Here is a 57,671-nt window from a genome sequence, read left to right on the forward strand (position 1 = left end):
ATGACCTGCTTATTCGCACCTTCCCTAACTCATATGGCGGAATGGTAACCCATTATGGCGGCGCGGCGGGTCCGGTTATTTTCGGTGTGGGCTATAACGACATTAAATCGTGGTGGCTGGTTGGCGGCATGCTGACATTCTTAACTTTTATTGTGCATATCACCCTGGGCGTATGGTGGTGGAGCATGTTGATTGACTGGAATATGTTGTAAATAACACGTCAATCTTCAGCCTATTAAATTTATTGATTAACAATGCCTTTGTGCACGGTATTTGTGCGGGCGTTGTACCATGGAGTATGTGATGATTAAATTATATGAGAAAGGCGTCTTTCTCTCCGAAAACAATGAACTGTTAACCGAGGAACATTGTTCCGGGCATATCGAAAAAGATCACGCGAAAAAAGGGACTATCGCCTGGTCGATTCTGTCGGCACACAATACGTCGGGAGATATGAACAAGCTTAAAATTAAGTTTGACTCATTAGCGTCACACGATATTACCTTTGTCGGCATTATTCAGACAGCGAAAGCTTCAGGTATGGAGCGTTTCCCGTTGCCTTACGTGTTGACCAACTGCCATAACGCATTATGTGCGGTAGGCGGGACCATTAACGGTGACGATCATCTGTTCGGGCTGTCCGCGGCGCAACGCTATGGGGGCATTTTTGTGCCTCCACATATTGCGGTGATCCATCAATATATGCGTGAGATGATGGCCGGCGGCGGAAAAATGATCCTCGGCTCAGACAGCCATACGCGCTATGGCGCACTGGGCACAATGGCAGTCGGTGAAGGTGGCGGCGAGCTGGTCAAGCAACTGTTAAACGATACCTGGGATGTTGATTATCCTGACGTTGTTGCGGTCTATCTGACCGGAAAACCGGCACCTGGCGTGGGGCCGCAGGATGTCGCGCTAGCTATTATCGGCGCGGTGTTTAAAAACGGCTATGTCAAAAATAAAGTGATGGAGTTTGTCGGTCCGGGTATTAAGTCTCTCTCCACAGATTTTCGCAACAGCGTTGATGTGATGACGACAGAAACCACCTGTCTGAGCTCCGTCTGGCAAACGGATGACGAAACCCGCAGTTGGCTGGCGCTACATGGCCGTGAGCAAGACTATCGCCTGCTGAACCCGCAGCCGATGGCGTATTACGATGGCTGTATTTATGTTGATCTGAGCGCCATCAAGCCAATGATCGCGCTGCCTTTCCACCCCAGCAACGTCTATGAAATTGACACCCTCAATGAGAATCTCACCGATATTCTTCGCGGGATCGAAATTGAATCTGCGCGTATCGCGCAAGGGAAAGCCAGCCTCTCACTGCTCGACAAAGTTGAGAATGGGCGTTTAAAAGTACAGCAGGGGATCATTGCCGGGTGCTCGGGCGGCAACTACGAAAACGTGATTGCCGCAGCCAGTGCGCTACGCGGTCAATCCTGCGGTAGCGACACCTTCTCGCTGGCGGTCTACCCCTCATCACAGCCGGTGTTTATGGACTTAGCGAAGAAAGGCGTGGTGGCGGATTTGATGGGCGCGGGCGCCATTATCCGAACTGCGTTCTGTGGCCCTTGCTTCGGCGCGGGTGACACACCAGTCAATAACGGGCTGAGCATTCGCCATACCACACGTAATTTCCCTAACCGCGAAGGCTCGAAGCCGGGCAACGGGCAAATGTCAGCCGTGGCGCTGATGGACGCGCGTTCCATAGCCGCAACGGCGGTAAACGGCGGATTCCTGACCCCGGCAACCGACCTGGACTGTTGGGACGAAATTCCGACCTATGCATTTGACCCTGCGCCTTATAAAAGTCGTGTGTATCAGGGCTTTGTGAAAGGTGCCACGCAGCAGGCGTTAATCTATGGTCCCAATATTAAAGACTGGCCGGAGCTTGGCGCACTGACTGACAATATTTTGTTGAAGGTCGCCTCGAAAATTCTTGATGAAGTGACGACGACCGACGAGCTGATCCCATCCGGGGAGACGTCGTCCTATCGCTCAAATCCTTTAGGGTTGGCGGAATTTACGCTTTCACGGCGGGATCCCGGTTATGTGGGGAGGAGTAAAGCTACTGCTGAGCTGGAAAAACAGCGACGGGCTGGTGGTGTGAACAGCGCATTGTCACCCATCTTCGACCGTATTCGTCAGATTGCCGGTCAGGAAGATGTTGTGCCACTGGAAACGGGGATTGGCAGCATGATTTATGCCGTCAAACCGGGAGATGGTTCCGCGCGTGAGCAGGCGGCAAGCTGCCAGCGCGTGATTGGTGGGCTGGCGAATATCACCGAGGAATATGCCACCAAGCGTTACCGTTCCAACGTCATCAACTGGGGGATGCTGCCGCTGCAGATGACCGGGAAGCCGTCTTTCGAGGTGGGTGATTATATTTACATTCCCGGTATTCGTCGCGCGCTGGACGCATGCAGTCGCGAGATTACCGCATACGTACTGTATGAGAATGGGTCGGTCAGTGAAATTAGCCTGTATATGGAAAGTCTGACGGCGGAAGAGCGTGAAATCATCAAGGCAGGAAGTTTGATTAACGCGAATAAAACGCGTTTGATGTAAGGCTTACTGTAGACCGGATGGCGGTTTTCGTCGCCATCCGGCACATTGCCCGGTGGCGCATGCGCATACCGGGCCTACATAAAAGAATGACGTTTACTGCTTCGGCTCGGCAACCACTTTGCTACCCACACCGCGGTTGTTGTATTCCCACATGCGGTTAAAGTTGGTGTCGTTCAGGTTACGCTGGATTTCACCTTTGTCGTCTTCCGCACCGGTGTTGCCGGTAAACGGATGCTTACCGATTACGCTGTCACCCCATGGCTTCGCCATGTTAAAGCCTTCGTTGATCACGCTGTCGCGGATCACCACCTGACCGTTGGTATTAGCATCGACATCCAGTGAGCGGCCTAACTGCGCCACGCCATCACCGGCAGCCGTAAAGCGGCTGTTGACGGCAAGGAAACCGTAATAAATGTTCGACAGCGTAGCAGGTGCGAACACGTAGGCTTCCTGCTGGGTGCGAGAATTGACGACGCGGAAATCGGTGTTTTCGAATACCACCGCGCCGCGACCAGAAACAATATCCACATCGCCTTCAATGTAGCTGTTTGTCACCAGCGTACGCGGTTGACGATCGTTTTCCAGACGGTTTTGTACACCGCTGTTGGTTACGAAGAAGGTGTTCTGACGACCCAGAATGTTGACGTTGTTGATCTGTACTTTATCGCCATCGGTACGCAGAGCAACGGCCGGATGGTTACCTGCATCCACGCTGTCGCCGAGGTTGTTTTCGATGGTCAGGTTCTGTAACTGCAGACCGTTGTTTTGTGACCAGACGACCGCAGAACACAGTACGCCAATGTTGGTACCGCGCTTGCTCTGGCAATTATCAAACATATACCACGCAGGTTTACCCGGCATATATTTGCCGCCTGGGTTGACCGTACGACGCCAGTCAGCGGTGCTCATCTCTCCGTCAATTGCCTGGCCAATTTTCACATCAAGCGGTTTTTCGCCCATGCCGTACAGCGTCAGGCTGCCCGTTGCTGCCGGGATATAAACCGTGCCCTGATATTCACCCGGCATGATCGCAATATATTGACGCTTGTTGGTGCGTTTAATGATTGCTGCATCCACCGCCGCCTGAATGGTGGTGTGGGTGACGCCCTGAGTCCCTGCCGGGCCGACAACAAAATCAGGCTGTGCGGGCAGAGAAATCGCAGAAGGGGACCACGGCGCGGTGTTTGGCGTCAGTGCAGAAAAATAATGAGCCGCGACAAAATTGCTGGCTTCATTTGCCGACAGAATCGGGCGCGAGGAGGTGCCTGGCGCGGTCTGGTCGGAAGGAATTTGATCGGGCGAGGTTGCGCTACAGGCGGTCAGCGTCACGCCAAAAGCCATTACCAGCGCCAGACGGGAAACTGATGAAATGTTCACAGGTTGCTCCGGGCTTTGAAATTTATCCATTGAAGCCTGCTTTTTTATACTAAGTTGAGCGAAACGGAAAGGCGAAAAGGTAAAAAGTTGTTTTTTATAGCAGCAATGTCGGATGCAGAACGTCCTGATATCACAATTAAATAACAATTATCGCCCTTCAGGTTGACAACATCCGCAGGATCTCAATAAATGTCTATACAACCTATGACAAGTGGTGAGTGGAATGCAGCAATTTTTCCCTGATGATGCCATCTGGCGTAACGTCCGCCTGGCGACCATGGATCCTGAACGTAATACCCCGTATGGGCTGGTGGACGGTCACGCGCTGATTATTCGACAGGGCAAGATTCGCGCCATCGTGCCTGAATCCTCGTTATACCGCACACATGACAATACCTTTGATATGCAGGGTCGGCTGGTTACGCCAGGTTTGATTGATTGCCACACGCATCTGGTTTTTGGCGGAAATCGTGCAGGCGAGTGGGAGCAGCGGCTGAATGGTGTGTCTTACCAGCAAATCAGCGCCCAGGGTGGGGGCATAAACGCCACCGTGTCTGCGACCCGCCGCGCATCTGACGATCAGCTCCTTGCTGTGGCGCGCGCGCGCATCGAACGGCTGATAAAAGAAGGCGTCACGTTGCTGGAAGTGAAATCAGGCTATGGTCTGGATTTGGTGACAGAAGAGAAAATTTTGCGCGTGGTCTCTGCGCTGGCGGCGGAAAATACCCTTGAAATCAGCCCCACGCTGCTGGCCGCGCACGCGACACCGGCGGAATACCGTGACGATCCTGACGGCTATATTACGCTGGTGTGCGAGACCATTTTGCCGCAGCTGTGGGAACAGGGACTGTTTGAGACTGTCGACCTGTTTTGTGAAAGCGTTGGGTTTAGCCTGGCGCAAAGTGAACGGGTATTTCAGGCCGCTCAGGCGTTGGGCATTCCGGTTAAGGGCCACGTTGAACAGCTGTCGTTGCTCGGTGGCGCGCAGTTGGTAAGTCGCTATCACGGATTATCGGCCGATCATATTGAATATCTTGATGAAGTGGGCGTGGCGGCGATGAGCCACAGCGGCACTGTAGGGGTCCTGCTACCCGGTGCCTTTTATTTTCTTAAAGAGAAACAGCGCCCGCCGGTGGAGTGGCTACGTCAATATAACGTGCCAATGGCGGTGGCGACGGATTTCAACCCTGGTACCAGTCCGTTTATCAGTTTGCACTGGGCGATGAACATGGCCTGCGTGCAGTTTGGCTTAACGCCGGAAGAAGCGTGGGCGGGCGTCACGCGTCATGCGGCGCAAGCCCTTGGTCGTCAGGCGACCCATGGGCAATTGAAGGCCGGGTTCGTGGCGGACTTTGTGGTGTGGGACGCCCACCTTCCGGTTGAGATACTGTATGAACCTGGCCGCAACCCGCTGTATAAACGCGTATTCCGAGGACAACCATCATGAGTCACTGGCATCCCGCATCTCCCGCGCTTTGGCAAGGTCGCGATGATCGCGCTGAGTCACCCAACGCGCTGCGCCTGTTTCAGACTATCACGCTCAGTGCAGCGTTTAGCCCGGAAAACTATCGTGAACAGATAGCGCTGCTGGGATTCGCCTGCGATGAAGGCGTAAAGCGTAATCAGGGACGCACGGGGGCGGCTGGCGCGCCTGATGCACTGCGTAAAGCGCTGGCGAATTTAGCCAGCCACCAAGGCCATGACCGGCTGGTGGATCTGGGCAACATTGTGGCGCAAGCCCCCGATCTCGAAGGGGCGCAGCAGGCGTTACGCCATGCGGTACAGCGTTGTCAGCAGGCTGAGATGCGCACTTTCGTGCTGGGGGGCGGGCACGAAACCGCCTTTGCCCACGGTGCAGGTGTGCTGGATGCGTTCCCACGCTTAACCGTGGGCATCGTCAATCTCGATGCCCACCTCGACTTACGCCATGCCGATCGGGCCACCTCCGGTACGCCGTTTCGCCAGTTGGCGCAGCTTTGCGACGTGCAGCAGCGTGAATTTCATTACGCCTGCTTTGGTGTTAACCGGGCGGCTAACACCCAGGCGCTGTGGGATGAAGCGCAGCGGCTTGGGGTTACAGTGGTGGAGGATCTGCACTGTCAAAACGCGCAGGCACAGATGGCGCAGTTTATCTCCAGCGTAGACGTCATCTATCTGACCATCGACCTCGACGTTCTACCGGTCTGGGAAATGCCCGCTGTGTCCGCACCCGCCGCGCTGGGCGTGCCGTTGTCGACGCTGCTGAGGCTGATTGAGCCCCTGTGCCGCTGCGGTAAGCTGCAGGCGGTAGACATGGTTGAATTTAATCCCCGTTTTGACGATGATGGCAACGCGGCGCGCGTTGCGGCGCGTCTTGGCTGGCAAATCGCACACTGGTGGCACTGACGTGTCGAATAGCGTTACGCCGCCATTTTTCCACTCTCATTTTTCAGCGTAAGGAAGGCTAACGCATGCTCCCATCCCACTCCCGTTCTGCCCCGGCACCTTTTTACGAAAAGGTAAAACAGGAGATCAGTGAAAAGATTGCCAGCGGTATCTGGCAACCTCACGATCGCATCCCGTCGGAAGCGGAGTTGGTCGCGCAGTATGGTTTTAGCCGTATGACTATTAATCGGGCGCTGCGTGAGCTTACTGACGAGGGGCTGCTGGTGCGTTTGCAGGGCGTCGGTACGTTTGTCGCCGAGCCGAAAGGTCAGTCCGCGTTGTTTGAAATTCGCAGCATTGCCGATGAAATTATCGCCCGCCAGCATCAGCATCGGTGCGAGGTGCTGAAGCTGGAAAGCACACGCGCGAACGCGCAGCAGGCCACGGCGCTGAACGTTAAAGAAGGTACCTTTATTTATCACTCGATCATGGTGCACTTTGAAAACTCCCTACCTGTACAAATTGAAGATCGCTGCGTCAATGCGGAGATTGTGCCGGAGTACCTGACACAGGATTACAGTCAGACCACGCCGCACGCCTATCTGTCGCTGATCGCCCCGTTGACCGAAGGCGAGCATATTGTCGAAGCGGTTCGCGCCAGCGCGGAAGAGTGCACGCTGCTGAACATTAAAGAACACGATCCCTGCCTGCTGATCCGTCGCAAGACCTGGTCCGCGTCATCCATTGTCTCTCATGCTCGTTTGCTTTTTCCGGGTTCCCGCTATCGTCTGCAAGGGCGCTTCATGTCCTGAGCCCGATATGAAAACCGTGATTGCTGACGCAATATAATAAAAATGTATCTTAATTGTTAAAACCACCCTTGCGACAACTTGTATAGACAAGTATATATTATTTATCTATCCGAACGTTCGCGAGGAGTTTCCGTCATGTCTCACAGCAAGTATCGTCAGCAGGATATTCGTGCCCCACGTGGCACCACCTTAACGGCCAAAAGCTGGCTGACCGAAGCGCCGCTGCGCATGTTAATGAACAATCTCGATCCTGATGTGGCGGAAAATCCCCATGAGCTGGTGGTGTACGGCGGGATCGGTCGCGCCGCGCGTGACTGGGAATGCTATGACGCCATCGTCAAGGCGCTGACCAAACTGGAGGCCGATGAAACGCTGCTGGTCCAGTCGGGTAAACCAGTCGGCGTCTTCAAAACCCACGACAATGCGCCACGCGTGCTGATTGCCAACTCCAACCTGGTCCCGCACTGGGCGACCTGGGAACACTTCAACGAACTGGATGCGAAAGGGTTGGCGATGTACGGCCAGATGACCGCCGGGAGCTGGATTTATATCGGCAGTCAGGGCATTGTGCAGGGGACGTATGAAACCTTCGTTGAAGCCGGACGTCAACATTATCAGGGTAGCCTGAGTGGACGCTGGGTACTGACCGCTGGTCTTGGCGGAATGGGCGGGGCGCAGCCGTTAGCTGCGACGCTGGCGGGCGCGTGTTCGCTGAACATTGAATGTCAGCAAAGCCGTATCGATTTCCGTTTGCGTACCCGCTATGTGGATGAGCAGGCCACAACGCTGGATGACGCGCTGGCGCGTATCGACAAATACACCCGTGAGGGTAAAGCCGTTTCTATTGCGCTGTGCGCTAACGCGGCCGACGTTGTTCCGGAACTGGTGAAGCGTGGTGTGCGTCCGGATATGGTCACCGATCAGACCAGCGCTCATGACCCGCTACACGGTTATCTGCCATCCGGCTGGAGCTGGGAAGAGTACCAGGCAAAAGCGGTATCCGATCCGCAGGGTACGGTGCAGGCGGCGAAACGTTCCATGGCCATACACGTACAGGCGATGCTGGACTTTAGCAAAATGGGTGTGCCGACGTTTGATTACGGTAATAACATTCGCCAGATGGCCAAAGAGATGGGCGTGGAAAATGCCTTTGATTTCCCTGGCTTTGTACCCGCCTATATTCGTCCACTGTTCTGTCGCGGCATTGGTCCCTTCCGCTGGGTGGCGCTTTCCGGCGATCCGCAGGATATTTATAAGACCGATGCCAAAGTAAAAGAAATTGTTGCCGACGATAAACACCTGCACCACTGGCTGGATATGGCACGTGAGCGGATTAACTTCCAGGGCTTGCCAGCCCGTATCTGCTGGGTGGGTCTGGAGTGGCGGCAAAAACTGGGGCTGGCGTTTAACGAAATGGTGCGCAGCGGTGAAGTCTCCGCGCCAATCGTCATTGGACGTGACCATCTGGACTCTGGCTCTGTTGCCAGCCCAAACCGTGAAACCGAAGCCATGCGCGACGGTTCTGACGCCGTGTCCGACTGGCCTTTGCTTAACGCGCTGCTCAATACCGCCAGCGGGGCAACCTGGGTGTCGCTGCACCACGGCGGCGGGGTCGGCATGGGCTTCTCGCAACATGCGGGGATGGTGATTGTGTGTGACGGCACCGATGAAGCCGCCGCGCGTATTGCCCGGGTTCTGCATAACGATCCGGCTACGGGCGTCATGCGTCACGCAGACGCCGGGTATGACATCGCGGTGGAATGTGCCGTTGAACAAGGATTGAATTTACCGATGATTGCCGGGACGCAGGGGAAAGACTGAAATGACTAAGCTTACGTTAACACCAGGTCATCTGAGTTTTACGCAGCTACGGGAGATCTGGCAGCAGCCGGTACAATTGAGTCTGGACCCCAGCGCGGTTGATGCCATCAACGCCAGCGTGGCCTGCGTGAATAATATTGTTGCCGAAGGGCGAACGGCCTACGGCATCAATACGGGATTTGGCCTGCTGGCCCAGACCCGTATCGCCACGGAAGATCTGCAAAATCTTCAGCGCTCGCTGGTGCTTTCACATGCTGCTGGCGTTGGCAACGCGCTGGATGATGCCATGGTGCGTCTGATCATGGTGCTGAAAATCAACAGCCTGGCGCGCGGTTTCTCCGGTATTCGCCTGAGCGTGATTGAAGCGTTAATTGCGCTGGTGAACGCCGAAGTTTACCCGCTGATCCCAGCGAAAGGTTCTGTCGGCGCATCGGGCGATCTGGCCCCGCTGGCGCACATGTCGCTGACTTTGTTAGGTGAGGGGAAAGCACGCTGGCAGGGGGAATGGCTCCCGGCGACGCAGGCACTGAAAAAAGCCGGACTGGAGCCGATTACGCTGGAGGCAAAAGAGGGGCTGGCGCTGCTGAACGGGACTCAGACGTCCACCGCCTTTGCCCTGCGTGGGTTGATTGAAGCCCAGGAGCTGTTTGCTTCCGCGACGGTGTGCGGCGCGCTGACGACCGAAGCGGTGCTGGGCTCACGTCGTCCGTTTGACCCTCGCATTCATGCCGCGCGCGGACAGCGTGGGCAGATTGACGCCGCTATGTTGTATCGTCATGTGCTGACCGACGCCAGTGCGCTGTCGCAATCCCATCATAACTGTGAAAAAGTGCAGGATCCGTATTCCCTGCGCTGTCAGCCGCAGGTGATGGGCGCGTGCCTGACGCAAATGCGCCAGGTGATGGACGTACTGTTAGTTGAAGCCAACGCTGTGTCGGACAACCCGCTGGTGTTTGCCGAAGAAGGGGATGTGATTTCCGGCGGTAACTTCCATGCCGAGCCGGTGGCGATGGCGGCGGATAATCTGGCGCTGGCGATCGCGGAAATTGGTGCGCTATCAGAGCGGCGTATTGCGCTGATGATGGATAAACACATGTCGCAGTTGCCGCCATTCCTGGTCAAAAATGGTGGGGTTAACTCTGGCTTTATGATTGCGCAGGTCACTGCCGCCGCGCTGGCCAGTGAAAACAAAGCGCTGGCACACCCGCACAGCGTAGACAGCCTGCCCACGTCGGCCAACCAGGAAGATCATGTTTCCATGGCACCTGCGGCTGGTCGCCGACTGTGGGAGATGGCGGCAAATACGCGCGGTGTGATAGCCGTGGAGTGGCTGGCGGCCTGTCAGGGGATTGATTTACGTGAAGGACTGACCTCAAGCCCGCTGCTGGAACAGTCGCGTCAGGCCTTGCGCGAACAGGTTTCACATTATACCCAGGACCGTTTTTTCGCTCCGGATATCGAGTGTGCGACCGAGCTGTTAGCGCAAGGAACGCTGTTGAAATTGTTGCCTGAATTTCTGTAGCAAATTGCCTGATGGCGACGCTGATGCGTCTTATCAGGCCTACGGTCTGCCTGGTAGGCCGGATGAGGCGAAGCCGACATCCGGCACTACGCTTAACTGAACATCGCGGTAATTGACGCGCTGGCGAGCGAATGGAAATGGACGTTAAATCCGACCATCGCGCCGCTGGCGCCCTCATCGACATCAAGACGCTCCACATCCAGCGCGTGAACCGTAAAGATATAGCGATGCGTTTCCCCTTTTGGCGGTGCCGCGCCGCCGTAGCCAGCTTTACCGAAGTCCGTGCGCGTTTGCAGCACGCCTTCCGGCAACGCAACCAACCCGGAGCCGTACCCTTGTGGCAGAACCCGGGTATCCGCGGGCAGGTTAACCACCACCCAGTGCCACCAGCCGGAGCCGGTTGGTGCATCAGGATCGTAACAGGTCACGACAAAACTTTTGGTCCCGGCGGGCACATCGTCCCACGCCAGATGCGGGGAAATATTGTCCCCGTCATACCCCATGCCGTTTAAAACGTGGCGATGCGGGAGTTTGTCCCCGTCGCGCAGATCGTTACTGATAAGTTTCATGCCGACTCCTCTCGTTAGCCAAAAAGTGTAGCCAGAAAACGCACAGTTTACCGCTGATTAATCGCTAAAAAATGTTGCATTGCGCACGGCGTCGTTCACCGCCTGGGTCAGACGACGCAGTTGTTCGGGCTGGATAATATACGGTGGCATCAGGTAGATAAGCTTGCCAAACGGTCTGACCCATACGCCCTGATCGACAAAGAACTTCTGCAACGCCGCCATCTTCACCGGGTGGGTGGTTTCTATCACGCCGATGGCACCGAGAACGCGCACGTCGGCGACATACGCCGAATCCGCCGCCGGTGCCAGTTCGCGGCGCAGTTGCGCTTCGATTGCAGCCACCTGTGAGCGCCACTCGCCCGACTCCAGCAGAGACAAACTGGCGGAGGCGACGGCGCAGGCCAGCGGATTGCCCATAAACGTCGGACCGTGCATAAAGCAGCCCGCTTCGCCGTTACTGATGGTTTCCGCCACCTGGCGAGTGGTCAGGGTGGCAGAAAGGGTCATTGTCCCGCCGGTTAACGCTTTGCCGAGACATAAAATATCCGGTGTAATGTCGGCGTGTTCACAGGCAAATAGCTTACCGGTGCGGCCAAAGCCGGTGGCGATTTCGTCGGCAATCAGCAGAATACCTTCGCGATCGCACATCTTACGGATGCGCTTTAACCACTCGGGATGGTACATGCGCATGCCGCCTGCACCCTGAACGACAGGCTCCAGGATCACTGCCGCAATCTCGTGGCGATGGGCCGCCATCAGACGGGCAAAGGGCACCATATCCAGCTCATCCCACTCGCCGCCCATCCGGCTTTGCGGGGCTGGGGCGAACAGGTTTTCCGGCAGATACCCTTTCCACAGACTGTGCATTGAGTTGTCAGGATCGCAGACCGACATCGCCCCGAAGGTATCACCGTGATACCCGTTACGGAACGTCAGGAAACGCTGGCGAGATTCGCCTTTTGCCTGCCAGTACTGCAGCGCCATTTTCATCGCTACTTCCACGGCAACGGAGCCTGAGTCCGCGAGGAAAACGCATTCCAGTGGTTCTGGCGTCATGGCAACCAGCTGGCGGCACAGTGCAATGGCCGGGGCATGGGTAATGCCGCCAAACATCACGTGTGACATGGCGTCGATTTGCGTTTTCATCGCGGCGTTCAGCTGCGGGTGATTGTAACCGTGGATCGCCGCCCACCAGGACGACATCCCGTCAATCAGTTTCTCGCCGCTGGCTAAAATCAGTTCACAACCTTCAGCGCGCGCTACCGGATACACCGGCAGTGGGGAGGTCATCGAGGTGTAAGGGTGCCAGATATGGCGTTGGTCAAAGGCAAGATCGTCCGTTGTCATAATCGACTTGTAAACCAAATTAAAAAGATTTAGGTTTACGAGTCTACACGAAACTCAAAATGAAACGAACACCAATATGGCTCATTCTTCTCGCTGGACAATGTCGCAAGTTACCGAATTATTTGAAAAACCACTGCTGGATCTGCTGTTTGAAGCGCAACAGATCCACCGTCAGCACTTTGACCCGCAGCAGGTACAGGTCAGTACGTTGTTGTCGATAAAAACCGGCGCTTGTCCGGAAGACTGCAAATATTGCCCACAAAGTTCTCGCTATAAAACCGGTCTGGAAACCGAGCGTTTAATGGAAGTTGAGCAGGTACTGGACTCTGCGCGTAAGGCCAAACAAGCCGGTTCAACGCGTTTCTGCATGGGCGCGGCGTGGAAGAATCCACACGAGCGCGATATGCCTTACCTGGAACAAATGGTGCAGGGTGTGAAAGAACTGGGGCTGGAAGCCTGTATGACGCTGGGTACGCTGGACGAAACGCAGGCGCAGCGTCTGGCTAGCGCGGGTCTCGACTACTACAACCACAACCTCGACACCTCGCCGGAGTTTTACGGCAATATCATCACTACCCGTTCATATCAGGAACGCCTGGATACGCTGGATAAAGTGCGTGAAGCCGGAATTAAAGTCTGCTCTGGCGGCATTGTCGGCTTAGGTGAAACGGTCACTGACCGCGCCGGGTTGCTGCTGCAGCTGGCAAACCTGCCCACTCCGCCGGAAAGCGTCCCCATCAATATGCTGGTGAAGGTGAAGGGCACGCCGCTGGCGGATAATGACGATGTGGATGCGTTTGATTTTATCCGCACCATCGCCGTGGCGCGCATCATGATGCCGACCTCGTATGTCCGTCTGTCTGCAGGACGCGAACAAATGAACGAACAGACCCAGGCCATGTGCTTTATGGCCGGGGCTAACTCGATTTTCTACGGCTGTAAACTGCTGACCACGCCGAACCCGAACGAAGATAAAGACCTTCTGCTGTTCCGCAAGCTGGGCCTGAATCCCCAGCAAACGGCGGTGCTGGCGGGCGATAACGAACAGCAACAGCGTCTGGAACAGGCCCTGCGCACTCCAGACACTGACGATTACTACAACGCGGCAACTGTATGACCTGGCAGCAAAAAATTGACGATGCGCTGGCGGCGCGTCGTTCTGCCGATGCTCTGCGCCGTCGTCATGCGGTGACGCAGGGCGCCGGGCGTTGGTTGCAGGCAGATGGTCGTCAATATCTGAATTTTTCCAGTAACGATTACCTTGGGCTAAGCCACCATCCGCAGATCGTCTGTGCGTGGCAGCAAGGGGCCGACCGATTTGGCGTCGGCAGCGGCGGCTCAGGGCATGTCAGCGGTTATTCCATAGCGCATCAGGCGCTGGAAGACGAACTGGCACAATGGCTGGGCTATTCACGCGCGCTGCTGTTTACCTCCGGGTTTGCCGCCAATCAGGCGGTGATTGCCGCGCTGATGGGTAAACAGGATCGCATTGTTGCAGACCGACTCAGCCACGCTTCGCTGCTGGAGGCCGCCAGTCTGAGCCCGGCCATGCTGCGCCGCTTTACCCATAACGACACTCAGCATTTAGCTCGTCTGCTGGCGGCTCCCTGTCCGGGGCAACAGCTGGTGGTCACCGAAGGTGTATTCAGCATGGACGGCGACAGCGCGCCGCTGGCGCAAATCCACGCCGAGGCGCAGCGCCATGAGGCGTGGCTGCTGGTGGATGATGCCCACGGTATTGGCGTCACCGGTGAGGAAGGACGCGGCTCGTGCTGGCAGCAGCAGGTCAAGCCCGAGCTGCTGGTGGTGACCTTCGGCAAAGGCTTTGGCGTCAGCGGGGCGGCCATTCTCTGCTCTGACAGCGTGGCCGATTATCTGCTGCAGTTTGCTCGCCATCTGATTTACAGCACCAGTATGCCCCCGGCACAGGCTCAGGCGTTGCGCGCCGCGCTGGCGGTGATCCGCAGTCGCGAAGGCGACGAGCGCCGGGAAAAGCTGGCGATGCTTATCCAGCGTTTTCGTGCCGGTATGACGAACCCTGATTTGCTGCTGGCACAGTCAGACAGCGCCATTCAGCCACTGATCGTCGGCGATAACCAAAAAGCGTTGCAGCTGGCGCAGACGTTACGCGATCGGGGTTGCTGGGTGACGGCAATCCGGCCACCTACCGTGCCGGCTGGTACTGCCAGACTGCGACTGACGCTGACTCAGGCGCATGAAGCTCAGGATATCGACCGCTTGCTGGAGGTGCTGCATGACGCAGGTTGATAAGCAGGCCATTGCCGCCGCGTTCGGACGCGCTGCCTCCCACTACGAACAACACGCTGAATTACAGCGTCAAAGCGCCGATGCGTTACTGGCGCGGCTGGCGGGGCGGCAGTATGCCCGCGTGCTGGATGCCGGCTGCGGGCCAGGTCGCATGAGTCGCTACTGGCGAGAGCAGGGGAGCGAGGTCAGCGCCCTGGATTTGTCTGCGCCTATGCTGGCGCAAGCCCAGCGGCACGATGCGGCGCACCATTATCTGCTGGCCGATATTGAGGCCATTCCGCAGGATACCGCGACGTTTGACCTGGCCTGGAGCAATCTGGCCGTGCAATGGTGCGGCGATTTACGCCACGCATTAGGCGAACTCTACCGCGTCGTGCGCCCCGGCGGGACGGTGGCCTTCAGCACCCTGGCGCATGGCTCGATGCCGGAACTGCGTCAGGCGTGGCAGGCGGTGGATAACCGGGCGCACGCCAACCGTTTTTTACCCGTCGAACAGCTGGAAAACGCGCTGCACGGCTGGGAGGTTGAGTATCAGATGCAGGCCGTCACGCTGTGGTTTGACGATGCGCTGAGCGCCATGCGTTCGCTCAAAGGCATTGGCGCGACGCATTTGCATGAAGGTCGCGAACAGCGCGTGCTGACCCGCTCACAGCTGCAACAGTTACAGTTAGCCTGGCCCCAGAAACAGGGGAAATACCCGCTGACGTACCATCTTTTTTTGGGAGTGATTCAACGTGACTAAAACGTATTTTGTCACCGGGACGGACACCGAGGTTGGTAAAACCATCGCCAGCTGTGCATTGTTACAGGCGGCAGGACAGTTGGGCTACCGGACCGTGGGCTACAAGCCGGTCGCCTCGGGCAGTGAAATGACGGCAGACGGCCTGCGTAACAGCGATGCCCTGGCGTTGCAGCGGAACAGTTCGTTGGCAGTGGACTATGCGGCCATCAATCCGTATACCTTCGCCGAACCCACGTCACCGCATATTATCAGCGCCGATGAAGGGCGACCGATTCAGGCCCCGGTGATGTCTGCCGGTTTACGCGCCCTGGAGAAACAGGCCGACTGGGTGCTGGTCGAAGGGGCCGGGGGATGGTTGACCCCGCTTTCGCCGACGCTGAGCTTTGCCGACTGGGTGCAAACGGAACAATTGCCGGTGATTCTGGTGGTGGGCGTGAAGCTCGGCTGTATCAATCATGCCCTCCTGACCGCGCAGGCGATACGCCAGGCCGGGCTGACGCTGGTCGGCTGGGTTGCCAATGACGTAACCCCGCCAGGGAAGCGTCACGCTGAATACATGGCGACGCTGAGGCGCACACTTGCGGCACCGCTGCTGGGCGAGATCCCGTGGCTGTCAGCGACGCCGGAGCGGGCAGAGACCGGACGCTATATCGATCTGAGCACGCTGCCTTAGGCGCCATTCTGGTGCGGATAGGCTGCTGTGGCCTGCCCGTGTTAACGCCCTGGGCAGGCAAAAAAATGATGAAAATGCGAGCAGGATCTCGACTGCTCCAGCCCGCTTCGTTAGCTGATAAATATCAAAATTTAGCGATAATTTTTTTTTATTCGACCAAAAAAGGACATCAATACGTTTCTGCCAGGCGGCAGTCAGCACGGGCTGGAGACAGTTATCCACTATTCCTGTGGATAACCTTGTGCATTAGAGTTAGAAAACACTATGTAAGCGAGAGAAGACGCGGCCTGCGACTAAATTGCTGCGAAAGACGGCTTGAGAAAATAGTTATTCAAATACAGATTGTTAGATAAAAGCAATGGCTGTCGCTGAAGTGTCATCCGTTGCCATAAAACTTTCATCTCCTGGCTTGACAAATGTTAAAAAAGTCATAGGTCTGGGGATAACACATTTTTGCTGGTGTTTTATCTTGCCTGCGGTGAAATTTTAGCCCGCCGTGATGGGGGTTAAGGGGGCGTAACAGAAATATTGTGGTGTGTTACTGTTTTTCCATCCAGTATATTTTACTGGCAAAATCTACTGCTGCGAGTAAAATTAGACACCTGCCCGCCCATTGCTTCAGGTAGCTGCTCATGAGTAAACCGTTCAAACTGAATTCCGCTTTTAAACCCTCTGGCGATCAGCCTGAGGCGATTCGTCGCCTGGAAGAAGGGCTGGAGGATGGTCTGGCGCATCAGACGCTGCTGGGCGTAACGGGTTCGGGGAAAACGTTCACCATCGCCAACGTCATTGCGGACCTCCAGCGCCCGACCATGGTGTTGGCACCCAACAAGACGCTGGCGGCCCAGCTGTATGGCGAGATGAAAGAGTTCTTCCCGGATAACGCGGTAGAGTATTTTGTCTCCTACTACGACTATTACCAGCCGGAAGCGTACGTACCGAGCTCTGATACGTTCATCGAGAAAGATGCGTCGGTTAACGAACACATCGAGCAGATGCGACTGTCGGCAACCAAGGCGCTGCTGGAGCGTCGGGATGTCATTGTGGTGGCCTCGGTTTCCGCGATCTATGGTCTGGGCGACCCGGACCTGTATTTGAAAATGATGCTGCACCTGACTGTCGGGATGATCATCGATCAACGCGCCATTTTGCGGCGGCTGGCGGAGCTGCAATATACCCGCAACGATCAGGCATTTCAGCGCGGTACATTCCGCGTGCGCGGTGAAGTGATCGACATCTTCCCGGCAGAATCTGACGACATTGCGCTGCGCGTGGAGCTATTTGATGAAGAAGTGGAGCGCCTGTCACTGTTTGACCCGCTGACCGGGCAGGTTGAATCCAGCATTCCACGCTTTACCGTCTACCCTAAAACGCACTACGTTACGCCACGCGAACGCATTGTGCAGGCGATGGAAGACATTAAGGTCGAGCTTGCCGAGCGGCGTAAAAACCTGCTGGCGAACAACAAGTTGCTGGAAGAGCAGCGCTTAAGCCAGCGTACGCAGTTCGATCTGGAGATGATGAACGAACTGGGCTACTGTTCGGGCATTGAAAACTATTCCCGCTATCTCTCCGGGCGCGGGCCTGGCGAGCCGCCGCCGACGCTGTTTGACTATCTGCCAGCCGATGGCCTGCTGGTGGTCGATGAATCCCACGTGACTATTCCGCAAATCGGCGGTATGTATCGCGGCGACCGGGCGCGAAAAGAGACGCTGGTCGAGTACGGTTTTCGTCTGCCGTCAGCACTGGATAACCGCCCGTTGAAGTTTGAAGAGTTTGAGGCGCTGGCCCCGCAAACCATCTATGTTTCCGCCACGCCGGGCAACTATGAGCTGGAGAAATCCGGCGATGACGTCGTTGATCAGGTAGTACGACCGACCGGCCTGCTGGATCCAGTGATTGAAGTGCGCCCGGTGGCAACACAGGTCGATGACCTGCTGTCTGAAATTCGTATCCGCGCGGCGATCAACGAACGTGTACTGGTGACGACGCTAACCAAGCGGATGGCGGAAGACCTCACGGAATACCTCGAAGAGCACGGCGAGCGGGTGCGCTATCTGCACTCGGACATCGACACCGTGGAACGTATGGAAATCATTCGTGACCTGCGTCTGGGCGAGTTTGACGTGCTGGTGGGTATCAACCTGTTACGAGAAGGTCTGGACATGCCTGAGGTCTCTCTGGTGGCGATTCTGGACGCCGACAAAGAAGGGTTCCTGCGTTCTGAGCGATCGCTGATCCAGACTATCGGGCGTGCGGCACGTAACATCAACGGTAAAGCGATCCTCTACGGCGATAAAATTACGGCCTCAATGGCAAAGGCGATCGGCGAAACCGAACGGCGTCGTGAGAAGCAGCATCAGTACAACGAAGAGCACGGTATTACGCCGCAGGGGCTGAACAAGAAGGTGGTCGACATTCTGGCGCTGGGGCAAAATATTGCCAAGACCAAAGCCAAGGGCCGAGGCAAGTCGCGTTCCGGCGCGAAGTCCGAGGTGGTTGAATTGGATATGACGCCGAAGGCGCTGCAGCAGAAAATCCATGAACTGGAAGGGCAGATGATGAAGCACGCGCAGAACCTGGAGTTTGAAGAAGCTGCTCAAATCCGCGATCAGCTGCACCAGCTGCGCGAGCTGTTTATCGCGGCATCGTAAGTGGGTGCCGGATGCGGGATAAATCCCTTATCCGGCCTACGGGATAGAGCGCGTTGGTAGGCCTGATAAGCGCAGCACATCAGGCAGTGTTTGGTGCCGGATGGCGGAACAGAACGCTTCGGTAGGCCTGATAAGCGTAGCGCCATCAGGCAATTCCACCTAGCCTAACGCTTGCACCGCTTTTTCCAGCGCGTCGTGCAACAGCTGACGGTCGTGGCGATACGGAATATCGCTGGCTTCCAGCACGTCCTGAATCACAATGCGGTCACTCACGGCTGAAGCATCGACTTTTGGCCCGACAACCACCGCATCAATCACTTTTTTCCCGACATATTGTTCGATGATAGTCAGCTTATCGTTAAGCGTCAGACTGGCGGCAGGGAGGCTTAATTCACGCCCCAGATTGCCGATGTATACCATCGGAGCCGGTGTGCGACGTAAGGCCTGCGCCAGTTCGTCGAGCAGCAGGATAGGCATCAGGCTGGTGTAAAAACTGCCCGGCCCAATCAGAATCAAATCGGCTTCAGCGATAGCCTCTACCGCTTCGCGCGTGGTCGGCACCTTTGGCGACAGCATCAGTTCCTGAGGTGGGATAGTGAGCTGATCGATATTCACCTCGCCATAAATCTCATGTCCCTGATCGTCGATAGCCATTAAATCGACCGGCAGCTCGGACATCGGAATTAAATGCGCGTCAACTTTCAACAGGCTGCGAATTAAATTGATCGCTTCCAGAGGACGTACGCTGAGGTGATCTAATGCCTTTAACATCAGATTTCCGAGGTTATGCCCGGAAAGTTCGCCATTACCGCCAAAACGATACTCAAACATCGCGGATGCGACGCTGGGCTGGGTAATTAACTGGTTCAGACAGTTACGCATATCTCCCCAGGCAATACCTCCCTCGGAGCGGCGAATTCGACCGGTAGAGCCGCCGTTATCGGTGGTGGTGACAATGCCCGTCAGGCGTGAACCTAAAGGAGAAAGTGAAGAGAGGACGCGTCCCAATCCATGCCCTCCGCCGAGAGCGACAACGCGATCCAGATCCGCCAACGTGCGAGTGCGCATAGTTATTCCTGATATTAATTGATCGCCGTTACAGTAGCGTAAATTACGGGTTTTCAGCAATTATCTGGTGGTGTTGTGTGAAAATAAATTTAGGCGATCTGTACCCTAAATAATTCGAGTTGCAGGACAAAACGGTTAACCGTTTTGAACAGCGCTTGCGCTGGCCCCGAAGGGGTGAGGCCGAAGGGCGAATCACGCGGCAAGGGAATGAATCCCCAGAAGCTTACTGAAGTAAGTGACTGGGGAGAACGAGCGCAGCCAACGCACATGCAACGTGAAGTATGACGGGTATACCCCTTTTTGACGACATCCACCTGATAGCAAGATGATGTATATCAATGCAAAACTGTGATTTTTGCTTATTCTGTAGCTAAATTGCACGATCATGTCGCTATGTATAGGATTATATAGCGAAAGTGTACATGGCAAAACTGTTATTTACACGCTAGTATCGGCATAACCAACATGTACTCGACGTATGACGAGTATAAACACTCTAGCCTCTGCACCTGGGTCAAATGATACGGTGCTTTGGCCGTGACAAGGCTTACATCAGATTGTCACCAGGGCGCAGGAAGAAATGACTCCGCCTCCCGTATTTGGAAAGGTGTACATGGGCTCTCAACTTACCGATGCTTTCGCACGTAAGTTTTACTACTTACGTTTGTCGATTACCGATGTGTGTAACTTTCGTTGCACCTACTGCCTGCCGGATGGCTACAAGCCCGGTGGGGTCACCAATAACGGTTTTTTGACCGTTGATGAAATTCGCCGCGTCACGCGTGCGTTCGCCAATCTGGGAACGGAAAAAGTGCGTCTGACCGGGGGCGAGCCGTCATTGCGTCGTGACTTTACCGACATCATCGCCGCCGTGCGAGAAAATGACGCCATCCGCCAGATAGCGGTGACCACCAACGGTTATCGTCTGGCACGGGATGCCGCCACCTGGCGTGAGGCGGGGCTCACGGCGCTGAACGTCAGCGTCGACAGCCTTGACGCCCGTCAGTTTCATGCCATTACCGGGCAGGATAAATTTCAACAGGTGATGGCGGGCATTGATGCCGCCTTTGATGCCGGTTTTGAGAAAGTCAAAGTGAACACCGTGCTGATGCGCGATGTAAACCACCATCAACTGGACACCTTTCTCGCCTGGATCCAGCCACGTCCGATTCAATTACGCTTTATTGAGCTGATGGAAACCGGCGAAGGCAGTTCTCTCTTCCGTAAACACCATATCTCCGGCCAGGTACTGCGCGATGAACTGCTGCGTCGCGGCTGGATCCATCAGCTACGCCAGCGCAGCGACGGTCCGGCGCAGGTTTTCTGTCATCCCGATTATGCGGGTGAAATCGGTCTGATCATGCCGTATGAGAAAGACTTCTGCGCCACCTGCAACCGTCTGCGCGTCTCTTCTGTCGGCAAACTGCATCTGTGTTTATTCGGTGAAGGCGGGGTCAGCCTGCGTGATTTGCTGGAAGATGACGCTCAGCAGTCTGCGCTGGAAGAACGTATCTCAAGCGCGTTGCTGGAGAAAAAGCAGACCCACTTCCTGCATCAGAACAATACCGGTATTACGCAAAACTTATCTTACATTGGCGGCTGATCGCTAAAAGGAGTTTTTCATGAGTCAGGTAAGCGCTGAATTTATCCCGACACGCATTGCTATTCTTACTGTTTCCAGCCGTCGTGGCGAAGAGGACGATACCTCCGGCCATTATCTGCGCGACAGTGCGCTGGAGGCGGGTCATCAGATTGTAGACAAGGCGATTGTTAAAGAGAACCGCTATGCCATCCGCGCCCAGGTTTCCGCCTGGATTGCCAGTGACGATGTGCAAGTGGTGCTGATTACCGGCGGTACCGGTTTGACCGAAGGCGACCAGGCACCAGAAGCGCTGCTGCCGCTGTTCGACCGTGAAGTCGAAGGGTTTGGCGAAGTGTTCCGCATGCTCTCCTTTGAAGAGATTGGCACCGCGACGTTGCAATCACGCGCGATTGCCGGTGTGGCCAATAAAACGCTGATTTTTGCCATGCCGGGGTCGACCAAAGCGTGTCGCACTGCCTGGGAAAATATCATTGCGCCGCAGCTCGATGCCCGTACGCGTCCGTGTAACTTCCACCCCCATTTGAAGAAATAAGTATGTCGCAACTGACTCATATTAACGCCGCTGGCGAAGCGCACATGGTGGATGTTTCCGCCAAAGCCGAAACCGTACGTGAAGCGCGCGCCGAAGCCTTCGTCACTATGCGTAGCGAAACCCTGGCGATGATTATCGACGGCAGCCACCATAAAGGCGATGTTTTCGCGACCGCACGTATTGCCGGTATCCAGGCCGCCAAGCGTACTTGGGATCTTATCCCGCTATGTCACCCGCTGATGCTCAGCAAGGTTGAAGTTAATCTGCGCGCCGAGCCGGAACACAACCGTGTGCGCATTGAATCGCTGTGCCGACTGACCGGGAAAACCGGCGTCGAAATGGAAGCGTTAACCGCAGCATCGGTGGCGGCGCTGACCATCTACGACATGTGCAAAGCGGTTCAAAAGGATATGGTGATTGGTCCGGTACGCCTGCTGGCGAAAAGCGGCGGCAAGTCGGGTGATTTTAAGGTGGATGCAGATGATTAAGGTGCTTTTCTTTGCCCAGGTGCGAGAACTGGTGAACGCAGATACGTTAGAGGTCGCGGCAGATTTTCCCACGGTGGAAGCCTTGCGTCAGCATCTGGCTGCGCAAAGCGATCGTTGGGCGCTGGCTTTAGAAGATGGCAAGCTGCTGGCGGCCGTCAACCAAACGCTGGTGAGCTTCGACCATCCCCTCAACGCAGGTGATGAAGTGGCCTTCTTCCCACCGGTAACCGGAGGCTGAGATGGCTGAAACGCGAATTGTTGTTGGGCCTGCGCCATTTAGCGTGGGGGAAGAATATCCCTGGCTGGCAGAGCGCGATGAAGACGGCGCGGTGGTCACGTTTACCGGTAAAGTGCGTAATCACAATCTCGGGGACAGCGTGCAGGCATTGACGCTGGAACATTACCCGGGCATGACCGAAAAAGCGCTGGCGGAAATCGTCGATGAGGCGCGTGAACGCTGGCCGCTGGGCCGCGTAACGGTTATCCACCGTATTGGTGAGCTGTGGCCGGGAGATGAGATAGTCTTCGTTGGCGTGACCAGCGCGCATCGCAGCAGTGCCTTTGACGCCGGACAGTTTATTATGGATTATCTTAAGACCCGCGCGCCGTTCTGGAAACGCGAGGCCACGCCGGAAGGCGACCGTTGGGTTGATGCCCGCGACAGCGATAAGCAAGCAGCAAAACGCTGGTAGAGTACAATTGGTTTAGGTACATACTAATTCAGGAGATTGTCATGGACCGATTCCCACGAACCGATTCTATTGTGCAGGCCCGTTCCGGTCTGCAAACCTATATGGCGCAAGTCTACGGCTGGATGACCTGCGGGTTGTTACTGACGGCGTTTATTGCCTGGTATGCGGCGAACACGCCGGCGGTGATGACGTTTGTCTTTTCCAGCAAAATCACCTTCTTTGGGCTGATCATCGCCCAACTGGCGCTGGTGTTTGTCCTTTCCGGCATGGTGCAAAGGCTCAGCGCCGGTATGGCCACCACGCTGTTTATGCTCTATTCGGCATTAACCGGGCTGACGCTGTCGAGCATCTTTATCGTCTATACCTACTCGTCTATCGCCAGCACGTTTGTGGTCACTGGCGGGATGTTCGGTATCATGAGCCTGTACGGGTACACCACCAAGCGCGATCTCAGTGGTTTTGGCAACATGCTGTTTATGGCGTTGATCGGCATCGTGCTGGCCTCGCTGGTTAACTTCTGGCTGAAGAGCGAAGCGCTGATGTGGGCGGTGACCTACATTGGGGTGATTGTGTTTGTCGGCCTGACCGCCTATGACACGCAGAAGCTGAAAAACATCGGCGAGCAAATCGATTTGCGCGACAGTTCCAACCTGCGTAAATACGCGATCCTTGGGGCGTTAACGCTGTATCTGGACTTTATCAACCTGTTCCTGATGCTGCTGCGTATTTTCGGCAATCGTCGTTAATTTCTGCTGCCGGATGGCGCTGCGCTAATCCGGCCTACCGTGTTGCGTCGAAAGTAGGCCGGATAAGGCGTTACGCCGCATCCGGCAATAACCTTCACGGTTATTTCGCCATCGCCTTCTCGTTTTTTGCCCGCAGTTTTTTCGCCCGACTCTCCAGCAACAAGTAACACATCAACGCCAGCAGCAGCGGGATAAAATAATACAGTACGCGATACGCGAGCAGGGCGGCGATGATCGTGCCTTGCGAGGTATTTTCGCCCGCCAGCAGTGCCATGAATACCGCTTCCAGCACGCCGATACCCGCCGGAATATGTACGATAACCCCGGCGATACTGCTGACCAGTAGCACGCCCAGCACGAAGAAATAATGGATATCCTGGCCTAATAACAGCCAGATAATCGCTCCCATCACCATCCAGTTTGCCCCGGAGATGGCCATCTGAGCCAGCGCGAATTTCCACGATGGCAGCACCAGTTTTTGCCCTTTAATCGTGATATGCCGATGTTTAGCGAAGGCGCAACACCACAGATAAATGACAATAATCAGCAGCAGTACGATACCCAGAATGCGCAGTGTGGCCTCGTCGATATACCAGTGTGCGGGCAGTTGAACGACGCCGAAGGTAAAAATAAACCCGCCGAGCAGAATATAGCCCAGCCAGTTGGTGGTAATGCTGAGTGAGAAAATGCGCGTGATCGTGCTGCCCGGTAATCCGAGGCGGGAATAGAGTCGATAGCGCATGCCAATGCCGCCCACCCAGGTGCTTAACGTCAGGTTGAAGGCGTAGCAGATAAACGACACCAGCATCACCTGACGTTTTGCCAGCTTGTGTCCGCAATAATAGCGTCCGAGCAGGTCATAACAGCCGTACAGCAGATAGCTGACGATGACCAGACCAATGGCGCTGAGCAGGGCGAGGCGGTTGTAATCCCGGATAACCGACCAGACCTCTTCCCAGTTGACCTTGCTGGCATACACCACCAGCAGTACGATCACCGCGATAAAAAACAGCCAGGTGAGGATCTTTTTTGCTAACCGCCAGCGGGGAGATGCTTTCGCCATCAGGGTTTCCCTCCTGCATCTTCAGCCTGAATGCGGTCCTGCGTTTCCAGAGTCGGCTGCGCGGGAGGCGCGACTTCGGTAAGGTGCGGCGTGTGCGCCGGTAGCCAGCCGACCAGCGCCGGAAAGTGGCGTAAAAAGTGGAACGCCAGCACGCTCTTGGTCAGGTTCCACCAGGTGCGTCTGGGCAGCATCGATTCATCTACCTGCTGGCAATCCTCGGTAATAATGGGATGCAGATTGTCCCGCAGGACCTGGTTAAATGCGCGGTCATGGATAATGATGTTGGCCTCCAGATTCAGCGACAGGCTGAGCGGGTCGAGGTTGCTGGAGCCCACCGTCGCCCAGTGATCGTCCATTAGCGCGACTTTGCCGTGCAGGGGTCTGCGACGGTATTCATACACCTGGACGCCGCCTTTCACCAGATAGTTGTACAGCAGGCGAGCGCCGACTTTCACAATCGGCATATCCGGTTCACCCTGCACTATCAGTTTGACCCGCACGCCGCGTCGCGCCGCTTTGCGCAGCGCATGCAGCAGGCGATAGCCGGGAAAGAAATAGGCGTTGGCAATGATCACTTCGCGTTTGGCCTGGGTGAGCATTTTCAAATAATGGCGTTCAATATCATCACGATGTTCTTCGTTATCGCGCCAGACAAACAGCGCCTGCGCCTCGCCGGGCTGGCGATTTTCGATTGCCCGATGATGACGTCGCCACCAGCGGCGCACGGCGCTTTGCCCCGGCAGGTTTTCCAGCACGAAGGTCAGGATGTCTGCCACGATGGGACCTTCAATTCGCACGGCGTAGTCCTGCTTGGCCTCTGGGCCGTAATCGGACATATGCTCGGCGGAATAGTTAATCCCGCCGACGAAAGCGACACGGTCGTCAATCACCACAATTTTGCGGTGCATGCGGCGAAAAAGGTTGGTCCGCATGCCGAACAACCGCGGGCGTGGGTCGTAATAGCGGAAAACCACGCCCGCGGTGGTGAGTTCGCTGACAAATTCCTCGCTGAGATCCGGTGACCCGTAGCCGTCGAGCAGCACTTCGGCTTTAACACCACGCTGTGCCGCACTGAGCAGTGCCGCATGCAATTGTTTCCCGACCGCATCTTCAAACCAGATAAAAGTCTCAAGGATGATTTTTTGCTGCGCCTGTTCAATGGCCTTAAACACGGCGGGGTAGTACTGGTCGCCATTTTCCAGCAGCTGAATTTGATTGCCTTCACGCCAGCCATATTTCATAAATGAATCTCCGCGCTCAGGGGGGCATGGTCGGACAAATGTCGCCAGTGACGTAGCGCCAGCGCCGTCGGAATACTGGCATTGGCATTTTTCACATAGATCCTGTCGAGGCGCAGCAGCGGCAAACGTACCGGAAAGGTACGCGCCGGGCGTCCGTGGGCGCGGGTAAAAATCTCGTCAAGACCGGCCTGCGTTTTCAAAGGATGATTGGCCTTTTGCCGCCAGTCGTTGAAATCCCCGGCTACCACCACGGGTTCCGTTTCAGGCAGGGCATTGACCCAATCCGCCAGCATGGTCAACTGCGCCTGGCGGTGGGCTTCACGCAAACCAAGATGTACACACATCACATGGATGGGGTGAGGGAGCATCGGCGGCACGATGCGGCAGTAAAGCACACCGCGCTTTTCACTGCTGCCGACGGATACATCACGATTCTCATAATGTTCAATGGGATAGCGCGACAGCACCGCGTTACCGTGATGCCCCTGCGGATACACGGCATTGCGTCCGTAGGCGAAGTCGCTCCACATGGTATCTGCGAGAAATTCATAGTGCGTGGTATCTGGCCAGTTCTCCACGTGCAGAGGGTGAACCTCGTGCGCGCCCATCACTTCCTGCAGGCACACAATGTCCGCACCGACCGTTCTGACGGCATCGCGTAGCTCAGGCAAAATAAATCGCTTATTAAAGGCGGTAAAACCTTTGTGAGTATTAATTGTGAGCACATTGAATGAAAATCGAACTGTTTGTCCGCTCATGATTCTCCTGTCGGCGTCATTTTTCCTTTAAATAGTGTAGTCGGCGTCACAAAAGGATGCGGTGTTACGGAATTTTCCGTAAAGTCCGGTACTCTGAACAATTAGTTAAAGATCCTTCAGGAGAAAAGCCATGAGGTGGCAACAACGTGTTCGTGTCGCAACAGGTCTTAGTTGCTGGCAGATTGTGTTGCATTTACTGGTAGTGGCATTGCTGGTAATGGGCTGGATGAGCGGCACGCTGGTGCGCGTCGGCCTGGGATTATGCGTCGTTTATGGCGTCACGGTTTTATTAATGCTGGCGCTGCAGCGTCATCATGAACAGCGCTGGCGTGATGTCGCCGACGTACTGGAAGAGCTGACCACCACGTGGTATTTCGGTGCGGCGATGATCGTGCTGTGGCTGCTGTCCCGCGTGCTGCAAAACAACGTCTTACTGGCGTTAGCGGGACTGGCGATCCTTGCCGGACCCGCAGTGATTTCGCTGCTGGCGAAAGACAAAAAACTACATCACTTTGCGTCTAAACATCGCATACGCCGCTGATCCGGTCGTGGCCGCTATCACCAACAGTGGCCACAAACTTCCCCAGACAATCTTCAGGCTCGCATCCTTCAGGTAAATCTGTTTCGTGATGTCCGTAAAGTGACGGATTGGGTTTATCCACGTCAGATTCTGCAGCCAGACCGGCATGTTTTCGACCGGAGAAACGTATCCTGACAGTAAAATTGCCGGCATCATAAAGACGAACACGCCGATAAACGCCTGCTGCTGGGTTGAACACAGCGATGAAATCAGCAGACCAAAGCCCACCAACGACAACCCGTAAATCACCATCGTGAAGTAGAACAAGCCCAGCGAACCGGCAAACGGAATGTGATAGGCCCAGATGCCAATAGCCAGCACGATAGTGGCCTGAAAGGTAGCCACGATCAGCGCAGGCACCGCTTTGCCAATGAAAATTTGCCAGGTGGTGAGCGGAGAGACCAGCAGCTGATCCAGCGTGCCCTGCTCACGTTCGCGGGCTACCGACAGCGAGGTGACGATCATCACTCCGATGGTGGTGATCATGGCGATCAGCGACGGAACGACAAACCATTTGTAATCCAGATTCGGGTTATACCAGTTACGCACCACCAGTTCGCTGTTGTTCGGCTTCGCTTTGCCGTCCATCAACTCTTGCTGGTATTCCTTAACGATCTGTTGCAGATAATTCGCTGCGATCTGCGCGCTGTTTGAGTTGCGCCCGTCAAGGATCAGCTGCATAGGTGCTTGTTGGAAGGTATCCAGATTACGCGAAAAGTCGGCCGGGAAGCGCACCAGTAACAGGGCTTTTTGCGTGTCGATGGTCGGTTGGATCTCCTGCGGGCTTTTCAGCAGCAGGATATGGGTAAAGGCGCTGGCGCGGGCAAAGCGCTGTGTTAATTCCACTGAATGCTTGCCGTTGTCTTCGTTATAGATGGCGATAGTGGCGTTGGTCACTTCTAACGTGGCTGCAAACGGAAACAGGATCACCTGAATCAGAACCGGTAAAATCAGGATCGCCCGCGTCTGCGGCTCGCGTAACAGCGACTGCAGCTCTTTGCGAATTAATGTCCATAAACGATGAAACATGGCCGTCCCCTCAATCCAGCCGACGTTTGGTTTTAAGCCACGTCAGACCAATAAACATCACCGCCGAAGCGATTAAAAACAGCACGTTGATGATCAACACTACCGGAATATTTCCCGCCAGAAACAGGCTTTGCAGGGTGCTGACGAAATAACGTGCGGGAATGATATACGTCACCGCGCGAATAATGGCGGGCATGCTGTCTATCTGGAAGATAAAGCCCGACAGCATAATAGATGGCAGGAAAGCGGCGTTGAGCGCCACCTGCGCGGCATTAAACTGGTTGCGGGTGATGGTGGAGATCAGTAATCCCATGCCAAGCGTACTGAGCAGAAACAGGCTGGTGATAAAAAACAGGATCAGCAGAGAACCGCGATAGGGCACGCCAAGAATAAACACCGACACCAGCATACACAGCAGCATCGCCAGCATGCCGAGAAAATAATAGGGGATCAGTTTACACAGCAGCAATTCGACGCGGGTGACTTCGGTCGACAGCAGCGCTTCCATGGTACCGCGCTCCCATTCACGTGCGACCACTAATGAGGTCAGGATCGCGCCGATGACCGTCATAATAATGGTCACCGCTCCTGGAATAATAAAATGCTGGCTGATCGCCGCCGGGTTGAACCAGTAGCGGGTCTGCACGTCGATCAGCGGTTCAAACGATTCGCCGCGGTCTTCTGCCCGCTGCTTTTGCCAAATCTGCCAGATGCCTTCCACATAGCCTTGCACAAAGTTGGCGGTGTTCGGTTCGCTGCCATCGGTGATCACCTGAATGGGCGCAATATCGTTTGGCCGCGCCATCTGCTGGGCAAAATCCACCGGGATCACCACCAGTCCGCGAATACGCCCGGCCTGCATTTTCTCAACTAACTCCTGGCGGTTGTCGCTGATGGTGGCGTCAATATACGGCGAGCCGGTCATGGTATGGGTAAAATCCAGCGCCTCTTCGCTCTGTTGCTCGAGCAAAATCCCCACCCGCAGCTTGCTGGAATCGAGGTTAATCCCGTAGCCGAAGATAAACAGCAACAGTAATGGGATCACCACGGCAATCAGCCAGCTACTGGGATCGCGCACGATCTGCCGCGTTTCTTTAATGCACAGCGCGCGCACGCGTCGCCATGAAAGCGCGTGATTACTCATGTGCGTGCTCCTTATCCCAGTCATTGATAAGCGTGATAAACGCCTGCTCCATAGTCGGGTCCGGCGTGTCGTTATCGGCCGCCTGCGCTTTCAGGTCGTCCGGCGTGCCGCTGGCGATTAGCTTACCGCGGTACACCAGCCCGATACGGTCGCAATATTCCGCCTCGTCCATAAAGTGGGTAGTGACCATCACCGTCACACCTTTTTCTACCATGCTGTTGATATGCAGCCAGAACTCGCGACGGGTGAGGGGATCAACCCCGGAGGTCGGTTCATCGAGGAACAGGATGTCGGGTTCATGCATCAGCGAACAGACCAGCGCCAGACGCTGCTTAAAGCCTAGCGGCAGTTCGTCGGTGGCATGAGAGGCTATGCTCTTCAGGCCGAACGCCTCGCTCATACGATCGATTTTTTCTTTCTGTGCGCGTCCGCGCAGGCCGTAGACGCCGGAGAAAAAGCGCAGATTCTGCTCCACCGTCAGGTTACCGTACAGGGAGAATTTCTGCGCCATATAACCCAGATGCTGGCGTGCTTTTCCGGAACTGACCTTCAGGTCCATGTCCAGCACCAGCGCTTTACCGGAAGTGGGAACCAGAAGGCCGCACATCATTTTAAACGTGGTCGATTTACCCGCCCCGTTGGGGCCTAACAGGCCAAAAATCTCACCGCGTTGGACGGCAAAGTCCACATGGTCGGTGGCGGCAAAATCACCGAATTTTTTGGTCAGCGCTTTGGCTTCAATCACCGTTTCACCGGCGGTACCTTCTACGGTGTGCAGGATAGCGCCCAGCGGCGATTCAGAGGTTCCCGCGCCGCCGAGTAAATCGATAAACGCATCTTCAAAGCGCGGGGCTGTACTGGTGATGGTGATTTCCGGCATGCCGTCAGCCTTGCGAATATCGTCCGCCGTGGCCGCTTTTTTCAGAATCAGGCGCACGGATTTCCCCTGAATCATGCCGTCGCTGACCTGCGGTAACTTGAGCGCGCGTTGTAGCAGTTTGCGGTTATTTTCCTGCGGGCTGCTCATTAAAAAACTGCGCCCGGCCATGGTTTGCGTCAGCTGAGTCGGATCGCCTTGATAGAGCAATTCACCTTCGTTCATCAGCAGCACATCGCGGCACTGCTCGGCCTCGTCCAGATACGAGGTGCTCCAGAGGATCAACATGCCATCCCCGGCCAGTTCATGCACCATTTGCCACAATTCGCGGCGGGATATTGGGTCTACGCCCACGCCGGGCTCATCCAGCAGCAGCACTTTGGGTTCGCCGACCAGCGTACAGGCAAGACCCAGTTTCTGCTTCATGCCGCCGGAGAGTTTCCCCGCCAGACGTCCGGTAAACGGCCCCAGCGAGGTAAACTCCAGCAGACGGGCAAAGGTTTTCTCCCGCGCTTCACCAGTAACGCTGCGTAAATCGGCATAGAGATTGAGGTTCTCCATGACGGTCAAATCTTCATACAGGCCGAATTTCTGTGGCATATAGCCCAGCACCGCATGTAGGGCGCTGTCGTTGATAATGGGGTCAAAGCCAATCACCGTCGCGCTGCCGCCGTCCGGCTTCAACAGGCCCGCCAGCATCCGCATCAGCGTGGTTTTCCCTGCGCCGTCGGGACCTACCAGACCGGTGACATAGCCTGCGTGAATCGTGCAGTCGAGCGGGGCGACCGCCGGTTTTTCCATCCCGGCAAAACGCTTAACCAGCCCGTTGAGGGTAATGACTGCGTCATTCATGCCGCGCCTCGTCACCGAACTTCACCGTCACCGGCATTCCCTGACGCAGCGCGTCGTCGGCATCGGTCACGACAATACGCAGGCGGTAGACCAGGTCGGTACGCAGGTCCGGGGTCTCTACCGTTTTCGGTGTAAACTCTGCTGTTGGCGACACAAAGCCGATTTTGCCGTGGTACGGTTTATCCGGGCGGCCATCGGTATAAAGCAGAATTTCACGTCCTGGCTGCGCCTGGCTCAGATTGCGTTCGTCCACATAGGCGCGGACCCACACCGGCCGGGTAAGCGACAGCGTCAGCACCGTGCCGCCCGCGTTCAGCATACTGCCGGGCTCGACCGCACGGGTAAGCAGTGTGCCGTCAGACGGGGAGGTCAGCGTGGTGTCATGCAAATCGAGTTCAGCCTGCGCCAGCTGCGCCTGCGCCTGTTCGAGCGTCGCTTTCGCCTGGGCTATATCCTGCGGACGATTACCGCTGCGGTATTGACTGAGTTTATCCTGCGCGGATTTCAGCGTTGCCAGCGCCTGGTCGCGTGAAGAACGGGCGTTTTCCAGATCGTTGGCTGAGATAGTGCGGCTTTTCCATAATCCGAGCTGGCGATTATAAAAGTTCTGCGCGTAGTCATACGCCGCCTGGGCCTGCTTCACGGCCGCCGCGGTTTGTGCGATTTCTTCTTCACGATACCCGGCCAGCATCAGGTCGTACTGCGCCTGTGCGGCGGCAACGTTAGCCTTCGCCTGCATCAGCGCGTTTTCGTAGGGGGCGTAGTCCAGTTCGCCCAGTACCTGACCGGCAGTAATCGCATCACCTTCGTCAACCGCCAGCGAGGCCAGCCTGCCGCCTACGCGAAAACTTAAATTGACGCTGCGGATATCGACGTTGCCGTACAGGGTCAGGCCGTTATCTTGTTGGCTTTGATACCACCACGTTCCACCAGCAATCACGGCAACGAGGGCCGCGATAACCAGCCCGAGAACGACAGGTTTTTTCATGACTCCAGACTCCTTTGCGTTAAACCTTGCAGAATAAGATCGATGTGACAGGTGATCGTGTGTTCAATTAGCGCGGTTTTATCCGCATCAAATTGTGACCAACCCGTGCGCAACAGAATAGTTTCTTTACCCAAACGGAAGGCCAGCACTTCACCCAATATGGCGTGGGTATGCAGGATCATTTGGGTGTCATTGGCATCGCGACCCGTATAAGCGGCAATTAAGCGGGTCAGGTGGCTATGCAGCGGGTTGATCACCTGGTCATGCACCAACTGATAGGCTGCAGTGGGGGAGAGCTGTTCGCGCGAAATAAATTTGCTCAGGTTCACCGTGTCATCCTGGGTTAACAGCATGATCATGTTTTTGCAGGCACGCAGGATCAGTTCGCGCATGGCGGCCCGATCCGGCTTGGGTTGGGTAAACAGACGCTCGGCTTCTTCAGCATGAGGGCGAAACTGTGAACCGATAAAATCCGCGATCCACTGGGCGCAGGCGAGATATAAATCCTCTTTTGAACCAAAATAGTAGGTAATCGCGGCGATGTTTTGTCCGGCCTGAGCGGCAATATCGCGCGTAGTGGCATGCAGTCCGTACTCACCAAACTGTGCGAGCGCGGCGGCAATCAGCTGGTTCTTTGCCTGTTCACCTTTAGTTGTCATGGTGGGTGTATTCATGGCATGCCTAAATTATTAATCAATCGATTGATTAAGATTATGACTGATTTCTGCACTTGTCTAGTCTGGTGGTTTATTTTGTTTTTCGCGGCTGGCGGGATAATTTATGCGGTACATCACAAAAACTGCTACACTCCGCCCCTTCATGACATTGTGGTTTTTGTCATCTCTTTTGCGAGTATCGTCCTGAAAACGACACCGGTAACGGTCAGGGCGGTTCGGAGTAGTTATGTCTTTTGATTCCCTTGGTTTAGATCCTGAAATCTTGCGCGCCGTTGCCGAGCAGGGTTACCGTGAACCTACCCCTATTCAGCAGCAGGCAATCCCCGCCGTGCTGGAAGGCCGTGATCTGATGGCCAGCGCCCAGACCGGCACGGGGAAAACGGCAGGTTTTACCCTGCCGCTGTTACAACACCTCATTACCCATCAGCCGCATGGCAAAAGCCGTCGTCCGGTGCGTGCGCTGATCCTGACGCCAACCCGCGAGCTGGCGGCACAAATTGGTGAAAACGTCCGCGATTACAGCAAGTATCTGAACGTCCGCTCGCTGGTGGTTTTCGGCGGCGTAAGCATTAACCCGCAGATGATGAAACTGCGCAGTGGCGTAGATGTGCTGGTGGCAACGCCGGGCCGTTTGCTCGATCTGGAACATCAAAACGCGGTGAAACTGGATCAGGTTGAGATCCTGGTACTGGATGAAGCGGACCGTATGCTGGATATGGGCTTTATCCATGATATTCGTCGCGTACTGGCTAAACTGCCCGCTAAACGTCAAAACCTGCTGTTCTCCGCAACGTTTTCTGACGACATTAAGTCGCTGGCAGAAAAACTGCTGCATAACCCGCTGGAAATTGAAGTTGCGCGTCGTAATACCGCGTCTGAGCAGGTCAGCCAGCTCGTTCACTTTGTGGATAAAAAACGTAAACGTGAATTGCTGTCACAGATGATTGGCCAGGGTAACTGGCAGCAGGTGCTGGTCTTTACCCGTACCAAACATGGTGCCAACCACCTGGCAGAACAGCTGAATAAAGACGGTATTCGCAGCGCGGCGATCCACGGTAATAAATCTCAGGGGGCGCGTACGCGTGCGCTGGCCGATTTTAAATCCGGCGATATTCGCGTGCTGGTGGCGACCGACATCGCGGCTCGCGGGCTCGACATTGAAGAGCTGCCGCACGTGGTGAACTATGAGCTGCCAAACGTCCCGGAAGACTATGTTCACCGCATCGGACGTACCGGTCGTGCTGCGGCTACCGGTGAAGCGCTGTCTCTGGTGTGTGTTGATGAGCACAAGCTGCTGCATGACATCGAAAAACTGCTGAAAAAAGAGATCCCGCGTATTGCGGTTGATGGCTACGCGCCGGACCCGTCGATTAAAGCCGAGCCAATCCAGAACGGACGCCAGCAGCGTGGCGGCGGCGGTGGTCGTGGGCAAGGTGGAGCAGGCCGTGGTCAGCAGCCGCGTCGCCAGGATGGCGGTGCGCCAAAAGCGAAACCGCGTAACAGTGAAGGCAAACCGGCAGGCGACAAACCGCGTCCACCGCGTCGTCCTCGCAGACCGTCTTCTGCACAGTAATTGCGAGCCCGGCCGAATAGCCGGGCTTTTTTTTTGCGACGCGTATCAGAAAGTGCCACAATAGTGGCTGTTTATACAGTATTTCAGGTTTTCTCATGGCATTAACCGCAGCGTTGAAAGCGCAAATTGCCGCCTGGTATAAGGCGCTTCAGGAACAGATCCCCGACTTTATCCCCCGTGCACCGCAGCGGCAGATGATTGCTGATGTCGCGAAAACGCTGGCTGGGGAAGACGGGCGACATCTGGCTATCGAAGCGCCGACCGGCGTCGGGAAAACGCTGTCCTATTTAATTCCGGGGATTGCCATTGCCCGTGAAGAACAAAAGACGCTGGTGGTCAGTACCGCCAACGTCGCGTTGCAGGATCAGATCTACAGTAAAGACCTGCCGCTGCTGCGCAAAATTATCCCTGATCTGCGATTTACCGCCGCGTTTGGGCGAGGGCGCTATGTCTGCCCGCGTAATTTAGCGGCCTTGGCCAGTACCGAACCCAATCAGCAGGATTTGCTGGCGTTTCTCGACGATGATCTGACGCCCAACAACCAGGAAGAACAAAAACGTTGCGCCAGGCTCAAAGGCGACCTCGACACTTACAAATGGGATGGGTTGCGTGATCACACCGATATCGCCATTGATGACGGGCTCTGGCAGCGCCTGAGCACCGATAAAGCCAGCTGCCTGAATCGTAACTGTCATTACTACCGTGAATGCCCATTTTTTGTTGCCCGCCGTGAGATCCAGGAAGCCGAAGTGGTGGTGGCAAACCACGCGTTAGTGATGGCGGCCATGGAGAGCGAAGCGGTGTTACCGGAACCGAAAAATTTGCTGCTGGTGCTTGATGAAGGCCACCATCTGCCGGACGTCGCGCGCGATGCGCTGGAAATGAGTGCCGAGATTACCGCGCCCTGGTATCGGCTGCAGCTGGATTTATTCAGCAAACTCGTGGCGACCTGCCTGGAGCAGTTTCGCCCGAAAACCACGCCGCCGCTGGCTAATCCAGAGCGCCTGAACGCCCACTGTGAAGAGTTGTATGAGCTGATCGCCTCACTAAACAATATCCTCAATCTGTACCTGCCCACCACGCAGGAAGCCGAACACCGCTTTGCAATGGGCGAGCTGCCTGCGGAAGTGATGGAGATTTGTCAGCGCCTGGCGAAGCTCACCGAGATGCTACGCGGTCTGGCGGAACTGTTCCTCAACGATCTCAGCGAAAAAACCGGCAGCCACGATATCGTTCGTCTGCATCGGGTTATTTTGCAGATGAACCGGGCGCTGGGTATGTTTGAAGCGCAAAGTAAACTGTGGCGGCTGGCTTCGCTGGCGCAGTCATCAGGCGCGCCGGTGACCAAATGGGTGACGCGTGACGTGCGTGACGGACAGATGCATGTCTGGTTTCACTGCGTGGGGATCCGCGTCAGCGATCAGCTTGAACGCCTGCTGTGGCGCAGCGTGCCGCATATTATCGTCACCTCTGCCACCTTACGCTCGCTCAACAGTTTCTCGCGCCTGCAGGAGATGAGCGGCCTGAAAGAAAAAGCAGGGGACCGTTTTGTCGCGCTGGACTCGCCGTTTAATCATGTCGAGCAAGGCAAAATTGTCATTCCGCAGATGCGTTACGAACCGTTGATGGAGAACGAAGAGCAGCATATTGCCGAAATGGCGGCTTATTTCCGCGAACAGGTGGAAAGTAAAAAACATCAGGGCATGCTGGTGCTCTTTGCCAGCGGTCGGGCAATGCAGCGTTTTCTTGAGCACGTAACCGATCTGCGTCTGCTGTTGCTGGTGCAGGGCGATCAGCCGCGCTACCGACTGGTGGAACTGCACCGCAAGCGGGTGCAAAACGGTGAGCGTAGCGTGCTGGTTGGGCTGCAGTCTTTTGCCGAAGGCCTCGATTTGAAAGGCGACCTGTTGACCCAGGTTCATATTCACAAAATTGCGTTTCCGCCCATCGACAGCCCGGTGGTGGTGACTGAGGGCGAATGGCTGAAAAGCCTGAATCGCTATCCCTTTGAGGTGCAGAGTTTACCTGCGGCATCGTTCAATTTGATTCAGCAGGTTGGGCGACTCATTCGTAGTCACGGTTGCTGGGGCGAAGTGGTGATTTACGATAAGCGTTTATTGACCAAAAACTATGGTCAGCGTTTACTGAATGCGTTACCCATATTTCCGATAGAGCAACCTGGTGTGCCAGACGTTATAGTAAAACCAAAAGAAAAAGCGAAACCCACACGCCGCCGTCGGCGTTAACGATGTGAGCAACAGGCAAGGAGTTATCGATGGATTACCGCAAAATCATCAAAGAGATTGGGCGAGGTAAAAATCACGCGCGTGACCTGGACCAGGATACCGCTCGCGGACTGTACACCCACATGTTAAACGGCGACGTACCTGACCTTGAGATGGGCGGCGTACTGATTGCGCTGCGTATTAAAGGGGAAGGTGAGGCAGAAATGCTGGGCTTTTATGAGGCGATGCAAAACCATACCCTTCGCCTGACGCCGCCCGTTGCCAAACCGATGCCTATCGTCATTCCCAGCTACAACGGTGCGCGCAAGCAGGCTAACCTGACGCCGCTGCTGGCTATTTTGCTGCATAAGCTGGGTTTCCCGGTCGTGGTGCACGGGGTGAGCGAAGATCCAACCCGCGTGCTGACGGAAACCATTTTTGACCTGATGGGGATTGCACCTACCCTGCATGCCGGACAGGCGCAGGCGAAACTTGAGGGACATGAGCCGGTGTTTATCCCAGTGAGTGCGCTGTGCCCGCCGCTGGAGAAACAGCTGGCGATGCGCTGGCGGATGGGCGTACGCAACAGTGCGCATACGCTCGCGAAATTAGCCACGCCGTTTGCTGAAGATGCCGCACTGCGTCTTGCCAGCGTTTCGCACCCGGAGTACGTGTCGCGGGTAGCGAAATTCTTTGGTGATATCGGCGGGCGCGGCCTGCTAATGCACGGCACGGAAGGGGAGGTGTACGCCAACCCACAGCGTTGCCCGCAGATCAGCCTGATAGACCATTCTGGTGTACGAGTGCTGCAGGACCGCCAGAGCGAGATGCCTGACGAGCCAGTGCCGCTGCCGGTGGCAAAAGATCCGGAAACCACCGCGCGCTGGATAGAGCGTTGTCTGGCCGGAAGTGAGCCGGTACCGGCCTCGTTGAGGATTCAGATGGCCTGCTGCCTGGTGGCAACCGGCGAAGTCGCTACGCTGGCTGAAGGATTTACCCGCGTCGACCAGTGCTTCTGATGTACTCATCTCCCCGGCGGGCCTGATTTACAGGTCCGCCCGTTCCCGCCTTTTCTGCTATTCCTGCTATTTCTGCAATGTGAAATTTCTGCACGTTTATTGACCTCCTGAGCGTCGTGGCGCAGCATAGTTTGTTGAAAAATAAGAAACACAACAAACACGCAACATAACAGGAGATAACCATGAACAGTGGACACCGCTTTCATGCGCCTACGCTGCACGGCTTTATTCAGGCCGTTTTTCGTCAGATGGGCAGCGAAGAGCAGGAAGCGCGCTTAGTTGCCGATCATCTGATCGCCGCGAACCTTGCCGGGCACGATTCTCACGGCATTGGCATGATCCCAAGCTATGTTCGTTCCTTTTCGCAGGGACATTTGCAGCTAAACCGCCACGCGAAAGTGGTGAAAGACGCGGGGGCGGTGGTAACGCTTGACGGTGACAGTGCGTTTGGTCAGGTTGCGGCACATGAAGCTATCACGCTGGGAATCGAGAAAGCCCGTCAGTTCGGTATTGCCGCGGTGGCGCTACATAATTCCCATCACATCGGACGCATTGGCTATTGGGCAGAGCAATGTGCAGCCGCAGGCTTTGTTTCCGTTCACTTTGTGAATGTGGTCGGCATCCCGATGGTTGCGCCTTTTCAGGGGCGTGACAGCCGGTTTGGCACTAACCCTTTCTGCGCCGTGTTTCCGCGTAAGAATGATTTCCCCCTGCTGCTGGACTATGCGACCAGCGCCATTGCTTTTGGCAAAACGCGCGTTGCGTGGCATAAGGGTGAGCCAGTGGCGCCAGGATGTCTGATTGATGCTGACGGCGTTCCGACTACCGATCCCGCCGTGATGCAGGTGTCTCCGCTGGGCTCGCTGCTTACCTTCGCTCAGCATAAAGGCTATGCGCTGGCGGCAATGTGCGAAATTCTGGGCGGTGCGCTTTCCGGGGGGAAAACTACGCACGAAGACAGTTTGCAGGACAGCGCTGACGCCATCATTAACTGCATGACGACGATCATTCTAAACCCGGAATTATTTGGCGCGCCGGATTGTGACCATCAGGTTGCCGCATTTGCGAAATGGGTCAAAGCGTCACCGCATGGCGAGGACGCCCCGGTTCTGCTACCAGGTGAGTGGGAAGTGAATACGCGTGAGGCGCGACTGGCGCAGGGCATCCCGCTGGATTTAGGAAGCTGGCAGGCAATTTGTGAGGCGGCGCAGTACGTGGGGATGCCGGAGACGGTGTTGCAAGAATTCCGTCATCGGTTGGAACAGTAAGCAAAAAAAAGCCCGTCCAGTGGACGGGCAAACAAAGGGTAACAAACAGGGTCAATGAGGGTTGGAGCATTGGGTCTTGCAGGTAATTCGTCGGTTATTTGTAGATAACCGCAGTGCCGCTCATTTTGTCTTTGCCGACAGCGGACGTAATGCTGTAGCCACTTGCACCTGCAGCGGCAGCTTTTTCAGCCAGTTTGGCTTCCAGGCCGTCCAGCGTGCTTGCGCCATCAGCAGATACCACGCCCACTTTATTCATGCTCTGTGCCTGAGTGGAAGTAACAGGCTCGGCAGCGAAAGCGCCAAATGACAGGGTAGACAGGGCGATGGCAGCAACAGCATATTTGATATTTTTCATGATTAATCTCTCGCAGGTTATTCTGTTAGTCAGTGTTTTGTTCGGTAGACGTTGTTTTGTCGATGTGAGAAGTATCACGTTTTTTTAGGTGAGAGAAAATCGAATAGAATTGACGACATCAATCAAAAAAATTGAATGACAAATAACTTATTGAATATTAATAAATTCGGAAGGCGGATTTACAGTTCTTGTCATTGCGATTTACAGAGCCAGCGACAACGGCACATTTTGCTACACTCATTGCAAAAAACCGTGCTCGTAAAGGAAATCGTATGCGCTGAAACTTTTGGTAAAGAAGGGTCAACGTAGCTGGCTGTCTTTCGAACCTCTACGATTATATCCTGAGTATGCGGTGTTATGTGAATATTTATCCTGCTGGCAGGCGATGCATAAACGTACCCCAGGTACCGCCTCGCGCCGGGCCTGAGGGATAGGATTGCCACATTCTTCGCATTCATACAGACTTTCACCCGTGGGTAACTCACCACGGGCGCGGGCGACAGCATCTTCAATAGTATTGTTGATCTGTTCGTTCACTGCGTCGTCATTTGCCCATCCGGATGCCATAGCCCCTCCGTACATTCAGTTTGTATAATAATTATAGTGAATGATATGGATGAAAAACGAACGCACAAGCGCACCGTCAGATTTCAGACCATTCGCGCAGCAGATTATGGTAGAGATTGAGCAGCGATGGGATCTCGGCGTTTTCACCGTGGCGTGCCTTCAGGGACTGGATGTTCTTATCCAATTCAAAGAGCATGGCGCGTTTTTTATCGTCGCGGATCATCGACTGGATCCACATAAACGACGCTATACGAACGCCGCGCGTCACCGGTGTAACGCAATGCAGACTGCTGGAAGGGTAGAGCACCAGGTCGCCAGCCGGGAGTTTGACCGCATGCTGACCGTAAGTGTCATTGACCCGCAACTCTCCACCCTCATAGCTGTCGGGGTCACTTAAGAATAATGTGGCGGAAAGGTCGGTACGCATCCAGCCGCTTTCCGGGTGGCTACGCACCGCGCCATCAACGTGAAAGCCGTAGGTCTCTGCGTTCCGATAACGATTGAACAACGGCGCGGAGATTGTTTTTGGCAATGCTGCAGCAAAGAACAGCGCGCTGCTGTTCACGGCGGCCAGCACCTCTTTATGTAACGCAACATAGCGCTCGCTCTGCGTATCAACCTGCTGGTTATTTTTGACCTGAGCGCCCTGAGCGCCTGTGGTAGCACGGCCATCTATCCACTCGGCTGAGTCCAGCTGTTCGCGAAACCAGGCAACGTCCTGCGGCGATAAGACGCCAGGAATGTGGTACATCATCAGTGTTTCTCCTGAAAGTGGGGCTTGCGCCCCACGTGATACATCAGAAATGCATATTGGCGGTGAGCAGGAAGGTTCTCGGCTCACCCGGATGGTAACGGTATCCGCTCTTGTTGATCGAGGAGACATAATCGGTGTCAAACAGGTTATAGACGTTAAGCTGGAAATCGAGGTTGCGGTTTACGCGATATCCCAGTTTGGCATCCGCGACCCAGTAGCTTTCAGTAAAGGATGGCGTGCCCACCGCGCCGTCCGCGCCGCGATGCATACTGCCCACGTAGCGTGCGCCTGCGCCAACGGAGATATCATCCGTGGCCTGATACTGACTCCACAGGGTGAATGCATGTTCCGGTGTATACGGCAGGGAGGATGAACCATCCTGAGCGACGTCTTTACCGTTATGGACCGTGGCGCGCTGCTGGGTGTATCCGCCAATCACCTGCCATGCCGGGGTAATGTTGCCGGCTACCGACAGTTCGTACCCTTCAACGCGTTTCTCCCCATACTGGGACCAGGTACCGTCATCGTTCTGCTCGACCTCGTTCTCAATGTCGGTGCGGAAAATCGCAGCGGTTAACAGCAGGCGCTTATCCAGTACTTCCCATTTGGTGCCAATTTCGCTGGTCTTTGCTTTTTGCGGTTTAAAATCAGTACGGTTGGCGCTGTTGCCGGTACCGCTCTGGGCGAGGGCAAAATTGCTGCCACCCGGCGGTTGCTGAGAGACCGCATAGTTAATGTAAATGTTGCCGTTATCTGTCAGATGATAAAGCGCACCCGCTTTCCAGTTCACCAGATTACCAGACTTAGCGGTATCGACGGTGGTGACCGGCGATCCTTTGGCTACGCCTGCCGGGCAGGCGACAGCACCGCGCCCGGATGCACCGCATGCAGTGGCGCTGTCATACTCGGTGCGGTAGTTATCGAGACGAATGCCGCCGTTCAGCTCAAACTCACGGGTAATTTGCAAGGTGTCGAATGCATAAATGCCGAAGGTGTCGGTCTGGCCGTTGGCGTTGGCACCGTTACGGTTTAATCCACCCACGCTGACGTTGCTGTTGGGATGGTAAATATTCACCGGCGGTGGCGTGATCGGCACTACGCCGTAGTTGGTCTGCGTTTCACGCGTAAACTCTACGCCGGTGCTGATGTCATGGCCAATGGCGCCGGTATAAAATTTTGAGGTCAGGTTGGTCTGGTTGGTGAGGATTTTGTTGCTGACATCTTTGGTATTGGCCAGACGCGACCAGGTCCAGGTGTCTACGCTGCTGGTTGGCTGCGTGATATTTGACGCGCCGCCCATCACCGCCGTCATCAGGTAATCTTGTTTGACTCGTGACCAGCGCGTGGTATTGCGCACGGTGGTGCTGTCGCTCAGATCATGCTCAAAGCGCATCGTCGCGGTATCGGTCGTCGAGTCGTCGTAATCCGAATCGGTGCCATAGAAATTATGCGTATCCACTTTCCCTGAATGATTCAGGGCAGAAGTTCCTGCAGAAGGTGCAGAGTACCCCGGCAGGCCGATGGTGGGAACACCGCCGTCCGGCGTGTTGTGCTGGGTGACGTGCAAGTAGTTCAGATACAGACGATTTTCGGTGCCTAAACCAAAGGCGATGGACGGGGCCACGCCGTAACGTTCATTTTTAACGTTATCGCGTCCGGCATCGTGCGTCTTTTCGCCCATCAGGTTTAATCGTGCGGCGGTGGTCTCGCCAATGACCTGATTGATGTCCAGCGTACCGCGGCGGAACCAGGCGCTGCCGACGCTGGAAGAGGCATCAATGCCCGAGTCAGTGCGCGGTTGCTTGCTGATCATGTTGATGGAGCCGGTCGGCGCGCTGCGGCCATAATCGGTACCGGAAGGACCTTTAATCACTTCAACTTGTTCGGTATTGAAGGTATCGCGCGTCACGCTGCCAATATCGCGAACGCCGTCGATGTAAATGCTGTTCGAGGTATCGGCCCCACGCATATAAATCGCGTCACCGGTGGTGGAGTTGCCGTTTTCACCGGCGAAAAATGCGCCTACGCCCGGCACGTTCTTTAGCGCATCGGTCAGATTTGTTGCCCCTTGATCCTTAATGACCTGCTCAGAAATCACCGTCATGGTGCGCGTCGTATCAGCAACAGGACGGGAGAATTTCGGATCGGCAGAGTGGGTGGGGGCGTACAGCGACGGTTTGGCGGCTTCTACGACCAGCGTATCTTCTTGTTTCTTATCCTGATCACCTGCAGCGACTGCTTGAGCGACCGGAGACAGGCCGATGCACAGACCGGCAAAAAAGGTGAGTGAATGGAAACTACTGGACGGCAGGTTGCGATTTTTATCCATGTTAATGAGTAGCTTATTATTTTTTGAGTAGAAGGTTTCACTCGTGCGAAGGGACATCTCTTTGGATGTTACGCCTGCAGGTCTCGCCGTAATGAAATGCGTAATTGATAATGATTTTGATAAGCATTATTAATCAGTGCGACTTTTTAGCATTCATTAATTCAAAAATAAATACATTTATTTACATTGGATTCAAAATTCCAACATGATGGTTACAAATTGTGCAGGGAGTACGGAGAGCAAAAAAGAAAACTGCATTCAGGACGAATGCAGTTAGGCTGAGGGAGATTACTTGTAGATAGTTGCGGTACCGTACATCTGATTTTTACCGCCAGCAGCATTAACCACAAAGCCTTTTGCGCCTTGCTCTTTCGCTTTTTCCGCCAGTTTGTCTTCAAGATCGGTCAGGCTTGACGCGCCGGTAGCCGACACGGTTCCGGAAGCCTGTAGCGGGCCGGTGGCAGGACTGGTGTTAGGCGGTGCAGCAAAAGACGCAAATGTCATGCCGGTGAGTACGGTAGCGGCAAGGAGTGTGAGGCATTTCTTCATAATGATATCCTCTGAGAAACAACGGGTAGTGCCTGATAAGTTTAGGACGTCATTGCCGGACGTTTACCGCAAAAAATTGATGGACAACTGAGTGTTTTTTGAACGATTTGTTTTGTGGAAATCCAGCACAAATTATCGATTTTCCGTGCCATGCGTGTTTACCGCGTGGCGTTATGCGGGTATCTTACGCCGCTGTTAATAGGAGAATGTTATGCCCCCCCAGAAACCGGGATTACACCCACGCAACCGCCACAATGGCCGTTACGATCTTGCCACGTTATGCCAGGTTACGCCCGAATTGACGCAATTCCTCACCATTACGCCAGGCGGCGAGCAGAGCGTTGATTTTGCTAACCCATTGGCTGTGAAGGCGCTGAATAAAGCCCTGCTGGCGCATTACTATGCGGTGGCTAATTGGGATATTCCGCAAGGTTACCTGTGCCCACCGGTACCGGGTCGGGCGGATTACATTCATCATCTGGCCGATCTATTGGGCGAAACGACGGGAACTATCCCGGCGAATGCGAGCGTGCTGGACGTCGGCGTTGGGGCAAACTGTATTTATCCGCTGATTGGCGTGCACGAATATGGCTGGCGGTTTACCGGCAGTGAGACCAGCCAGGAAGCATTGAGCAGCGCACTGGCGATCGTTAACGGCAATCCGGGGTTAACCCGTGCTATTCGCCTGCGCCGTCAGAAAGATTTGTCGTCTATCTTCAACGGAATTATTCATAAGAATGAACAGTTCGAAGCGACACTGTGCAATCCGCCGTTCCATGATTCAGCGGCTTCTGCCCGCGCCGGAAGTGAGCGTAAACGTCGTAACCTGGGACAGGACAAAGACGATGCGCTGAACTTTGGTGGGAAACAGGAGGAGCTCTGGTGTGAAGGTGGCGAAGTGGCGTTTATCAAAAAAATGATCGCCGAAAGCCAGGCCTTTGGTCGCCAGGTGATGTGGTTCACTACGCTGGTTTCACGCGGTGAAAATCTGCCACCGCTGTACCACGCCCTGACGGATGTGGGTGCGGTGAAAGTGGTCAAAAAAGAGATGGCCCAGGGGCAAAAGCACAGCCGCTTTATTGCCTGGACCTTTATGGATAACGATCAGCGTCGCCGTTTTATGGCGCGTCAGCGCTAAATCGTCGGTTCTGTCGGCGGCAGCGGATCGGCTGCTGCCGTGGGGCTATTCACCGGTGCGGGCAAAACCTGGTAGGTCTGTACCGGCGTGCGCACGTTGGCCAAATCAAAGTATTTTTTCACCTGACTGTCGAGCGCAAAGCGTACCGCCCACTGCTTCAGCGGTAAGGTGGTGAACGACACCCGCAGCGTAAACGCCGTATTGGTTAACCCGACAATGCCCGCGAATGACGGCTCGCCAATAATGAATCCGCGAATATCTTCACGCTCCATCACCGCCGTAACGGCATCTTTCAACGCCTGATTGGCTTTATCGGCATCCTCATGGCGGTCCACGTCGTAATTGGCGACGACCGATCCAATACCCCGTACAAAGTTGGCGAAGGTGGTTATCGATGACCACGGGATAATATGGTACGCCCCGGTGTCCTGGCGCACACCGACTGAGCGAATCGACATGCGCTCAACCGTGCCGGTTAGCGGACCGATGGTGACCAAATCACCGGTGTTCATGCCATTTTCAAACTGGATAAAGATCCCGGTAATAATATCTTTTACCAGCGTCTGCGAGCCGAAGGAGATAGCCAGCCCCAGCGCGCCCGCGCCTGCCAGTAACGGGGCAATATTGACCCCAATTTCCGACAACACGATCATGATAGTGATGGTGCTGATAATCACCGCCAGCGCGTTGCGAAACAGTGTCAACAGTGTACGGGTACGTGCGCTGGGCAGGGGCCGGCCGTGGATATCCGAGGTCAGGCGGTTTTCAATCAGGCTGGCGAGCAGGGTCCAGCCGATAGCGGAGAAGAATAAAATCAGCGCGATACGAATCAGAATATCCACCGTTTTTTCTCCCGCGCCGTAATGCAGCCAGTTCCAGAAGTCGAACAGCCCCCAGGCGTTGAGCAGCAACATGATGGCGACACAGACCGTCAGGATCCGCGCGATGCTTAACGCCGTCGACAGCCAACCATTCAGGCGTTTTTGCAATTCCGGATAACTGCGCTGGGTGTGTGGTGAAAGCGTAATGGTTTTGGCGATCCAGCGGGAAAACATGCCAGAAATAAAGGCGGCGATGCCGATAATCACCAGGCTGCGCAGCGTTGCTCCCATCATAAACTTCAGGCTGTTGCCCGGATCAAACAGCGAGAAGAAAAACAGCACGATGAAATAGGCGCTAGCCAGCCAGTGCCAAACCAGCGCAAAGGCGCGGATAAACAGGCTGAAAAAAGCCAGCGACCTTTCTGCCAGACTCTGCAAATGCTCGGTGATCTCTTTCTTGTTCCTGAAGATCAGATACAGCGCCCACAGCGTAATGCACAGCATGATGATGACGTTAGCCATGGCGCCAACCTGTACATTGACCTGATTCGAGACGATGGGCACCACCACGATCAGCCCGTAGCCAATCAGGCTGCTGAGTGAGCTCAGGCGACGATTCCAGTAGCGTGCGCTTGCAGTCTGAATGTTGAACGGACGCAACTCGGCTACTGTCGGGCAAAATATCAGGCGTAAAATGGCCTTAAAGAACTCAATCAACGCGAAGGCATTAAGAAACAAACTTTGCTGGAAAGCGATAGTGCGGCTGCCGGCGTTCATGCGATCGCTTAAGATCTGCCCAACAAACAGCGTCAGGGCCAGCAGCAATAAATCGATGATGAACGCGCCAATAATCATGGCGGGAAGCTGTAGCCAGTTGCTGCGGTCACGATTTTTTTGCCGCGCCCATTGCCCCATTTTGCGATACAGCGGCAACGCACATAAGCGTACCAACCAGTAAAATCCGAACACGGATACCGCCAGCATAAAAAAGTGAGTCAGGGCATTGGTGAACGATTGCGGGTTAAAAGTTTTGTGCGGAGCGTCGGTGATATTGCGATAAAGCTGGGCGAATCGGCTGGAGAGAGCTTCCCCGTAGTGGCGACTGACATCGGTCACGTTCTCGAGTACCGTTTTTTCTTCCGTCAGCGTGGGAGGGACGATAGTGGGGACCGGTTCAGGAGGCGGCGTTGCCGCTACTTTACGCAGTTGACCTATCAACTCCTGGCGTGAGGCATTATTCTCCAGCACGTCTGCCAGGGCACCGTAGGCGGCTTTTTTTTGCTCAACGTCAGGTTCAGCAGCGGGCTCCGCTGGTGGGCTGGCGGAGGCGGTGGACGTTACGCCGGGTATCGTGACCGCCTGAACGGGGACGCTCAGTAGAAAAAAACAGATGAATAAGATCCACCGCATGACTCCTCCCATGAGAAACAAACACAAAAGGATAAGTATAGATGCCCGGACGGGAGGGTCATGAAATCAGAACATTCTGGGGGAGAACCTCCCTTCGGGGAGAAGGGAGGTGTCAGCATCAGGAAACGTGCTGTAAAAATTCCTGCAGACGCTGGCTGGGCGGATTTTCAATCAAGGTTTGCGGATTACCGTCTTCGGCAATACGGCCCTTATCAATGAAGATCAGGCGTGAGGCCACTTTTTCGGCAAAGCCGATTTCGTGGGTCACAATCACCATCGTCATACCTTCTTCCGCCAGATCCTGCATGACTTTCAGCACTTCGTGACGCAGTTCCGGGTCAAGGGCTGAGGTCGGCTCATCAAACAGCATCATTTTTGGCTTCACCGCCAGCGCACGGGCGATCGCCACACGCTGTTGCTGGCCGCCTGAAAGCTCAGAAGGGTAGTGATGCGCACGCTCGGCGAGGCCCACTTTAGCCAGTAACTCTTTGGCCTGTTTCTCAGCCTGATCTTTCTTCGCCCCGCGCACGCGCAGCGGCCCAAACATGACATTTTCCAGCGCGGTCAGGTGTGGGAACAGATAGAACTGCTGGAATACCATCCCGGCTTCCTGGCGAATTAACCGCTCGTCGACCTTCGGATCGTTGACCTTCAGACCATCGACAATTAGTTCGCCGGAGGTTATCTCTTCCAGCTTGTTAATGCAGCGCAGCAGGGTCGACTTACCGGAGCCGGAAGGCCCGATAATCACCACGACTTCGCCCTGACCAATATTCAGATCGATGTTATGCAGCACCTGGGTAGGACCAAAATGCTTAGAGACGTTTTTAAATTCAATCACAGGATTTTCATCCTTCTTTCCAGACGACGCAGAACGAAGCTCAGCACCAGCGTAATAATCAGATAGAACACCGCAACGGCGCTCCAGATTTCCAGTGCGCGGAAGTTACCGGCAATGATTTCCTGACCCTGACGGGTCAGTTCAGCGACGCCAATGACAATAAACAGTGAGGTATCTTTAATGCTGATGATCCACTGGTTACCCAGCGGTGGCAGCATACGACGCAGCGCGAGCGGTAAAATGACGTGACGAATAGTCTCTGTGCGTGAGAGACCCAGCGCCAGCCCGGCTTCGCTGAAACCTTTATGAATTGAGAGCACTGCGCCACGGGTGATTTCCGCGATGTAGGCACCGGAGTTAATCATGATGGTGACGACGGCGGCGCTGAAAGGATCAATGCGTAAGTCGTTAAACGCCATCGGCAGGGCGAAGTAAATAAACATCACCTGCACAACAATGGGGGTGCCGCGGATGACTTCGATAAATACCAGCGCAACGTGGTTGGCTATCCAACCGCCGAAGGTACGTGCAAAACCTGCTGCCAGCCCGATTACCAGGCCGCCAGCCAGACCGAGGACCGAAATCCACAGGGTCATTTTGGCGCCTTCAATCAAGAGCGGAATGGCGGGCCAAATGGCACTCCAGTCAAACTGCATATGTCGTTCCTGTTACCGTGGTGTAAATATTCAAATGCCTGTTTTGCCGGATGCGCCAGGCTTATCCGGCCTACAGGTCTCAAATCTGCTGGTGTAGGCCCGGTAAGCTTCGCGCTACCGGGCAACATCGCGAGTTATTATTTAGGTTCAGTACCGAACCATTTTTTGTAGATTTCGTTGTATGTGCCGTTCTCTTTCAGCGTTTTCAGCGCGCCGTTCACTTTCTCACGCAGTTCGTCGCTGCCTTTCGGGAAGGCAATACCGTACTGTTGGGCTTCCAGAGAATCGCCTACGGCTTTGAACTGGCCGTTGCCCGCAGTTTTGATGAAGTAAAGAATGTTTGGTGTGTCGTGCAGGACGGCATCTGCGCGGTTAGTGCCCAGTTCCATATACGCGTTATCGATGTTCGGGAACTGACGCAGATCTTTGGTTTTGATGTTTGCTTTCGCGTAATCGACAGAACCGGTTCCGCCTTTAACCGCAACCACTTTGCCATCCAGATCTTTCACGCTTTTCACGTCGTTATTGTTAGCTTTAACCATCACTAACAGGCCGCTTTTGTAGTAGCCGTCAGAGAAGTCGATCGCTTTTTTACGTTCTTCGGTGATGGTGATACCTGCCAGCGCCAAATCGATATTTTTGGTTTGCAGCGCAGGGATGATGCCGCTGAAATCCATCGGTTTCAGTTCATAATCCAGCTTCAGCTCTTTGGCCACGGCAGCCCACAGATCCACATCAAAACCGACGTATTTGTCACCCTGCTTGAATTCAAACGGAACAAAAGCGGTGTCAGTTGCGACAACGAGTTTCTTATCCGCGGCATGAGAAGACACCGCAAAAGCCAGGGTAAGTGCAGCCAGTGAAACTTTTAATACAGACTTCATAGGATTTCCTTTTATATCCACGGGGCGATCCCCTGCGAGAACATATGTCTTAATGAAATAATCGTGCCAATTTTGCAACTTATTGTTTTAACAAGAAGGTGTTACGTTTTGCTGCACAATAAGTAGGGCAAAGTGGGCAGCCTGCACCGTTTCGGGGCACTCATTTGGTGCGTGAAGGGGGCGGCACAAACGATATGACTATTTAGCGTAAAAATTGTTGATAAAACAATCTTTCGTTAACGATTGTGTGAGGTGATTATTACAAATATTTTACTTTACAGTGATAATCGATCAATGTTATGCACTAAAAAAGTGCAAAACCCCCGCCGGGGCGAGGGTTATATAGGAATTTCTTATCATGACCGTTATTCGATGTTGGCTTCGATAAACCACAAGAATTTGTCGAGATCGCGCGACGCAGCGGTGAAAATATCGGCGGTATCTTCATCTTTGGCTTCACTAATAGCTTTACGCACGCTGTTAGCGACCACGGCATAGCGTTCAGCCAGCTCTTTTAAGTGATCCTGCACGCTGTGAATATCCAGCGGGTAACTTTTCAGCGATGTTTTGCTGTTAATAACCTGCGTTGTCCCCAGCGCTACGCCACCTAACTGCACGGCGCGCTCGGCCATGGTGTCGAGGTGGTCGGTTAACGCGGTACGAAAGCCATCCAGCATTTCATGTACGGCAATAAAATTAGCGCCGCGCATGTTCCAGTGCGCTTGTTTGGTGATGAGTGACAGGTCGATGAACTGGATCACCTGCTGATTCAACAGCTCCACGGTCGCTTTCTTATCACTGTCGGATACATCGTTACGGGTATAAAGAAGGGGGGATGCTTTTGTTTTTACCAGTTTTGCGGTACTCATAATCTCATATCCTCTTGATATCTATGTTCCAGGTCATTCAACGAGAGTAAGTATAGACCTAAAATTAGTTTTAATTTTCTGGCCTTACCTATCACTTTAATAGTGAACAGGATGGGAAATATAAATATTCAATTGGATCATATGCATAAGTGCAATTGTAATCTGTTGTCAGCTATTTTTTCTGGATGTTTATATTCGTAGGAAATAGGAATTGAGAAACAATGGCGGTATAAGAATAATAATCACTGAGATAAACAAAAGGCTATTCTGCATGATTATGCAAACCATGCAGAATAACGGCAGGTTAATTCACGTCAAGTTGCTTAATTTGTGGCTCTTTACGGATGGTGAGCGTAGAGCCCATTGACGCGGCAATAATGGCTCCCAGCGCCAGCATTTGTACCATCGTCAGCGTTTCTCCGAGGAAGATCATGCCGGAAACAGCCGCCAGCGCAGGCTCCATGCTCATCAGCGTGCCAAAAGTGCGCGTAGGCAGGCGCGTTAAGGCGATCATTTCCAGCGAATAGGGCAGCGCCGTAGAGAGGACGGCGACCGCTAAGCCCAATGGCAGAATCGACCAGTGCCACAGCGCATCTCCGGCCTGAATCGCGCCCAGCGGCACGAAAATGATCGCTGCAATCAGCGACCCTACCGCCACGGTTGCCGGGCCATGCTCTTCACCAGCACGCTGGCCGGTAAGAATATAGACTGCCCAGCAGGCACCTGCGCCCAGCGCCAACGCGGCACCGGTTAAGTCGACGTGCGACACGTCCTGACCCAACGGCAGCAGGAACCAGAGCCCGAGTACGGCCAGTGCGACCCAAATGAAATCCACTGGGCGTCGGGAAGAGAACAGCGCGACTGCCAGCGGTCCGGTGAACTCCAGCGCCACGGCAATACCGAGCGGGACGGTCTGAATCGACAGGTAGAAGAGATAGTTCATCCCACCCAGCGACAGACCATAAAACAGCAGAGGAAGACGCTGCTCTTTGGCAAAGCGTAACCGCCAGGGTTTAAAGAATGCGATGAGGATTAGCGTTCCCAGTGCCAGACGTAGCGCGGTAACGCCTGGTGCGCCGACAACAGGGAATAGCGACTTCGCCAGTGATGCCCCGCTTTGTATAGAGGACATTGCAATCAGCAGAACCAAAATAGGTAACCAGACTGGCGTTTTACGTGACGACCCCAGCATCCTTTCTCCTGTCAATTTAAGTAAAAGAGCGAGTGTACTGGAAATACACGCAGGTGGTTGAGTATTCGTTGAAAAAAAAACTGCACAGATCCGTACAATGGCCTGAAAGTGATGGATTAATAATCTGCGTGATTAGGAATTTTCCGGATGAATGTGCCGTATTGTGCGCGCAATAATGGCATTATTCGTTATAAAAGTGATGTTAATTGAAAGAGATAGCGGGTGTTTGAAATGTTCTGTTACATGAAAACCCCCGTTAGACATCGCTAATCGCAAAGAGTTTCCCATCAATTTTTGGTATATTTAAAACTTAAGATTTACTTGAAGCACATTTGAGGTGGTTATGAAAAAAATTGCATGTCTTTCAGCACTGGCCGCTGTTCTGGCTTTCTCCGCAGGTTCCGCTGTTGCGTCTACTTCTACCGTGACCGGTGGTTATGCTCAGAGCGATGCTCAGGGCGCTGCGAACAAAATGAACGGTTTTAACCTGAAGTATCGCTACGAGCAGGACAACAACCCGCTGGGCGTAATCGGTTCTTTCACTTACACTGAAAAAGATCGTACCGATGCTTCTGGCGACTACAACAAAACCCAATACTACGGCATCACTGCAGGTCCTGCTTACCGTCTGAACGACTGGGCAAGCATCTACGGCGTTGTTGGTGTTGGCTACGGTAAATTCCAGAACGCAGCATCTCCTGCTGACAACCACAGCACCAGCGACTACGGTTTCTCTTACGGTGCGGGCCTGCAGTTCAACCCGATCGAAAACGTTGCTCTGGACTTCTCTTACGAGCAGAGCCGTATTCGTAGCGTTGACGTTGGCACCTGGATTGCTGGCGTGGGTTACCGCTTCTAATCACTTCGGTGATATGAAAAATCCGCCTCGAGGGGCGGATTTTTTTTGTCTGTGATTTGCACGGTTAGCGTGATTTGGTCTCGAAGATATCGGTACCAAGATGGTTGTAGTCCACTTTCTGTAATTTAAAGTTGGTGATATACACCGGTCCGGCTTTTTTCTCCGAGATAAAGCGGTAGCGGTTGGTAATTTCTTTCGCGCTGATCCCGGTCCACTGTGAGAAAAAGCTCAGGAAGTCATTCGCGGAACGACGGGCTTTAATCACTCGGTGTGCTTTATCGTCGCTGGATATCACCATAAACGGCACCTGGAAATTCTGCTGGAACTGATCGTCGTGTGCCAAATACTGCACTTCTTTACCGCGTTCTTTAAAGGCGAGCCCATGATCGGAGAAGTAAACCATCGAGAAGCTGTCGCCGCTGTTACGCAGCTGATCGTAGAGCTGGCGCAGCAGGTCGTCGGTCTGCTTCATGGTGTACAGATAACACGATGTCTCTCTCGACTGAACGAAGGTCTCGTATTTTCCCTGGGTACGATCGCAGGCCTGCGGATGCGAACCCATCAAGTGCAGCACGATGAGCTGGGGTTGAGTTCGCTCCGTTTCTAACACCTGAGCAGTCATCTTCAACAGCGCTTCATCGCGGGTGTTCTTATCGGCTTCGAAGTCACCGTTTTTCAGGAAATGAACTTCGTCAGCGCGTTTGGCGATACTGGCGATTGCCGTATCGTATTCACCGATCTGTCCCTGGTTAGAGAACCACCACGTCTGGAATCCGGCGCGGTTGGCGAGGGTGACAAAGTTATCCTGGAACTGCGGCTTATCATCGACCACCCGATTCAGCGTTAAGCCAAGTGATTTCTGCGTTGATCCGCTGGCCGCGATGTAATCTGCAAAAATATAGCCGTTAACGCTGCTGGCAAACGGTGTGTTGTCCCAGTGGCCGCCAAACGCGCCTAGCGCATCACGACGGGCGCTTTCACCAATCACCACGACATAGGTGTGGTACTTAGGTTTCACCGCCGTCACAGTCCAGGTGTCTTTAACGCTCGCCAGCTTCGCCATACGGTCTTGTTCATCAAGAACCTCGTAATTATTGACGATAACGTCCTTGGCAAAGCGAAACACCGGATAGCCGGTATCTTTTAATTTGAAGACGCCGCCCCAGGCGAGGTTTTGCACCGGCGTCACAAAAAACGCCACGATGCTGACCAGCAAACACAGACTGTCGAATTTATTCCAGCGGCGTTTCGTCGCGACTTTTTTACGCCGTACGGCGAGCACGCCGAGGGCAAAGATAAACACGCCAACCAGGTAGTTGTACCAGGGGAAGATGGTCAGGATTTCGGTGGACTCTTCCATGTTGGTCGAGTGCAGCGCCAGCAGGGTATTGAAGTTGGGCGAGCCGTAAGCCTGACCAAATGGAAAATACATTGCTGCAATCAGTGAACAAATGCCGATCAGCGTTTTTTGCGTGCGCGGTGCATATTGCCACAACAGCAGCAGTATGCAGGTAAAGGCGACGCTATAAAGCAGGCTAAGCGGGTAGCCCAGTGCGAGGTTAATCAGCAGAGACTGTAAGAAATAAAAGCCAGTCCACGGGCTTAGCACCCGGCTACGAGCAATAAGCGAATCTTTGAGGGTTAAATTCATATGCCACTGTTGCAAAAACGCCATGTGCTTACCCTGGCGCAAAGGGTCATTGCCTGCCTGAGAGAGCGAGAAGAGGGATGAGGTCCGCATCTGCGAGCCGCAATATACGCAGGGCTGCGAAAAGATAGAGTGTGTACGGGAGAAGGTCAACTACTACAAAGAAAATGTTTTGCGAAGGGGATGGCAAAACGGACAAAAAGAAGGGTTATTGGGAGAAAAACTGACCACCGTATCGAGGAGACGGCAGGAAAAAGAAGCGGCGTACCGCGACGCCGCATTATTTTCCGGAAGGTTTATCCTGCTCCGGTTTGCCGTTGATCATGTCGCACAGCATCGCGATCAGCATTAACCGTACTTTAAAGGGAGAGTGACTAAACACGCGCATACACCTCTTGAATTCATTCATATGAACCTCCTGACTTCACATTCCCATCAGTCCTTGAGGGATGTCTTTATTATATACAGATATAGCACAGGCTATATTATATAGCTATTGCTAAAACGTTAAATTTTTGTGCCCAAGCAACTCTGGTTTACAATGGCCGTTCTCTAATCAGATGCTGTTAACGCGTCACAGGAACGAGGAAGCAGAATGAGTCGTTGCGCAGGTATGCCAACAACAAAAAAAGTGACGCAATTGGTGAATGTTGAGGAACATGTTGAAGGGTTTCGTCAGGTCAGGGAGGCACACCGACGTGAACTGATCGATGATTACGTGGAGCTGATTTCCGATCTCATTATTGAGGTGGGAGAAGCGCGTCAGGTGGATATGGCCGCCCGGCTTGGCGTTTCCCAGCCCACCGTTGCTAAGATGCTCAAGCGTCTTGCTTCTGTGGGGTTGATTGAAATGATCCCATGGCGCGGGGTGTTCTTAACCGCAGAAGGCGAGAAGTTGGCGCAGGAGAGTCGCGAGCGTCATCAGATCGTCGAAAATTTCTTGCTAATGTTAGGCATCAGCCCGGAAATCGCCCGCCGCGATGCGGAAGGGATGGAACACCACGTGAGCAAGGAAACGCTGGAGGCGTTTAGCCGGTTTACCCAACAGCAAGGCACCGACTCTGAATGAGTTTTCCTTTATTACGCGCATTGCAGCGCGATCGTTTTTTCCAGCTACTCATTATTACCGGGTGTGTACTGAGTCTGTTCGCGCCGTTTGCGCCCCGGAACTGGCCGGGGGCCATTGACTGGCACACGATTATTACACTCGCAGGGCTGATGCTTCTGACCAAAGGTGTGGAGCTAAGCGGTTATTTTGATGTGCTAGGCCGCAAGATGACCCGCCGCTTTAAAACAGAACGTCAGCTGGCGATATTTATGGTGCTGGCGGCGGCGTTACTGTCGACGTTTCTGACCAACGATGTTGCCCTGTTTATTGTGGTTCCGCTCACCATCACCCTGAAAAAACGGTGCGCGATCCCGGTGAATCGTCTGATTATTTTTGAGGCACTGGCGGTCAACGCTGGATCGCTGCTGACGCCGATCGGTAATCCGCAGAACATCCTGATGTGGGGGCGATCCGGGCTGTCATTTACCGCGTTTACCTGGCAAATGGCGCCGCTCGCCGGTGCGATGATGCTAACGCTGGTGGCGCTGTGCTGGTTTAGTTTTCCGCGTAAAGCGTTGCACTATCATACCGGCACGTCTGCACCTGACTGGCAACCCCGACTGGTGTGGAGTTGCCTGGCATTGTATCTGGTCTTTTTAACGGCGCTGGAACTCAAGCTTGAGCTTTGGGGGATAGGGATTGTCGCTGCAGGCTTTATGGTGCTGGCTCGCCGTGTGATCTTAAGTGTGGACTGGACGCTGCTGCTGGTGTTTATGGCGATGTTTATCGATGTGCATCTGTTGACACAGTTACCTGTACTCGGGGGCATTTCGGGCCACGTTGGTACCCTTTCGCAACCCGGTCTATGGTTGACGGCAATCGGCCTGTCGCAATTTATCAGTAATGTGCCCAGCACTATTTTGCTGCTGAACTACGTCCCGCCAACGGTATTGCTGGCTTGGGCGGTCAATATTGGTGGTTTTGGACTGTTACCGGGATCGCTGGCGAACCTTATTGCCTTACGCATGGCAAACGATCGACGTATCTGGTGGCGTTTTCATTGGTATTCTGTGCCGATGCTGATCTGGGCAGCGCTGGTGGGATATGGTTTGCTGCAGATGATGTGAGGATTATGCCCGATGGCGCTAGCGCTTATCGGGCCTACTTAATCTGTAGGCCGGATAAGGCGACAGCCGCCATCCGGCATTTTTTGATGCTTAGTTCAGACGAACCGGCATACCAGAACGGTTCTGGACTGCCTGCTCAACGACGGCTTGGTCGACATCCGGCTGAGCGGTGATGCTCTTAATGCTCTTGGTCAGCGTAATCGGTACGATTTCCCCGCCTTCGAACTGTTCTTCGGTAGTAGACAGTGGGTTATGCACCTCAATATAGCGACTGCCGTCTGGCTCGGTCGTCGCTTTTACCGGTTCATCGATAAACTGGACGCGCGTGCCGACTGGAACGTTTTCAAACAGGAACTTGATATCTTCATTACGCAGACGCACGCAGCCGTGGCTGACGCGTAAGCCAACACCGAAGTTCGCGTTGGTCCCGTGGATGGCATACAGGCGACCGATATACAGTGCGTACAGACCCATCGGGTTATCCGGACCGGCCGGAACAACGGCTGGCAGCGGTTCGCCCGCAGCGCGGTATTCTGCGTGCATCTTGGCGGTTGGCGTCCAGGTCGGACCGGCTTTCTTACGTTCAACTTTGGTGGTCCAGTTAACCGGCGTGTCTTTACCTAACTGGCCGATACCAATCGGTAAAACGATCACGGTGTTGGTGCCTTTCGGGTAGTAGTACAGACGCATTTCAGCGCTGTTGATAACAATACCTTCATGCACGGTATCCGGCAGGATCAGCTGCTGAGGAATGTTCAGCACGGTGCCGCCCTTCGGCAGGAAGGTATCCACGCCCGGGTTGGCTTCCAGCATGTTGGACAGACCCATCTGGTATTCAGCCGCATAGTACTCCAGCGGTTGGGTGTTGCCTTCAGGAATGGTGATGACCTGGTTCTGGCCAATCAAACGGCTACCATCGGTAGGCAGCGGGTACGTGACGGCTGAGGCAGTGTTACAAAAACCAACTACTGCGAGCGCCGCCGCGAAAAGCGTTGTCAATTTCATATTCATTTTTGCGAGATTCTGAAGCCAAGCAGGCTAGTGGGTTGAGATTTATGTAGTGTTGGGCACGCATTATATGTGCATTCGGAGCAACAAGGAATTCGGATGTGTACTAAATCACATTTTTTTCCCTTTGCTTTCACTTTAACCCTCACGCACGAGAGGCGCGATCTTATTCCAGACTTATGGCATAATAAGCGGTTCGTCACATATTTCTTCTTTCAGGATACGCCAGTGTTAGTTTCCAGCAACGTCACCATGCAGTTCGGCAGTAAGCCGCTGTTTGAAAATATTTCCGTCAAATTTGGCGGCGGCAACCGTTACGGCCTGATTGGCGCCAACGGTAGCGGTAAATCCACTTTTATGAAAATTCTCGGCGGCGACCTCGAACCGACGCTGGGTAACGTTTCCCTCGATCCGAACGAACGCATTGGTAAGCTGCGTCAGGATCAGTTCGCTTTTGAAGAGTTCACCGTTCTGGA

Annotated in this window: 54 protein-coding genes and 1 riboswitch (1 of these 55 running past the window's edge); of the genes, 28 read left to right on the forward strand and 26 right to left on the reverse strand. The window is 54.5% G+C overall.

Annotation, left to right across the window (positions count from 1 at the left end):
- Together FDW88_RS07830 and FDW88_RS07835 are read left to right on the forward strand one after the other, a co-directional pair.
- The coding region (locus FDW88_RS07830) for an anion permease (RefSeq protein WP_170974159.1) at positions 1 to 212 on the forward strand (212 nt) is incomplete at its 5' end.
- 91 nt (positions 213 to 303) lie between these two features.
- Positions 304 to 2,568 carry a hydratase gene (locus tag FDW88_RS07835; protein ID WP_137362327.1) on the forward strand — a complete coding sequence of 755 codons (2,265 nt, stop codon included), beginning with the start codon at positions 304 to 306 and terminating at the stop codon, positions 2,566 to 2,568.
- 93 nt (positions 2,569 to 2,661) lie between these two features.
- Here the strand turns inward: FDW88_RS07835 and FDW88_RS07840 are convergent, their stop codons facing one another.
- A complete protein-coding gene (locus FDW88_RS07840) occupies positions 2,662 to 3,945 on the reverse strand; it encodes a putative acyl-CoA thioester hydrolase (protein WP_115259975.1) in 1,284 nt (427 codons plus the stop codon).
- 223 nt (positions 3,946 to 4,168) lie between these two features.
- Between FDW88_RS07840 and hutI the strand changes: the two genes are divergently transcribed.
- From hutI to hutH, 5 genes are all read left to right on the forward strand, one after another.
- Positions 4,169 to 5,392 (forward strand): imidazolonepropionase, encoded by a 1,224-nt coding sequence (gene hutI / locus FDW88_RS07845; protein ID WP_137362328.1) that lies wholly within the window; start codon positions 4,169 to 4,171, stop codon positions 5,390 to 5,392.
- Complete coding sequence (hutG, locus tag FDW88_RS07850) at positions 5,389 to 6,330, forward strand: formimidoylglutamase (protein ID WP_115259012.1); 942 nt, start codon at positions 5,389 to 5,391, stop codon at positions 6,328 to 6,330. The genes hutI and hutG overlap by 4 nt, the downstream gene beginning before the upstream one ends.
- A 65-nt stretch (positions 6,331 to 6,395) precedes the next feature.
- Complete coding sequence (locus FDW88_RS07855) at positions 6,396 to 7,121, forward strand: histidine utilization repressor (RefSeq protein ID WP_137362329.1); 726 nt, start codon at positions 6,396 to 6,398, stop codon at positions 7,119 to 7,121.
- Between the two features lie 135 nt (positions 7,122 to 7,256).
- Entirely contained in the window at positions 7,257 to 8,942 is a 1,686-nt protein-coding gene (gene hutU, locus FDW88_RS07860; protein WP_137362330.1) for a urocanate hydratase, read from the forward strand.
- 1 nt (position 8,943) lies between these two features.
- Positions 8,944 to 10,464, forward strand: a complete 1,521-nt coding sequence (gene hutH, locus FDW88_RS07865; RefSeq protein ID WP_137362331.1) for a histidine ammonia-lyase — start codon at positions 8,944 to 8,946, stop codon at positions 10,462 to 10,464.
- Between the two features lie 92 nt (positions 10,465 to 10,556).
- Here the strand turns inward: hutH and FDW88_RS07870 are convergent, their stop codons facing one another.
- Complete coding sequence (locus tag FDW88_RS07870) at positions 10,557 to 11,033, reverse strand: kinase inhibitor (protein ID WP_115259010.1); 477 nt, start codon at positions 11,031 to 11,033, stop codon at positions 10,557 to 10,559.
- Positions 11,034 to 11,090: 57 nt separating this feature from the next.
- A complete protein-coding gene (gene bioA, locus FDW88_RS07875; protein ID WP_137362332.1) occupies positions 11,091 to 12,380 on the reverse strand; it encodes an adenosylmethionine--8-amino-7-oxononanoate transaminase in 1,290 nt (429 codons plus the stop codon).
- Between the two features lie 76 nt (positions 12,381 to 12,456).
- Here bioA and bioB point away from each other — a divergent pair, with 76 nt between their 5' ends.
- The 5 genes from bioB (at position 12,457) to uvrB (ending at position 18,717) form a co-directional block, all read left to right on the forward strand.
- Positions 12,457 to 13,497, forward strand: a complete 1,041-nt coding sequence (gene bioB / locus FDW88_RS07880) for a biotin synthase BioB (protein ID WP_096757785.1) — start codon at positions 12,457 to 12,459, stop codon at positions 13,495 to 13,497.
- A complete protein-coding gene (gene bioF, locus FDW88_RS07885) occupies positions 13,494 to 14,648 on the forward strand; it encodes an 8-amino-7-oxononanoate synthase (RefSeq protein WP_137362333.1) in 1,155 nt (384 codons plus the stop codon). The genes bioB and bioF overlap by 4 nt, the downstream gene beginning before the upstream one ends.
- A complete protein-coding gene (bioC, locus tag FDW88_RS07890) occupies positions 14,635 to 15,390 on the forward strand; it encodes a malonyl-ACP O-methyltransferase BioC (protein ID WP_137362334.1) in 756 nt (251 codons plus the stop codon). Before bioF ends, bioC begins: the two co-directional genes overlap by 14 nt.
- Positions 15,383 to 16,063, forward strand: coding sequence for a dethiobiotin synthase (gene bioD / locus FDW88_RS07895; RefSeq protein WP_137362335.1), 681 nt, complete (start codon positions 15,383 to 15,385; stop codon positions 16,061 to 16,063). Before bioC ends, bioD begins: the two co-directional genes overlap by 8 nt.
- Before the next feature lie 632 nt (positions 16,064 to 16,695).
- Positions 16,696 to 18,717, forward strand: a complete 2,022-nt coding sequence (uvrB, locus tag FDW88_RS07905) for an excinuclease ABC subunit UvrB (RefSeq protein ID WP_115259005.1) — start codon at positions 16,696 to 16,698, stop codon at positions 18,715 to 18,717.
- A 159-nt stretch (positions 18,718 to 18,876) separates the two neighbouring features.
- Here the strand turns inward: uvrB and yvcK are convergent, their stop codons facing one another.
- Positions 18,877 to 19,785, reverse strand: a complete 909-nt coding sequence (gene yvcK / locus FDW88_RS07910; RefSeq protein WP_115259004.1) for a uridine diphosphate-N-acetylglucosamine-binding protein YvcK — start codon at positions 19,783 to 19,785, stop codon at positions 18,877 to 18,879.
- 480 nt (positions 19,786 to 20,265) lie between these two features.
- Positions 20,266 to 20,411: riboswitch (molybdenum cofactor riboswitch) on the forward strand.
- Between yvcK and moaA the strand changes: the two genes are divergently transcribed.
- From moaA to FDW88_RS07945, 6 genes are all read left to right on the forward strand, one after another.
- Positions 20,399 to 21,388 carry a GTP 3',8-cyclase MoaA gene (gene moaA, locus FDW88_RS07920; RefSeq protein WP_096757779.1) on the forward strand — a complete coding sequence of 330 codons (990 nt, stop codon included), beginning with the start codon at positions 20,399 to 20,401 and terminating at the stop codon, positions 21,386 to 21,388. It overlaps the preceding riboswitch by 13 nt.
- Positions 21,389 to 21,407: 19 nt before the next feature.
- On the forward strand, positions 21,408 to 21,920 hold the full coding sequence (moaB, locus tag FDW88_RS07925) for a molybdenum cofactor biosynthesis protein B (RefSeq protein WP_096757778.1): 513 nt from the start codon (positions 21,408 to 21,410) through the stop codon (positions 21,918 to 21,920).
- A 2-nt stretch (positions 21,921 to 21,922) separates the two neighbouring features.
- Complete coding sequence (gene moaC, locus FDW88_RS07930) at positions 21,923 to 22,408, forward strand: cyclic pyranopterin monophosphate synthase MoaC (protein WP_096757777.1); 486 nt, start codon at positions 21,923 to 21,925, stop codon at positions 22,406 to 22,408.
- On the forward strand, positions 22,401 to 22,646 hold the full coding sequence (moaD, locus tag FDW88_RS07935; protein ID WP_096757776.1) for a molybdopterin synthase sulfur carrier subunit: 246 nt from the start codon (positions 22,401 to 22,403) through the stop codon (positions 22,644 to 22,646). Before moaC ends, moaD begins: the two co-directional genes overlap by 8 nt.
- Before the next feature lies 1 nt (position 22,647).
- Positions 22,648 to 23,100, forward strand: coding sequence for a molybdopterin synthase catalytic subunit MoaE (moaE, locus tag FDW88_RS07940; RefSeq protein ID WP_115259002.1), 453 nt, complete (start codon positions 22,648 to 22,650; stop codon positions 23,098 to 23,100).
- Positions 23,101 to 23,141: 41 nt separating this feature from the next.
- Positions 23,142 to 23,846 carry a Bax inhibitor-1/YccA family protein gene (locus tag FDW88_RS07945; RefSeq protein WP_096757774.1) on the forward strand — a complete coding sequence of 235 codons (705 nt, stop codon included), beginning with the start codon at positions 23,142 to 23,144 and terminating at the stop codon, positions 23,844 to 23,846.
- A 100-nt stretch (positions 23,847 to 23,946) separates the two neighbouring features.
- Here FDW88_RS07945 and FDW88_RS07950 read toward each other — a convergent pair whose 3' ends face one another.
- The 3 genes from FDW88_RS07950 to FDW88_RS07960 are packed head-to-tail and all read right to left on the reverse strand — an operon-like array spanning position 23,947 to position 26,908.
- Positions 23,947 to 24,909 carry a YbhN family protein gene (locus tag FDW88_RS07950; RefSeq protein WP_096757773.1) on the reverse strand — a complete coding sequence of 321 codons (963 nt, stop codon included), beginning with the start codon at positions 24,907 to 24,909 and terminating at the stop codon, positions 23,947 to 23,949.
- The gene (clsB, locus tag FDW88_RS07955; RefSeq protein ID WP_137362337.1) at positions 24,909 to 26,150 is read right to left on the reverse strand and encodes a cardiolipin synthase ClsB; all 1,242 of its coding nucleotides are present in this window, start codon (positions 26,148 to 26,150) and stop codon (positions 24,909 to 24,911) included. The genes FDW88_RS07950 and clsB overlap by 1 nt, the downstream gene beginning before the upstream one ends.
- The gene (locus FDW88_RS07960) at positions 26,147 to 26,908 is read right to left on the reverse strand and encodes an endonuclease/exonuclease/phosphatase family protein (protein ID WP_115259000.1); all 762 of its coding nucleotides are present in this window, start codon (positions 26,906 to 26,908) and stop codon (positions 26,147 to 26,149) included. The genes clsB and FDW88_RS07960 overlap by 4 nt, the downstream gene beginning before the upstream one ends.
- 130 nt (positions 26,909 to 27,038) lie before the next feature.
- On the opposite strand from FDW88_RS07960, the gene FDW88_RS07965 reads away from it, so the two are divergent.
- A complete protein-coding gene (locus tag FDW88_RS07965) occupies positions 27,039 to 27,449 on the forward strand; it encodes a YbhQ family protein (RefSeq protein WP_115258999.1) in 411 nt (136 codons plus the stop codon).
- Here FDW88_RS07965 and FDW88_RS07970 read toward each other — a convergent pair.
- The 5 genes from FDW88_RS07970 to cecR are packed head-to-tail and all read right to left on the reverse strand — an operon-like array spanning position 27,411 to position 33,052.
- Positions 27,411 to 28,517, reverse strand: a complete 1,107-nt coding sequence (locus tag FDW88_RS07970) for an ABC transporter permease (protein ID WP_096757769.1) — start codon at positions 28,515 to 28,517, stop codon at positions 27,411 to 27,413. The genes FDW88_RS07965 and FDW88_RS07970 overlap by 39 nt on opposite strands.
- A gap of 10 nt (positions 28,518 to 28,527) precedes the next feature.
- Complete coding sequence (locus tag FDW88_RS07975; protein ID WP_115258998.1) at positions 28,528 to 29,661, reverse strand: ABC transporter permease; 1,134 nt, start codon at positions 29,659 to 29,661, stop codon at positions 28,528 to 28,530.
- Positions 29,654 to 31,390 carry an ATP-binding cassette domain-containing protein gene (locus FDW88_RS07980; protein WP_137362338.1) on the reverse strand — a complete coding sequence of 579 codons (1,737 nt, stop codon included), beginning with the start codon at positions 31,388 to 31,390 and terminating at the stop codon, positions 29,654 to 29,656. Before FDW88_RS07980 ends, FDW88_RS07975 begins: the two co-directional genes overlap by 8 nt.
- Positions 31,383 to 32,378: a secretion protein HlyD gene (gene hlyD / locus FDW88_RS07985; protein ID WP_137362339.1), complete on the reverse strand. Its 996-nt coding sequence runs from the start codon at positions 32,376 to 32,378 to the stop codon at positions 31,383 to 31,385. Before hlyD ends, FDW88_RS07980 begins: the two co-directional genes overlap by 8 nt.
- Positions 32,375 to 33,052, reverse strand: a complete 678-nt coding sequence (cecR, locus tag FDW88_RS07990; protein WP_137362340.1) for a transcriptional regulator CecR — start codon at positions 33,050 to 33,052, stop codon at positions 32,375 to 32,377. Before cecR ends, hlyD begins: the two co-directional genes overlap by 4 nt.
- A gap of 229 nt (positions 33,053 to 33,281) precedes the next feature.
- On the opposite strand from cecR, the gene rhlE reads away from it, so the two are divergent.
- The 4 genes from rhlE (at position 33,282) to FDW88_RS08010 (ending at position 39,140) form a co-directional block, all read left to right on the forward strand.
- Positions 33,282 to 34,628: an ATP-dependent RNA helicase RhlE gene (gene rhlE / locus FDW88_RS07995; RefSeq protein ID WP_096757764.1), complete on the forward strand. Its 1,347-nt coding sequence runs from the start codon at positions 33,282 to 33,284 to the stop codon at positions 34,626 to 34,628.
- A gap of 95 nt (positions 34,629 to 34,723) precedes the next feature.
- A complete protein-coding gene (gene dinG / locus FDW88_RS08000) occupies positions 34,724 to 36,874 on the forward strand; it encodes an ATP-dependent DNA helicase DinG (protein ID WP_137362341.1) in 2,151 nt (716 codons plus the stop codon).
- 29 nt (positions 36,875 to 36,903) lie between these two features.
- Positions 36,904 to 37,872: a DNA-binding protein YbiB gene (gene ybiB / locus FDW88_RS08005; RefSeq protein ID WP_117341672.1), complete on the forward strand. Its 969-nt coding sequence runs from the start codon at positions 36,904 to 36,906 to the stop codon at positions 37,870 to 37,872.
- A 182-nt stretch (positions 37,873 to 38,054) separates the two neighbouring features.
- Positions 38,055 to 39,140: a malate/lactate/ureidoglycolate dehydrogenase gene (locus FDW88_RS08010; protein ID WP_137362342.1), complete on the forward strand. Its 1,086-nt coding sequence runs from the start codon at positions 38,055 to 38,057 to the stop codon at positions 39,138 to 39,140.
- A 94-nt stretch (positions 39,141 to 39,234) separates the two neighbouring features.
- On the opposite strand, the gene ybiJ is transcribed toward FDW88_RS08010, so the two are convergent.
- The 5 genes from ybiJ to mcbA form a co-directional block, all read right to left on the reverse strand.
- Positions 39,235 to 39,495, reverse strand: coding sequence for a DUF1471 family protein YbiJ (gene ybiJ / locus FDW88_RS08015; protein WP_096757760.1), 261 nt, complete (start codon positions 39,493 to 39,495; stop codon positions 39,235 to 39,237).
- A gap of 300 nt (positions 39,496 to 39,795) precedes the next feature.
- Positions 39,796 to 40,062, reverse strand: coding sequence for a DksA/TraR family C4-type zinc finger protein (locus tag FDW88_RS08020; protein ID WP_137362343.1), 267 nt, complete (start codon positions 40,060 to 40,062; stop codon positions 39,796 to 39,798).
- A gap of 76 nt (positions 40,063 to 40,138) precedes the next feature.
- Entirely contained in the window at positions 40,139 to 40,816 is a 678-nt protein-coding gene (gene ybiX, locus FDW88_RS08025) for a PKHD-type hydroxylase YbiX (protein ID WP_137362344.1), read from the reverse strand.
- Positions 40,817 to 40,859: 43 nt separating this feature from the next.
- Entirely contained in the window at positions 40,860 to 43,145 is a 2,286-nt protein-coding gene (locus tag FDW88_RS08030; RefSeq protein WP_137362345.1) for a catecholate siderophore receptor Fiu, read from the reverse strand.
- Between the two features lie 288 nt (positions 43,146 to 43,433).
- Complete coding sequence (gene mcbA / locus FDW88_RS08035) at positions 43,434 to 43,694, reverse strand: DUF1471 family periplasmic protein McbA (RefSeq protein ID WP_096757757.1); 261 nt, start codon at positions 43,692 to 43,694, stop codon at positions 43,434 to 43,436.
- A gap of 211 nt (positions 43,695 to 43,905) precedes the next feature.
- On the opposite strand from mcbA, the gene rlmF reads away from it, so the two are divergent.
- Positions 43,906 to 44,832, forward strand: coding sequence for a 23S rRNA (adenine(1618)-N(6))-methyltransferase RlmF (gene rlmF / locus FDW88_RS08040; protein ID WP_096757756.1), 927 nt, complete (start codon positions 43,906 to 43,908; stop codon positions 44,830 to 44,832).
- On the opposite strand, the gene ybiO is transcribed toward rlmF, so the two are convergent.
- The 6 genes from ybiO to rhtA all read right to left on the reverse strand — a co-directional run bounded on the left by ybiO (position 44,829) and on the right by rhtA (position 51,505).
- A complete protein-coding gene (ybiO, locus tag FDW88_RS08045) occupies positions 44,829 to 47,063 on the reverse strand; it encodes a mechanosensitive channel protein (protein ID WP_137362346.1) in 2,235 nt (744 codons plus the stop codon). The two genes, rlmF and ybiO, sit on opposite strands and share 4 nt — an antisense overlap.
- Before the next feature lie 118 nt (positions 47,064 to 47,181).
- Positions 47,182 to 47,904: a glutamine ABC transporter ATP-binding protein GlnQ gene (gene glnQ, locus FDW88_RS08050; RefSeq protein ID WP_115258988.1), complete on the reverse strand. Its 723-nt coding sequence runs from the start codon at positions 47,902 to 47,904 to the stop codon at positions 47,182 to 47,184.
- Entirely contained in the window at positions 47,901 to 48,560 is a 660-nt protein-coding gene (glnP, locus tag FDW88_RS08055) for a glutamine ABC transporter permease GlnP (protein ID WP_096757753.1), read from the reverse strand. The genes glnQ and glnP overlap by 4 nt, the downstream gene beginning before the upstream one ends.
- Positions 48,561 to 48,697: 137 nt before the next feature.
- Positions 48,698 to 49,444 (reverse strand): glutamine ABC transporter substrate-binding protein GlnH, encoded by a 747-nt coding sequence (gene glnH / locus FDW88_RS08060; protein WP_096757752.1) that lies wholly within the window; start codon positions 49,442 to 49,444, stop codon positions 48,698 to 48,700.
- A 365-nt stretch (positions 49,445 to 49,809) separates the two neighbouring features.
- Positions 49,810 to 50,313, reverse strand: coding sequence for a DNA starvation/stationary phase protection protein Dps (gene dps / locus FDW88_RS08065; RefSeq protein ID WP_096757751.1), 504 nt, complete (start codon positions 50,311 to 50,313; stop codon positions 49,810 to 49,812).
- Between the two features lie 304 nt (positions 50,314 to 50,617).
- Positions 50,618 to 51,505 carry a threonine/homoserine exporter RhtA gene (gene rhtA, locus FDW88_RS08070; RefSeq protein ID WP_096757750.1) on the reverse strand — a complete coding sequence of 296 codons (888 nt, stop codon included), beginning with the start codon at positions 51,503 to 51,505 and terminating at the stop codon, positions 50,618 to 50,620.
- A gap of 343 nt (positions 51,506 to 51,848) precedes the next feature.
- Here rhtA and ompX point away from each other — a divergent pair, with 343 nt between their 5' ends.
- Positions 51,849 to 52,364, forward strand: a complete 516-nt coding sequence (gene ompX, locus FDW88_RS08075) for an outer membrane protein OmpX (protein WP_096757749.1) — start codon at positions 51,849 to 51,851, stop codon at positions 52,362 to 52,364.
- Between the two features lie 64 nt (positions 52,365 to 52,428).
- On the opposite strand, the gene FDW88_RS08080 is transcribed toward ompX, so the two are convergent.
- Together FDW88_RS08080 and mntS are read right to left on the reverse strand one after the other, a co-directional pair.
- The gene (locus tag FDW88_RS08080; protein ID WP_137362404.1) at positions 52,429 to 54,015 is read right to left on the reverse strand and encodes a phosphoethanolamine transferase; all 1,587 of its coding nucleotides are present in this window, start codon (positions 54,013 to 54,015) and stop codon (positions 52,429 to 52,431) included.
- Positions 54,016 to 54,292: 277 nt separating this feature from the next.
- Positions 54,293 to 54,421 carry a manganase accumulation protein MntS gene (gene mntS, locus FDW88_RS08085; RefSeq protein ID WP_096757748.1) on the reverse strand — a complete coding sequence of 43 codons (129 nt, stop codon included), beginning with the start codon at positions 54,419 to 54,421 and terminating at the stop codon, positions 54,293 to 54,295.
- Positions 54,422 to 54,607: 186 nt separating this feature from the next.
- Here mntS and mntR point away from each other — a divergent pair, with 186 nt between their 5' ends.
- Positions 54,608 to 55,081 carry a manganese-binding transcriptional regulator MntR gene (gene mntR, locus FDW88_RS08090; RefSeq protein ID WP_137362347.1) on the forward strand — a complete coding sequence of 158 codons (474 nt, stop codon included), beginning with the start codon at positions 54,608 to 54,610 and terminating at the stop codon, positions 55,079 to 55,081.
- On the forward strand, positions 55,078 to 56,187 hold the full coding sequence (locus FDW88_RS08095) for an anion transporter (RefSeq protein WP_137362348.1): 1,110 nt from the start codon (positions 55,078 to 55,080) through the stop codon (positions 56,185 to 56,187). Before mntR ends, FDW88_RS08095 begins: the two co-directional genes overlap by 4 nt.
- 90 nt (positions 56,188 to 56,277) lie before the next feature.
- On the opposite strand, the gene ldtB is transcribed toward FDW88_RS08095, so the two are convergent.
- Positions 56,278 to 57,198, reverse strand: coding sequence for a L,D-transpeptidase (ldtB, locus tag FDW88_RS08100; RefSeq protein ID WP_115258985.1), 921 nt, complete (start codon positions 57,196 to 57,198; stop codon positions 56,278 to 56,280).
- Positions 57,199 to 57,423: 225 nt separating this feature from the next.
- Here ldtB and FDW88_RS08105 point away from each other — a divergent pair, with 225 nt between their 5' ends.
- Positions 57,424 to 57,671, forward strand: partial view of an ABC-F family ATPase gene (locus FDW88_RS08105; RefSeq protein ID WP_135912347.1) — the 5' portion only. The gene runs 1,345 nt beyond the window's last position; the window shows 248 of its 1,593 coding nt (coding positions 1-248); the start codon lies at positions 57,424 to 57,426; its stop codon lies beyond the right edge, outside the window.

The organism is Citrobacter sp. wls829 (assembly GCF_005280825.1).
Lineage (GTDB): Bacteria > Pseudomonadota > Gammaproteobacteria > Enterobacterales > Enterobacteriaceae > Citrobacter > Citrobacter gillenii.

Coding starts and splice junctions, on each gene's coding strand:
- FDW88_RS07835 (WP_137362327.1), top strand. CDS start 304: ATGATTAAATTATATGAGAAAGGCGTCTTTCTCTCCGAAAACAATGAA.
- hutI (WP_137362328.1), top strand. CDS start 4,169: ATGCAGCAATTTTTCCCTGATGATGCCATCTGGCGTAACGTCCGCCTG.
- hutG (WP_115259012.1), top strand. CDS start 5,389: ATGAGTCACTGGCATCCCGCATCTCCCGCGCTTTGGCAAGGTCGCGAT.
- FDW88_RS07855 (WP_137362329.1), top strand. CDS start 6,396: ATGCTCCCATCCCACTCCCGTTCTGCCCCGGCACCTTTTTACGAAAAG.
- hutU (WP_137362330.1), top strand. CDS start 7,257: ATGTCTCACAGCAAGTATCGTCAGCAGGATATTCGTGCCCCACGTGGC.
- hutH (WP_137362331.1), top strand. CDS start 8,944: ATGACTAAGCTTACGTTAACACCAGGTCATCTGAGTTTTACGCAGCTA.
- FDW88_RS07870 (WP_115259010.1), bottom strand. CDS start 11,033: ATGAAACTTATCAGTAACGATCTGCGCGACGGGGACAAACTCCCGCAT.
- bioA (WP_137362332.1), bottom strand. CDS start 12,380: ATGACAACGGACGATCTTGCCTTTGACCAACGCCATATCTGGCACCCT.
- bioB (WP_096757785.1), top strand. CDS start 12,457: ATGGCTCATTCTTCTCGCTGGACAATGTCGCAAGTTACCGAATTATTT.
- bioF (WP_137362333.1), top strand. CDS start 13,494: ATGACCTGGCAGCAAAAAATTGACGATGCGCTGGCGGCGCGTCGTTCT.
- bioC (WP_137362334.1), top strand. CDS start 14,635: ATGACGCAGGTTGATAAGCAGGCCATTGCCGCCGCGTTCGGACGCGCT.
- uvrB (WP_115259005.1), top strand. CDS start 16,696: ATGAGTAAACCGTTCAAACTGAATTCCGCTTTTAAACCCTCTGGCGAT.
- yvcK (WP_115259004.1), bottom strand. CDS start 19,785: ATGCGCACTCGCACGTTGGCGGATCTGGATCGCGTTGTCGCTCTCGGC.
- moaA (WP_096757779.1), top strand. CDS start 20,399: ATGGGCTCTCAACTTACCGATGCTTTCGCACGTAAGTTTTACTACTTA.
- moaB (WP_096757778.1), top strand. CDS start 21,408: ATGAGTCAGGTAAGCGCTGAATTTATCCCGACACGCATTGCTATTCTT.
- moaC (WP_096757777.1), top strand. CDS start 21,923: ATGTCGCAACTGACTCATATTAACGCCGCTGGCGAAGCGCACATGGTG.
- moaD (WP_096757776.1), top strand. CDS start 22,401: ATGATTAAGGTGCTTTTCTTTGCCCAGGTGCGAGAACTGGTGAACGCA.
- moaE (WP_115259002.1), top strand. CDS start 22,648: ATGGCTGAAACGCGAATTGTTGTTGGGCCTGCGCCATTTAGCGTGGGG.
- FDW88_RS07945 (WP_096757774.1), top strand. CDS start 23,142: ATGGACCGATTCCCACGAACCGATTCTATTGTGCAGGCCCGTTCCGGT.
- FDW88_RS07950 (WP_096757773.1), bottom strand. CDS start 24,909: ATGGCGAAAGCATCTCCCCGCTGGCGGTTAGCAAAAAAGATCCTCACC.
- clsB (WP_137362337.1), bottom strand. CDS start 26,150: ATGAAATATGGCTGGCGTGAAGGCAATCAAATTCAGCTGCTGGAAAAT.
- FDW88_RS07960 (WP_115259000.1), bottom strand. CDS start 26,908: ATGAGCGGACAAACAGTTCGATTTTCATTCAATGTGCTCACAATTAAT.
- FDW88_RS07965 (WP_115258999.1), top strand. CDS start 27,039: ATGAGGTGGCAACAACGTGTTCGTGTCGCAACAGGTCTTAGTTGCTGG.
- FDW88_RS07970 (WP_096757769.1), bottom strand. CDS start 28,517: ATGTTTCATCGTTTATGGACATTAATTCGCAAAGAGCTGCAGTCGCTG.
- FDW88_RS07975 (WP_115258998.1), bottom strand. CDS start 29,661: ATGAGTAATCACGCGCTTTCATGGCGACGCGTGCGCGCGCTGTGCATT.
- FDW88_RS07980 (WP_137362338.1), bottom strand. CDS start 31,390: ATGAATGACGCAGTCATTACCCTCAACGGGCTGGTTAAGCGTTTTGCC.
- hlyD (WP_137362339.1), bottom strand. CDS start 32,378: ATGAAAAAACCTGTCGTTCTCGGGCTGGTTATCGCGGCCCTCGTTGCC.
- cecR (WP_137362340.1), bottom strand. CDS start 33,052: ATGAATACACCCACCATGACAACTAAAGGTGAACAGGCAAAGAACCAG.
- rhlE (WP_096757764.1), top strand. CDS start 33,282: ATGTCTTTTGATTCCCTTGGTTTAGATCCTGAAATCTTGCGCGCCGTT.
- dinG (WP_137362341.1), top strand. CDS start 34,724: ATGGCATTAACCGCAGCGTTGAAAGCGCAAATTGCCGCCTGGTATAAG.
- ybiB (WP_117341672.1), top strand. CDS start 36,904: ATGGATTACCGCAAAATCATCAAAGAGATTGGGCGAGGTAAAAATCAC.
- FDW88_RS08010 (WP_137362342.1), top strand. CDS start 38,055: ATGAACAGTGGACACCGCTTTCATGCGCCTACGCTGCACGGCTTTATT.
- ybiJ (WP_096757760.1), bottom strand. CDS start 39,495: ATGAAAAATATCAAATATGCTGTTGCTGCCATCGCCCTGTCTACCCTG.
- FDW88_RS08020 (WP_137362343.1), bottom strand. CDS start 40,062: ATGGCATCCGGATGGGCAAATGACGACGCAGTGAACGAACAGATCAAC.
- ybiX (WP_137362344.1), bottom strand. CDS start 40,816: ATGATGTACCACATTCCTGGCGTCTTATCGCCGCAGGACGTTGCCTGG.
- FDW88_RS08030 (WP_137362345.1), bottom strand. CDS start 43,145: ATGGATAAAAATCGCAACCTGCCGTCCAGTAGTTTCCATTCACTCACC.
- mcbA (WP_096757757.1), bottom strand. CDS start 43,694: ATGAAGAAATGCCTCACACTCCTTGCCGCTACCGTACTCACCGGCATG.
- rlmF (WP_096757756.1), top strand. CDS start 43,906: ATGCCCCCCCAGAAACCGGGATTACACCCACGCAACCGCCACAATGGC.
- ybiO (WP_137362346.1), bottom strand. CDS start 47,063: ATGCGGTGGATCTTATTCATCTGTTTTTTTCTACTGAGCGTCCCCGTT.
- glnP (WP_096757753.1), bottom strand. CDS start 48,560: ATGCAGTTTGACTGGAGTGCCATTTGGCCCGCCATTCCGCTCTTGATT.
- glnH (WP_096757752.1), bottom strand. CDS start 49,444: ATGAAGTCTGTATTAAAAGTTTCACTGGCTGCACTTACCCTGGCTTTT.
- dps (WP_096757751.1), bottom strand. CDS start 50,313: ATGAGTACCGCAAAACTGGTAAAAACAAAAGCATCCCCCCTTCTTTAT.
- rhtA (WP_096757750.1), bottom strand. CDS start 51,505: ATGCTGGGGTCGTCACGTAAAACGCCAGTCTGGTTACCTATTTTGGTT.
- ompX (WP_096757749.1), top strand. CDS start 51,849: ATGAAAAAAATTGCATGTCTTTCAGCACTGGCCGCTGTTCTGGCTTTC.
- FDW88_RS08080 (WP_137362404.1), bottom strand. CDS start 54,015: ATGAATTTAACCCTCAAAGATTCGCTTATTGCTCGTAGCCGGGTGCTA.
- mntS (WP_096757748.1), bottom strand. CDS start 54,421: ATGAATGAATTCAAGAGGTGTATGCGCGTGTTTAGTCACTCTCCCTTT.
- mntR (WP_137362347.1), top strand. CDS start 54,608: ATGAGTCGTTGCGCAGGTATGCCAACAACAAAAAAAGTGACGCAATTG.
- FDW88_RS08095 (WP_137362348.1), top strand. CDS start 55,078: ATGAGTTTTCCTTTATTACGCGCATTGCAGCGCGATCGTTTTTTCCAG.
- ldtB (WP_115258985.1), bottom strand. CDS start 57,198: ATGAATATGAAATTGACAACGCTTTTCGCGGCGGCGCTCGCAGTAGTT.